The organism is Novipirellula herctigrandis (assembly GCA_007859835.1).
Taxonomy (GTDB): Bacteria; Planctomycetota; Planctomycetia; order Pirellulales; family Pirellulaceae; genus Novipirellula_A; species Novipirellula_A herctigrandis.
This window is the reverse complement of record SJPJ01000001.1, coordinates 8,333,343-8,391,013: the sequence shown is the minus strand read 5'-3', so window position 1 is coordinate 8,391,013 and position 57,671 is coordinate 8,333,343. Positions and strand designations below refer to the sequence as shown.

Annotated in this window: 30 protein-coding genes (2 of these 30 cut by a window edge); 14 read left to right on the top strand and 16 right to left on the bottom strand. The window is 54.3% G+C overall.

Translation table 11 applies throughout. The features are described from left to right. The 3 genes from CA13_RS30265 to CA13_RS30255 form a co-directional block, all read right to left on the bottom strand. A protein-coding gene (locus tag CA13_RS30265; RefSeq protein ID WP_419195028.1) for an SdrD B-like domain-containing protein crosses the window boundary here: on the bottom strand, positions 1 to 15,385 show its 5' portion. The gene continues 2,621 nt to the left of window position 1, outside the view; only the first 15,385 of its 18,006 coding nucleotides appear in the window; the start codon lies at positions 15,383 to 15,385; its stop codon lies beyond the left edge, outside the window. 845 nt (positions 15,386 to 16,230) lie between these two features. Next, positions 16,231 to 16,590 carry an ISAs1 family transposase gene (locus CA13_RS30260; protein WP_146403027.1) on the bottom strand — a complete coding sequence of 120 codons (360 nt, stop codon included), beginning with the start codon at positions 16,588 to 16,590 and terminating at the stop codon, positions 16,231 to 16,233. 281 nt (positions 16,591 to 16,871) lie between these two features. Next, positions 16,872 to 17,777: a tyrosine-protein phosphatase gene (locus CA13_RS30255; RefSeq protein WP_146403024.1), complete on the bottom strand. Its 906-nt coding sequence runs from the start codon at positions 17,775 to 17,777 to the stop codon at positions 16,872 to 16,874. 449 nt (positions 17,778 to 18,226) lie between these two features. Here CA13_RS30255 and CA13_RS30250 point away from each other — a divergent pair, with 449 nt between their 5' ends. From CA13_RS30250 to CA13_RS30235, 4 genes are all read left to right on the top strand, one after another. Further along, a complete protein-coding gene (locus tag CA13_RS30250) occupies positions 18,227 to 19,969 on the top strand; it encodes a sulfatase-like hydrolase/transferase (protein ID WP_146403022.1) in 1,743 nt (580 codons plus the stop codon). Positions 19,970 to 20,275: 306 nt separating this feature from the next. After that, complete coding sequence (locus CA13_RS30245; protein ID WP_146403017.1) at positions 20,276 to 21,439, top strand: ABC transporter substrate-binding protein; 1,164 nt, start codon at positions 20,276 to 20,278, stop codon at positions 21,437 to 21,439. 107 nt (positions 21,440 to 21,546) lie between these two features. Next, positions 21,547 to 21,696, top strand: a complete 150-nt coding sequence (locus CA13_RS30240) for a hypothetical protein (RefSeq protein ID WP_419195027.1) — start codon at positions 21,547 to 21,549, stop codon at positions 21,694 to 21,696. A 43-nt stretch (positions 21,697 to 21,739) separates the two neighbouring features. Then, complete coding sequence (locus CA13_RS30235; RefSeq protein WP_146403015.1) at positions 21,740 to 22,456, top strand: carbonic anhydrase; 717 nt, start codon at positions 21,740 to 21,742, stop codon at positions 22,454 to 22,456. A gap of 31 nt (positions 22,457 to 22,487) precedes the next feature. Here CA13_RS30235 and CA13_RS30230 read toward each other — a convergent pair whose 3' ends face one another. The 4 genes from CA13_RS30230 to CA13_RS30215 all read right to left on the bottom strand — a co-directional run bounded on the left by CA13_RS30230 (position 22,488) and on the right by CA13_RS30215 (position 25,731). Then, positions 22,488 to 22,730, bottom strand: coding sequence for a hypothetical protein (locus CA13_RS30230; protein ID WP_146403014.1), 243 nt, complete (start codon positions 22,728 to 22,730; stop codon positions 22,488 to 22,490). A 246-nt stretch (positions 22,731 to 22,976) separates the two neighbouring features. Then, the gene (locus CA13_RS30225; RefSeq protein ID WP_146403012.1) at positions 22,977 to 24,515 is read right to left on the bottom strand and encodes an arylsulfatase; all 1,539 of its coding nucleotides are present in this window, start codon (positions 24,513 to 24,515) and stop codon (positions 22,977 to 22,979) included. Positions 24,516 to 25,029: 514 nt separating this feature from the next. Then, complete coding sequence (locus CA13_RS30220) at positions 25,030 to 25,428, bottom strand: alkaline phosphatase family protein (RefSeq protein ID WP_146403010.1); 399 nt, start codon at positions 25,426 to 25,428, stop codon at positions 25,030 to 25,032. 9 nt (positions 25,429 to 25,437) lie between these two features. Next, positions 25,438 to 25,731 (bottom strand): hypothetical protein, encoded by a 294-nt coding sequence (locus CA13_RS30215; protein WP_146403008.1) that lies wholly within the window; start codon positions 25,729 to 25,731, stop codon positions 25,438 to 25,440. Positions 25,732 to 25,938: 207 nt separating this feature from the next. On the opposite strand from CA13_RS30215, the gene CA13_RS30210 reads away from it, so the two are divergent. Beyond that, the gene (locus CA13_RS30210; protein WP_419195026.1) at positions 25,939 to 26,640 is read left to right on the top strand and encodes a DUF2490 domain-containing protein; all 702 of its coding nucleotides are present in this window, start codon (positions 25,939 to 25,941) and stop codon (positions 26,638 to 26,640) included. A 114-nt stretch (positions 26,641 to 26,754) separates the two neighbouring features. Here CA13_RS30210 and CA13_RS30205 read toward each other — a convergent pair whose 3' ends face one another. The 9 genes from CA13_RS30205 to CA13_RS30165 form a co-directional block, all read right to left on the bottom strand. Then, a complete protein-coding gene (locus CA13_RS30205; protein ID WP_146403004.1) occupies positions 26,755 to 27,738 on the bottom strand; it encodes a helix-turn-helix domain-containing protein in 984 nt (327 codons plus the stop codon). An 849-nt stretch (positions 27,739 to 28,587) separates the two neighbouring features. Next, positions 28,588 to 31,074, bottom strand: a complete 2,487-nt coding sequence (locus CA13_RS30200; protein ID WP_146403002.1) for a glycoside hydrolase — start codon at positions 31,072 to 31,074, stop codon at positions 28,588 to 28,590. Positions 31,075 to 31,140: 66 nt separating this feature from the next. Continuing rightward, entirely contained in the window at positions 31,141 to 31,386 is a 246-nt protein-coding gene (locus CA13_RS30195) for a hypothetical protein (protein WP_146403000.1), read from the bottom strand. Positions 31,387 to 31,453: 67 nt separating this feature from the next. Continuing rightward, positions 31,454 to 34,348: a PEP-CTERM sorting domain-containing protein gene (locus CA13_RS30190; RefSeq protein WP_419195025.1), complete on the bottom strand. Its 2,895-nt coding sequence runs from the start codon at positions 34,346 to 34,348 to the stop codon at positions 31,454 to 31,456. A 260-nt stretch (positions 34,349 to 34,608) separates the two neighbouring features. After that, positions 34,609 to 36,825 (bottom strand): PEP-CTERM sorting domain-containing protein, encoded by a 2,217-nt coding sequence (locus CA13_RS30185; RefSeq protein ID WP_419195024.1) that lies wholly within the window; start codon positions 36,823 to 36,825, stop codon positions 34,609 to 34,611. A 673-nt stretch (positions 36,826 to 37,498) separates the two neighbouring features. Next, a complete protein-coding gene (locus tag CA13_RS30180) occupies positions 37,499 to 39,994 on the bottom strand; it encodes an alpha-L-arabinofuranosidase C-terminal domain-containing protein (protein ID WP_146402995.1) in 2,496 nt (831 codons plus the stop codon). Between the two features lie 147 nt (positions 39,995 to 40,141). Next, positions 40,142 to 40,513 carry a hypothetical protein gene (locus tag CA13_RS30175; protein ID WP_146402993.1) on the bottom strand — a complete coding sequence of 124 codons (372 nt, stop codon included), beginning with the start codon at positions 40,511 to 40,513 and terminating at the stop codon, positions 40,142 to 40,144. A 186-nt stretch (positions 40,514 to 40,699) separates the two neighbouring features. Further along, on the bottom strand, positions 40,700 to 41,983 hold the full coding sequence (locus tag CA13_RS30170) for a Gfo/Idh/MocA family protein (protein ID WP_146402991.1): 1,284 nt from the start codon (positions 41,981 to 41,983) through the stop codon (positions 40,700 to 40,702). Positions 41,984 to 41,985: 2 nt separating this feature from the next. Beyond that, a complete protein-coding gene (locus CA13_RS30165; RefSeq protein ID WP_146402989.1) occupies positions 41,986 to 42,795 on the bottom strand; it encodes a 3-keto-disaccharide hydrolase in 810 nt (269 codons plus the stop codon). 650 nt (positions 42,796 to 43,445) lie between these two features. On the opposite strand from CA13_RS30165, the gene CA13_RS30160 reads away from it, so the two are divergent. The 9 genes from CA13_RS30160 to CA13_RS30120 all read left to right on the top strand — a co-directional run. Further along, entirely contained in the window at positions 43,446 to 43,997 is a 552-nt protein-coding gene (locus CA13_RS30160) for a hypothetical protein (RefSeq protein WP_146402987.1), read from the top strand. 137 nt (positions 43,998 to 44,134) lie between these two features. Next, complete coding sequence (locus CA13_RS30155) at positions 44,135 to 47,320, top strand: WD40/YVTN/BNR-like repeat-containing protein (protein ID WP_419195023.1); 3,186 nt, start codon at positions 44,135 to 44,137, stop codon at positions 47,318 to 47,320. Positions 47,321 to 47,427: 107 nt separating this feature from the next. Next, positions 47,428 to 47,982: a PepSY domain-containing protein gene (locus CA13_RS30150; RefSeq protein WP_146402983.1), complete on the top strand. Its 555-nt coding sequence runs from the start codon at positions 47,428 to 47,430 to the stop codon at positions 47,980 to 47,982. A gap of 217 nt (positions 47,983 to 48,199) precedes the next feature. Further along, positions 48,200 to 49,498, top strand: coding sequence for a carbohydrate porin (locus CA13_RS30145; RefSeq protein WP_146402981.1), 1,299 nt, complete (start codon positions 48,200 to 48,202; stop codon positions 49,496 to 49,498). Positions 49,499 to 49,965: 467 nt separating this feature from the next. Beyond that, entirely contained in the window at positions 49,966 to 51,510 is a 1,545-nt protein-coding gene (locus tag CA13_RS30140) for a sulfatase-like hydrolase/transferase (RefSeq protein WP_146402979.1), read from the top strand. 268 nt (positions 51,511 to 51,778) lie between these two features. Continuing rightward, complete coding sequence (locus CA13_RS30135) at positions 51,779 to 53,047, top strand: glycoside hydrolase family 117 protein (RefSeq protein WP_146402977.1); 1,269 nt, start codon at positions 51,779 to 51,781, stop codon at positions 53,045 to 53,047. Positions 53,048 to 53,116: 69 nt separating this feature from the next. Beyond that, positions 53,117 to 54,370 carry a family 43 glycosylhydrolase gene (locus CA13_RS30130; protein WP_419195022.1) on the top strand — a complete coding sequence of 418 codons (1,254 nt, stop codon included), beginning with the start codon at positions 53,117 to 53,119 and terminating at the stop codon, positions 54,368 to 54,370. A gap of 231 nt (positions 54,371 to 54,601) precedes the next feature. Then, a complete protein-coding gene (locus tag CA13_RS30125) occupies positions 54,602 to 56,770 on the top strand; it encodes a right-handed parallel beta-helix repeat-containing protein (protein ID WP_146402973.1) in 2,169 nt (722 codons plus the stop codon). A gap of 638 nt (positions 56,771 to 57,408) precedes the next feature. Then, on the top strand, positions 57,409 to 57,671 hold the beginning of the coding sequence (locus CA13_RS30120; RefSeq protein ID WP_419195021.1) for an arylsulfatase. It continues 1,426 nt past the right edge of the window; only the first 263 of its 1,689 coding nucleotides appear in the window; it begins with the start codon at positions 57,409 to 57,411; its stop codon lies off the right edge, out of view.

The following is a 57,671-nucleotide window of genomic DNA, read 5'->3' as shown; positions in this document are numbered from 1 at the left end:
CGGTTAGAAGCTGTATTCCGGCGACTTCGATCGGCGCGGTTTGTGTCCAACCGGTCGGCAGAATCTGACGAACCGCGTAGTTCCCGGCGCTAAGTCCAGCAAACTCGTACGAACCAGCCTCGTTGATCGTCGGTGAGACAGGATCGTCGGCAAGTGTCACTCGCGTCGGTTCGCCGATATCGAAAGCACCATTATTGTTGGTATCCAAGAACAATGTGCGCCCGCCGAGTCGTGGTTCGGTATCGTCCAATACCCCGTCGCCATTTTCGTCATTCCATAGTGTTCCCGTGATCGAACTGGTGACGAAGACTTGGCCAAAGTCGTTTCCGGACGACTGGCCACCGGTCGACAGTTGGACGCGATGTGCGGCCAGCAATTTCTCGATATCGACAGTGACGATTCCGCCAATCGTCTTCAGGCCCAAAATATTTGACGAATTTGTTGTGAAAGCAATCGTTGACCCGTCCGCGCTAATGACCGCGTTGTTGCTGGAATCACGACTAAGCTGACCATTGTCACCGTGGCTTACTAAGATCAATTCCTCTGTCAGTCGGTCGTACATGTAGACGTCGATTCGTTGGTTTGTATCGGCCGGAACGAGTTGGCCGTCGGTTTCAAACACCACAAACCGGCCATCACCGCTAATCTCTGGGCGTTGGCTGTTGCCCTCGTATGCACCCAACACCGTTGTGTTGCTGATACGTTTGATGTCGCCCGTTTGCATGTCTTTCAAATAGACGTAATACGCTTCGCCTGATCCTGGATGTGCGTCGCTCGTCAGATTGGATGCCAACGAATCGAACACAACCCAGCGACCATCGTCACTGATCGAACGTTTTTGACTTTTGTTGTCTCCTGGCGTGCCAGTATCCGAAGCCGATGCAAGCTCGACTTGGCCGGTGATCAAATCTTTGCGGAAAATATCGTTCTGGGCATTCGTGTCGCCTGGAACTAGTTGTGATGAACTCGACGTGAACAACACGTATCGACCATCGGGGGTGATGTCGCCGCCCCAACTGCTACCGTCGGTGAGTGCGTGGGTATGCGTAACACTGACTCGCTGAACTGTGTTGGATTGCAAGTCGAATACGAATGTATCAGCAAGAGCGTTTGTGTCCCCGGTGACCAACTGATCGCCCCAGGACGTAAGCACGACGAAATGGCCATCAGGCGTGATGATCGCGTCTCGCGAATTGCCATTTCCGGGTCCACCGTTGATACCGGCGGTCAACAGCGTGGTTGTTCCAAGCAATCGATCGCGAATATAGACATCCAAGAAGTTGTCGGTATCGGCCGGATCCAAGTTGTTGGCCCAGGATCGGAAGATGACGTAGCGTCCGTCGCTCGAAACGTCCGGTTCAAAACTGTTGTTATTCGCCGAGAGACCCGCCGTGGTGATGGACACCAGCTCTTGTTCGTTCGTGGTTCGATCCAACAAGTAAACATCACGGACGGTATTCGTGTCCTCGGAAAGAACTTGACGCGTGCTTGCGTAGACTAAATATCGGCCCGTTTCGCTCAGACGCAAATCATCGAGCGGATGATCCTCGAACTGCGATGGCATCACAAAGTCAGTATCGTACCGCTGGTCATACTCCAAAACGTGATCGACCGGCGACGTGCCAACGAAAGATGTCTGAACAACTTGCCGTACATCGTAGATTCCCGGCGGTAAGCCAGCAAAGGAGTAGCTACCCGATTCATCCACAGCGGTTGTCTCAGGATCGTCTGGCAGAGTCGTTTGGCTAATGTCACCAGCATCAAACATATGGTTATGATTGACATCGATGTAAACTGTCACGCTGGGTAATCCAGCCTCACCCGCATCACGCATCCCATCGTGGTCAAGGTCACTCCAAACGACGCCGCTGATAATGGTCGTTGGAAATTGGTCGGCCGGTGCGAGTTGGAAATCAAGTGCCGTGAAATTGATTGCTTCGGCAGCACGCAAGTCGTACGCGGATGCCGGGATCACCGCAGCAGCGATGGAACGCGGTTCGTAACCAACGGGCACCAAGCGAATTTGTTGCTCAAGTTCCGACTCGACACGAATCGCTGTACCGCCATTGGAACGATATAGCTCACCATCGGCACCGGCGATCGCCCAGGCACCATAGTTGTACGCATACCATTGTTCGATCAGACCGGTGTCCGGATCAATTAAAAGCCCGCCACCCGAAGGCATTCTCATGATTAGGTTCTCGCCGTCGGTTGACTCGCCCAAGTTGCCGCTGAACGAGTAAGACGTATTGTTGATCGCGTTGATCGCCAACGTGTCGAGGATGATACCGGTTCTCGGATCGATGCTAAGAATTGACTCAGTCGTCGAGTTGAGAACGAAGATGCGTCCCCCAAGCGCGGCGAGGCCGTCGTACTGAGCATTCGCAAAATCGAAGAAGTCCATCACGGCACCAGTGTCGTGATCCAGTACCCAGACACCATCGGGCGATGCATAATAGAGCGCGTAATCGTCGACAGCTAAACCGGCAACATCCAACGACACGCCAGGGGCCGAGAACTCGCGTAGCACTTGCCCGGTGATCGCGTCGTGCTTCCGAATGGTTGATACTCCGCCGGAAACTTCCAACGCGAACAATGCCGTTTCAATCGCAGTGGTGACGACCCGTTCGCTCGTAGGGTGATCAACCGCAACGGAGTAGTCACCCGCTGAGAGCTGAGTAAACGAGTAGCTACCGTCGACGAACGTCGTTGTCGTTACCTCACCAATATCCAATACACCGTTGCGGTTAGCGTCCAAGTAGACTGTCGCGCCAGCCGTTTCTTCGCCAGGATCGACGATGCCATTGACGTTCGTGTCATACGAGACGATCCCGGTCACATCGGTGTGAATTTCACGTTGGCCGATATCGACATTGGCAATTGCCGCTGAGTTCGCATCAACAAGGACTCCCAGTGCCAAATCTATGCCAGCGGCCAACCCGCCTGTTTGCGGATTCCCCAACGTACGTACAAACGCGTAGTTTGCATCGTAAACGTTCAAGTTGGCACTCGAACTTGAACCACGAGCGTAAAGTTCTCCGGCCAATGTTGCTGCGAAATAAACGCGATTGCCCGTTTCGGGCAAATTCACGACCGTGGTAACGCGAGCGGTCAGCGGATCAACGATAAACGCACGATCGTCGACGTAGGAAAAAAGCACAATCGACTTACCATCCGGCGACTCGGCCACGGATTCGGAAATCTGCGGCATTGGGTCAAGCGAGGGATTCTGTGATACATCTTCCGAGATAAACATTGCTCCGTAGAACTGATTTGTTTCCAGATCGTACCGTTCCAGTCGCAGTGGTTTGCCTCCGCCAATCATCGTCACGTAAACCGTGCCGTCGATCACGGCGGGTCCATAAGCGTACGCAAACGAACTGCCAGAGTTCGGTAGCGGAGATTCGCCGATCAACGTACCGTCCAAGGCGACTTGCATGATCTTGTCTTGGCCGTTGTCCACAATGATCAACCGATCATTCACGAACGCGCTGGTGTACGCCGTTAGCACGGGGATGCTTGTCGCGGTGTAGGCGATAGGAATTCCCGTCGCCGGATCCAATTCGCGAATTTGCAAGACGTACTGTGTCGGGCTTGATGCGTCCGGGACTCGCGTCGTCCCGAACATACGATTGCTCGACCCCAAACTCGACGTCGCGTTATAACCCGTTGCCGCCGTACGTATCCACTGCGAACCTCGCGGGACGTCGGTCAGTGTGTAACTGCCGTCACCGATACTGACAGTCGATGGTTCACCAGCGTCAATGAATCCATTCGCGTTCAAGTCCGCAAACACGGTGACCCCCGAGAGTCCAAACTCGCCCGCATCTTGGATACCGTTTGCATTAACGTCACCAAATTGGATGCCGCTGATCGTCGCCGATTCGGAAACTTCTCCGAAATCCACACCTGAAAGTGACTGTTCTGGAAACAGGGTGACTCGGTGCTCGGTCGCCGGAATCGAAGTCGCTCCTAAACCGTACACATATCCTTCATACGTCAGCGGAAGGACGCGGCGTTGCAGTCCTAGATGATCGTGAACGAAAATCGTGATTTGAACTCCATTGGAAAAGATGCCACGTTCATAATATTCCCCACCGGCGCTCGCGCTACCGGTCCCTGCATAGATGCCACTCAGTGAGTCGATAATCACGCCAGTACTTGGATCAACGATTGAAACATCGCCGCCACTGTACGGCACAACGGCCAAGTTGACTCCGTCGGGTGCTTCGGCCAAAGAAAAGGCAAGGTTGAACGAACCGGGACCTCCGCCGTTGGCCAATCCAATGTCCAAGTTGTCCACAATGCGCCGCGTGACCAAATCGACAACCTGGATCGTATTCTGGTTGTAATCTTGCACGTAGGCTCGCTCACCGATGATCGCGAGACCATCTTTCGTTCCTGTCGAAATAGGAATCGAATCTAAAAGCGTGCCATCATTCGCATTCAGAACGTCAATGGCACCGCTACGCGAGTAGTAAACACGATTCTCTCTTGCCGCCAATCCGATGCTCGTCACGGCGGGAAGCGGTGAATCGAATTGGTTCAACACTTCGCTCGTGATCGGATCGAGTTCTTGAATCACAACCAGATTGTCGGTGCCGCGGATCGCTTGGAACAATCGAGTTTGGTCCGGCGCAAACGCTCTAGCAATCGTGCCCGTACTGGCCACTTGTCGAACCGAATACTCGCCCGGCGCAACCCCCGTGAACGAATAGGTTCCTGACGCGTCGCTCGTCGCTATGGGCTCACCTGCGTCCAGAAGTCCGTTTCGGTCGAGATCCAAAAAGACGGTGGCACCCGCGACGACTGATTCGCCAGCATCGATGACACCATTCTCGTTCGCGTCCGTGACGATCGTTCCGGAGATGATACCGCCAGTGCTGACGTGCCCATGATCAACTGTCGCTGTCTGTCCCACGATCACATCAACGACTTGCCCGTTGTCTCGATAGGTGCCACCGGCCAATCCCAAGTAGGTTGGAATCGCGGTCAGAGTGCGAAGTAGATTCCCATCATTGTCGACGACTTCGATACGACCCGAATAGGCAATGAAGGTTTCGCCACCAACGGAATCGATCGCATAGTCGAAGCCGTTAGAGGAGACCTGCTCAGGGCTGAACGTGGCGATGCCGCTTGCCAGGTCGATTTCGATCAGGCGATCGTCGTCAGTCGCCAATACGATGCTTTTCCCATCCGCACTGACGCCGGAACCAAAATTCGCCACAGGAAAGGTCGGATTGTACGAAACCGGCATCGACTCGAGGCCCCATTCCAAACTGATCGGGCGCTCTTTCGTGAACTCGTCAGCCGCTGCGTCGTACGAGTACAACGTCAAACCGCCAAACTCGGATCGAATCGTATAGATCGTGCCGCCAACGACGATTGGCCCAAAATCGGTCACGGCCGTGTACTCGGTTTGGCCATTGGTTTGGTTGATGAAGGGTTCGCCCAAATGACGACTACGAATGATCGCGCCATCCAGCCCGACTTGATATAGCATGTCGTCGGAGCTATCGACAATGATTAGCCGTTGGCCATCGAACGCCATCGCAACCGCGATGTTGTAAGGCACAGACGTAAACAGGCTGTTAGCGATCGAACCGGTCGTCGTATCAATCTCGTCAATCCGGACGAAACCCGAAAGATTCCTGAGTCCAAACAATCGGTCTTGAGACGAGTAGGCGTCACTCGGACGATGACTTACGGATGTTGCTCGAACGATTAGGCTTCCCGGCGAAACACCCTCGATCGTGTAAGAACCATCACCGGCACTGACCGCAAAAGGTTCATCAAAATCACGGCTACCATTGTTGTTCAAATCGGCAAACACTGTCACGCCGACAGCAGGCTGTTCACCGCCATCCAAAACGCCATTGCCGTTATCGTCAAAGAACTGAACACCCGAAATGCTGCCTGAGAATTGCGACGCACCGAATTCAACACCGGTGACTTGTTGATCCAAAGCAACCGTCAATCGCGCGGCGTGATCTTGATAAACGCCACCGGCTACGGCTACCGCCTGGCACCCAATTAGAAGCGTTCCGGTCTGATTCCCCACACTATCGAAAACCAGTAATGACGAACTGCTGATTTGCGAAACATACGTCGATCCGCCAACGGAACCGACACCAGAAAGCTCGAAACTGGTGATCGCCGCGTTGGATCCACTGATCGCAAGCGTCGTGGGATCCAGCGTCAGAATTGTATCTGCATCGGTAGAGACGACCAGTGACTGACCGTCCGAGGAAACGCCCACTCCTAAAAGCTGATTCACACCGGATAGGAATGGCGAGGCAAAATTGGAATCAAACACAGAGTCAAAGCCGAGCAACGTTCCCGTGGACGCGTCGACGGATCCCATTTCGCCGCCCGCACCCGATACATAAATTGTCGAATCGATGATCGCCAGCCCGTTCCAAGCAACCCCATAAGTCGGCGGTCCGAGCGACGAGATATCAATCTGGCTTTCGATCGTCACTGCATCCGGATCGATCTCGAATATTTTTTTCTGGTTGCGATCTAGTGCCCACAATGATTCGCCATCAAAGGCCAAACCTTCCGCCGTGATCGAGGTGGTCGGATAGGTCAACTGCCAATAATCCGCAATCGTCGAACCGTCGGTCGGATCGACTTCGCGAAGCGTGTCGCTTCCGTGCCAAACAAACAACCGATCGACGGGGACTGACGGCGTCGATTGATCGTAACCGGTCGGCGGCACGATTCGTACAACGACCTCGCCGGGTTGCACGTCGATAAACGTGTAGTTGCCTGATGCGCCCGTTATCGTCGAAGGTTCGCCCACATCGAATCGAGCGTTATCATTTGAGTCCAAATAAACCGCCACGCCATCAATAGGCCCTTCCCCCGCATCCACGACACCGTCGGCGTTGACATCGTCGAACAAGTGACCAGAAATCGTGGTCAAGTTTGCATGCGTAGCGAAATCGACGTTCGCGGTGTCCGTGCTCGTGGCAATCGGAACGAACGCTGAGTCGGTACTCGTGATTACATACCCGGATTGCGGCATCATGCGAACACGATGATTGCCAAGAGCAAGATGATCAAACGAATACCCCCCGGTCGCATCGGTCGTCTGGGACGATTCGCCAGCATCCAAGAGCCCATTGTCGTCTGCGTCCAAGAAGACCGTCCAACCGGCCGCAGAATTCTCGCCGGCTTGTTGCACGCCGTCGCCGTCAACGTCATCAAATACGACGCCGGAAATGGAAGTCAAATTTGGCGTTAGCCCAAAGTCTGCATTGACCACCTGAGTCGACGAACTAATCGTTGCGTCTGCGGATTCGGACGACGTCGGCAACCATTCAGGTCCGCGATCGACTCGAATTTGATACAGCCGGTACCATAGCGGAGACAATTCATACGTTCCCGTTTCGTCCCCGACCGTTCCAAGATCGTCGTCAGTCGTTACGACGAACGTGTCAAAGTCTTCGTACTGGCCATCGAAATCGTCATCCCAGTAAACCCGTTGGCCTGAGATCCCGGGCTCACCGGCATCACGAACACCGTTCTGATTCAAGTCGTCGAACACCACTCCAACAAAGGCTGACTGGTTTTGCGTCGCTGGCACATCGACCACCAACGGATCATCGTCAAAACCAAGATCGACCGTCGTCGTTGAAAATGCTGACTCGACGTAATGCAGTCGATCAGTCACCCGTAGCGTATAGGTTCCCAGCGGCAGATTAGGAAAGCTGAAAATGCCATCCGTAACGTACCAATCGAACGGTTCCGAACCACTGTCCAAGTCGCCATTACCATTGAGGTCAATGAAGATTTGCGAGCCATCTGCACCGTCTTCACCTGCGTCACGAACACCATCATTGTTGATATCGTTGAACACCGTGCCATTGATCGTCCGCAGCGGATTACGCTCGATAATTGCGAAATCCCCAACAAAGTCACCGTTGCTAAGCCCAACACCTCCCAGGGCGTGTCCCACGACGTCAACAATCGTGTCGTTGTCACTTAAGTTCAATGAAATCGTTCCGTCGCCCGTCCCTGAACTGACGACCACATCAAACGTATTGGCTTGCGCACCTGGTGTGACAGTCAGCAGTGACGCAGCCGATACACTGCCCGACATAGTAACCGCAAAATCGCCTGAATCGACACCGCTAACGGATTCCGAGAACGTCACTGTGAACTGAACATCGGACGAATCGACGATCGGGGAATTCAACGCCACGATCGAAATGACGGTCGGCGATTGATGGTCAACCATTACTGCCGCAGACTGTCCCGCATTGGAACTTGTTCCAACGCCATCAAGCGGGTGCAAGTCAGCGTCGACGATCGTATCGTTATCAATGACTCGAAGCACCACGGTGCCTTCACCTGTTGCTGCACTCGCGTCAAGCGTCACGGTGTACTGCGTCGCCGCACCGCTAACCGATTGAATCGACACACCACTGACACCCGAAGCGTCGATCGCAAAGTCACCTATATCAACTCCCGTAACAGGTTCATCGAACGTCACTACGACATCGATCGAAGTCGCATTGGTGGGACCAAGCGTCGAAGACGCGACTGAGACGACTTTCGGCGATTGGAGGGTCACACCAAAGTTGATGGACGAGGTTTGAGCTTCCATGACCTCAAAAGTCGCGGTACTGCTGACACCATCAGAGACTTGATAGAGTTCAAGCGATTGGGCGCGGTTGTTGGCACGCACTAACAGTCCACCGTCAGCTGAAAGGCCCATTAACGATGAGGAGTTTTGATAGATATTGGCAATTGTCGGATCGCTTGTCCCCAGCACGCTGCCAACCGACAAACTGCCATCGGTCGTATCTCGATGAAGCACCTGGATCGCGTTATCAAGTCCCAGCGCCACTAGCAGTGTTTTCCCGTCGGCGGAAAGCTCCAAATCCATTGGGATGTCACGAATATTGTCCGTATCCAAATCGTAATGCTGGGAATACACCAGCGTCCCGTCGGGTTGGGCCTTGAAGTGCCAAATCAGGTCCGTCAACGGAGCGGCAAGGTAGATATCTTGGTCGTCATCCGAAATCTCCATTGACCACAGGCTGTACAGATCCGTCGTGATCTGTGAATCGATCGCCTGTAACTGTGTGATTGCACCGGTTGTGGTATCGCGTGAATAAACGCGGATCAGACCATTGCCGTAATCCGCAGCGTACAACCGCGTCCCTTCACTATTGAAGACAATGTCTTGCACCCGGGCCGGCGTCGCTGTGGAGACTAGCGTGGTGAGTGAGCCATCCGTGGGATCGATTGAATACGGCGCAAGGTAACCGCCGCCCACGTACAAATGGTTTCCGTCGGGTGCGACTTCTAGCGAATAGGGGAAGACGCCTGGTGGGAACACCGTTTGCCAGCGTGCCAACGTTCCATCGCTGGTATTTCGCGAGTAAACTGCCAACTGATTCGACTGGTTCTCGACGACGTACATCGTGGACCCGTCCGGCGTGAAGGCAATATCACCAATCGCGTTGGTCGTGCCAGCGAACTCGCCTGTCAGCAATTGAACTTGAGTCAGCGTACCGCCGGGCGTTGACGGCATCTGCAGCACGACAATTTTGTTGCTCAGGTGATCGAACACGTAAGCAAAGTTACCGTCAGGGCTGATCCGAACCGTCTTGTTATCGGCCGAAAAGTTCGTTGCGTCGGTGTAAGTCGAAGGTATCGAATTGTCCCAGGGCGATGCATCCAAGAACTGCCACTGGCTGGACACGACTCGAATCGTATACGCCCCCGGTTGCAGTCCAGTGAATGTGTACTGGCCGGTCTCGTCCAAGTCGGATGTTTCCGCGTCGTCCACGTCGGTGACGTAACTGGGTTCCGTCCCCGCATCAAAGGCGCCATTCTCATTCAGGTCGACATAGACCGTCAATCCAGCGACCCCGACTTCGCCGATGTCAAGCAGCCCGTTTTCATCCAAGTCATCCCAAAAGACGCCCTCAATGGTGCCTGGCAACACAAAATGAACACCAAAGTCGGCAGTGGAATCGCCAGACGCCACTGCAACGGAAACGGACTGCGACGCATTCCCAGATGGGAAGGTTTGCAGATATGGCGATTGTGGTTGCCAACGCACGGTATAGTTACCGTCGATTAAACCGCCGAACGAATAGGTTCCGGTCGACGGATCCGACGTCGTGGTTGGCTCGCCCCCGTCAAGGTCGCCGTCATTATTAACATCAATGAACAACGTCATCGCCCCGACACCCGACTCGCCCGCATCAAACAGGCCGTTGGAATCGAGGTCGCTAAAAATAGTTCCTTCGATCGTGCCGAGCAGCACATTGTAAGACGCCAGCGGAATCGACGACGTACCGGGTCCGCCCAGGGAATAGCCGACACCATCGACAATCGAATCATCGTCGGCAAAGACAAGGCCAATCGTCCCCTCGCCACCCGAATAGGAAATCCTGACAACGTACGTATCGCCGCTACCAGTGACGGAATCGACCGCACCACCGGTCACCCCCGACGCGGTAACCGACAAGTCGCTCAAGTCCAAACCCGTGACAGGCTCTGAAAAGGTTAGTTGATACCGCAAGTTCGTTTGGTTCGTCGGCTCCGAATCCAATTTGCTTGACGACAGCAAAGTGGGTGCTTGGCGATCCACATCGATCGAGTCGAAAACGGCACTGCCGTCCCCGCCAAGCGGTTGTCCTTCGTTGTCAACGACCCCGCCAGCGAAACTGACACGCGGTGACAACGTTCCTTGCAAACCGTCAGCAAGACTAACGCTCAGCGTATAACTGGCGTCGCTGCCAACAACGGCAATCGCAGTGGCTCCTGCAAACGAACCGACAAAGGTAAAGTCACTCACATCAACGCCGGAAACGGGCTCGGTAAATTCGACCAAAAAGTCCACTGCTGCGTCAGTGGCGGGGTTGGCACCGCTATACGTAATCGACTCGACCCTGGGAACCAAATTTGTTGTGCCGAACGCGTCCAGGGTGATCGTTTCACCAACGCTAACGGACGCAGAAACGGACGAAGGTACATAATCGCCGACTTCACGATCAAACGCGTAGATTGCATCTTCGTAAGCCGTCACCAAATACAACGACTTGCCATCATTTGAAAACTCAACATCCCAAGCACCTCTTAGGAGGTTGAAGCCATCAACGCCGTCTCGGTAAAATTCAACTAACGTCAATTGGCCGGACGCTTGGTCGCGGCTGTAGATCGCCAAACCGCCACCGGTCTGAAATGTCACGGCAACATGATGACCATCGGGGCTAACCAACACCGCGACCGGATCTGGATTCGCAAAAGAAAATGGATCCGGCACAAACTGGTTGAACGAGACATGCCCGGTGACTACATCACGATTTAGCACGACGACCCCTTGGCTCAATCGCGTCGCCACATAGACATGCTTGCCATCGGGCGCGACCGAAATGCCCCAAGGTTCATTCAGCGTCGAAAATCCAGCAGATGCCTTCGTTACCGTTTGAGTCAGCGTCAGTTGCCCCGTCGACAAATCACGGTCATAGACGTTGACGGCGTTGGACGTTCCGGACGACAGGTAGACATGCCGCTGGTCCGGGCTGAGATCGACAGAGAACGAATTGCCTGTTGCGCCAGTCAACTTTTGAGAGAAGGTGACCAAACCAGATGCAGGGTCTCGATCGAACACGGCTAGCGAACTACTGGTTACCGAGGCGACGTAGAGATTCTTGCCATCGGCGCTTTCACGAATCGCGGTGGCTTCATTCAATCCATCGACGCCACCGACGCCTTGTTTCAGGTGCCCCAAATAGGTCAGCAAACCCGTTGACTCGTCGCGTGAGAACATCACCAATGCATCATCAATGGCCGATGCGACATACAAATGTTGTCCGTCCTGCGTGATTGCGATTGATTGAGCACCAACCAAACCAGCAACACCGTCACTGCCGTTCACAACCGTTTGCACCCGCGTTAGACCGCCAGTGCTTGGGTTGCGAGAATAGACGGTCACGGCATTGTCCGTATACGCGGCCACGTAGACAAAGTTCCCATCAGGACTTTCTGTAACCCCTGCCACTTCCTCCAACGCATTGTTGCCGCCGACGTTGTCTTGCAGCAACTGAACCAATGTGAGTTGCCCGCTTCCAGACGCACGCATCGCAGGATTGGTTTGTAGCCAACCGACGGGCGAGACCATCCGCACGGTCTGTTCGCCCGGCATGACTCCGGAAATCAGGTAGGTCCCCGCTTCGTTAACTTCGGTTGTCGTTCCATCATCCCCGAGCGTTTCCGCGTAAGGTTCGCCAGTGTCATACTGCGCGTTGCCGTTCTGGTCAACGTAAACCGTGACACCAACAATGCCCACCTCTGCTAGGTCGGCATAGCCATCGCCATCCATGTCATCAACGACGCGGCCTGCGATCCGTCCTGTCGTACCGACGCCGAAAGTCGCCGATGCGAAATCCCCGTTGTTGTCACCAACTCCACCAAGTGGATTCAGCAACGCATCAGCAATAGAATCATCATCGTTGACCGTTAGAGCAATCGTGCCCGTGTCGCCTGAATTAGTCACCGTCACTTCGTACGTATCACCGCTGCCGGTTACCGAGTCGATGGTTGCGGAAACAGCGCCGGTCGCCGCCACAGAAAACGAACTTGATGAAACTCCGGTCACGGGTTCACTGAACGCCACTTGGAAAGTGAACGTCGATGTGGTGATCGGATTGGGGCCGACTAGCGAAATCGACTGTACCGTGGGAGCGAGGTTGTCCACCACGTAAGCGGGGTGATCCGTCGAATCGCCAACGATTTTCTGATTGGCTAGGTCTCGAATGGTCTGGTCACCAAGAATGTCAATCGACAAAGAACCTTGTCCCTGCCCTACGCTGACATGCACCCGCCGCTGATCGCTCGCAACATACTCAATCGACGACACCGCCGCATTGGGTAAACCGGTCTGATCAATCGCGACGTCCGCCGAACTAAAGCCGTTAATCAACTCGCTGAGCGTCACCAAAAACGAAAGGTCACTGAGCGTCGTAGGCGTCGACTGTTCCAACACCACGCTGGTTACCATCGGTGGCGTGCGATCGACGTAGAATTGCTGTGACGCCACCACTTGGTTCCCGATTGGGTTGCCGACCGCGTCCGTGATTTCACCGCCTTTGGCGTACAGATAGACCGCGCCCTCATAACTGCTAACGTCGACGGTCACAGTGGCGGTCGCCCCCTCGACACCGACCGCACTAATCGCTGGCTGAGGCGTAGCCTCGGGCGAGGTAACCACCAAGAAATCACTGGTCTGCACGTTCAGAACCGGCTCGCTGTAACTGACTACATACTGAATGCTATTACCAGTCGTGACGGTGGGCGAGACTCGGTCGACCATTAAAATGGTCGGCGTGGTTCGATCGAGCGTATAGACTTCGCCACCCGAGTAGCTAGACGGGATTGTATTCCCGGCAGCGTCCGTGGCGGTTGGGCTGGCAACCGTTCCCAGTTCCAAATCTCCATCACCCGATCCGGTATCAACCGAAACAACAAAACTAGTCCCGTCGCCATTGACTGAAGTAACGGAGGCACCCGAGAGCGTGCCGTTGGTTAGAACCAGGAGATCGTCGATGCCAAAATTTTCAACGGGCTCAGAGAACTGTAAACCAAACTGAACCGATCCTGCGGCCGTCGGGTTGGTGTCTTGCCGAACAAGCGACGTGATCAATGGAGCCGTGCGATCCATAATGTAACTTGGAAATCCGCTTTGCACGCTGGCAAACGGGTTGCCAGCTGAGTCCGATCCAAGACCCGTCGTCGTGTTAGCGATCGACACGGTGCCATTTCCCGAGCCAGTGTTGACGAACACACGGTACAACAAACTGCTGCCGTTTTGTGAAACCGAGGAAATCGACGCTCCTGAAACCCCCGTTGTCACGAGGAAGAAATCGCTCGCGGACAATCCGTACATCGATTCACTCAGTGAAACATCGAATGCCACCGATGCCTGATTGCTTGATGCCGAAGAAACCAGATTGATGCTATCGATCGTCGGTGCCGTTCGGTCAATCGTCCAAACCGAACCGCTTGCATAAATGACGTTAGCGACGTTGCCCGCCAAATCACGAGCGGTTCCCGGCAGATTATTCAATCGCAGAAACAGCGAACCATCGCCGCTGCCGGTATCAATCGTCACCGTATAATCCGTGCCACTGCCCGTCACCGAACTGACGGACATGCCTGTCAACGTGGAAGTCCCAGACGTGTACACTTCAAAGACGCCTGGGGAGATTCCTAGCATCGGCTCGGGAAACGTTACGTCATATTGCACGCTCGATGCATCGCTAAAACCGCTTCCCACGACCGCGACGCTCATTGAGATCGCCAGCGTCTTGTCAATTTCAAGCAGACTCGACACGGTCGATGAAACCGGCAGCACGTTTCCAGCGACGTCGCTAATCATCGCAGTGGGACTCATCGAAAGCTGAACGGATCCATCGCCCGTTCCAGTGCTGATCGTCACGGTGTAGACATTACTGGAACCGACAACATTGGTGATCATCGCGTTCGTGACATCTGTCGCAGTCAATTGAAAGTCGTTCAAGCCAACATTGACGACTGGTTCGTCAAAGGTCACCTCAAGTGAGATCAGTTCCGCATTGGTCGGGCTGGGCTGGTCCGCCACAATCGAGACAACCGTAGGCGCAACATGATCGACGGTGTGTGACTGGCCAACAATCGTTTGGCTGCCGATTCCATTGACCGGGTTGCCCACCGCATCGGTGATGGTATCGTCATCGACGAAGTCCAATTGCAGGTCGCCTTGCCCGCCACCGGTATCGACGTTGATCACATAGGACGACCCTGAACCGCTAACGCTCGAGATCGTAGCGGTGGGTGATGCGGATCCAGAAAGCTGGAACATGGATGCAACGATTGTCGAGACCGGTTCACTAAACGTCAAGTTGAAATCAATCGTCGCGTCAATTGCGGCGGGCGTTCCCACCAATGTTGCCCCCGTCGTGATGGGCGCCGTCTTGTCGATCGTATACGACTGCGCGCCAAAGAATGATCCATCTTTGTTGCCAGTCGTTCCGCTACCGCCCAGCGGTTTGTTTTGATTATCTAAGATTGAATCATTGTCAATCAGATCCAAACGAAGCGTGCCATCGCCGGTACCCGTATTAACAACCGCCCGATAAACGGTGCCACTACCGGTAACGTTCGCGACACTTGGGCTTGTGACTCCGGAAACCGCAAACGCAAAATCGTTCGCATCAACGCCGGTGACTGCCTCATCGAACGTAATCTCGAATGCAACTTGCGCGTCATTGGTCGGGTTTGCATCTGCTCGCACAATGGACAGCACTTCGGGACCGGCGCCTGCCAGAACGCGTCTGCTTTCAAGCAATTCGCAAGTCAGTCGCCGTCGCTTTTTTCGCACAGAATCGGTTTGGAAGCGAAAGGTGTTGCGTCCCATGAAAATCCCAGAACAAGAGAAGATAGAGATGACGACAAATTCTTATGACTTCGCGTCCCGAACACCTTGCTTTCACGTCGCTCGGGGCATTTTCCGATGCTCGCCTGCGTCAACACAAAACCGTTAACTCAATTCGACCATTGGGACCACACCGGCGACGGATGAAGCATACCAGGAAGGGCTGTTGCACCGCCATTTGAGGTCCGTAAATGTAATCGTAAATCACCGGCCGGTCAAATTTTTGATGCCCGTGCCCAGTGGAAGGCATTTTCTAAACAGAGTCATTCGCAATCACGCGATAATTCGCGTTCCTACGTCGATCTGATGTGTGTGGTCAGGGCAATTCAGTTGTTCAATCTACACAAGATTTCGAGCACTTTCTTCGGGCGGGTCGCGAAGTTTCTAAGGGCAGATGCGATTGCATTATAACCCGATCGGCGAAGCAGAGTTAAACTTGCATTACGAAGGGTAGCCTAATTTTCCGGCTCATGACCTTTGCAAGTGCGACAGTTGTCTTCACCGATCGTTACATCGCGGACCCAGTTCAACTCCAGTGCAACTGGTTTTCGGTACTCCAATGACCACGCCCCAGATCCAAAAGGGCCTTCGCATTGGGCCGCTCTAAGCCAATGCTTGTGATGGCATGTGACACATCCGTTGTTCTTTTTTCTGCCAATGACTCGCGTTCGTTTATTTCGAATCGCCTGAGCAAATCCAGGCCACTGGAGATAGCCAGCCAGACGAGAGCTGACTTGAAGATGCCAGATCTCTCTATTCGCCCGTGCCCGTTATCGACTTCCCGCTCTTCGTCAAGCTGCTGTTGGCGAAGGCGTTCGCTGTGGGTGGGAAGGGCCGGTGTTAAATTCCGACGCGATCATCTTATTCAACTCCCGCTGGTTGTCTTTCACAGTGACCGGATAGTCGCCACCAGAGTCAATCACTGGCTGGCAAAGGCTGCGTGGGCAGAACATCGCATCGCCGGTGATCACCGTCCCTTTGAGTAGCAATGAATTCGTCAGCAGCATTGTCGTTTTATGTTCATAGGTTTTGGGTGACATTTTTAGTTGAGCAAGCACTCCGCCAGTGGCATGCTCAAACGCACTGAGTAAATGAATACTCTGCGCGTGCCCCTGGAGCGTCTTGCAAAGTGTTTTCCGATCGATGGCCACATCGCTAAGCTCTTCGTCTGACTAGTCCAAAAGATACTTGGTTCACTGCCGAATCGCTTTCCCGAAGGTCTTTGCTGGTAACTGAACCAACAAATTTCGATAGCAGTTCGCTGTGGGAGGCGTACGACCGAAACCGACCACGTGCCAGAAGCTTGATTCTTGATTGCGAATCCACTGAGCCTGGCTTCACAGCCGGTTGTTCCAGTGAGGAGTCCACAAATGGTCGCCGCCAGCATCGCTCTTCGGCAAGACCAGCGCGGGCGTTCATTGGCGACCGACGTTCACTCAAGCAGAGTCTCCCGCAGTCGGTCGATATCCGCCTGCGTAAGTCCCAATCCATTGATCACAAAATCCTCGACGGATTCATAGTTCTCCATCACCTCGTCCCGTGCTGCATCAAGATAGGAACCGCGGAGCTCGTAGAACGCTTTGAAATTAGTCATGTCGACTTCGTCGGGGGCGATACCTCGATTCTCAGCGGCTTGCTTGCGAAACTGCTCCAGCCGCAACTTGACCTCCTCTTCGCGGTACACATTGGAAAGCAAGTAATCATCGCGAATCGTGTCCCAAGGCACACCAAGTGTTGCCAGCAGAATTGCGGCGGCGGTCCCAGTGCGATGAACACCGTGCGAACAGTGGAAAACTAAAGGACGATTCTCGGGATCCGCTGCGCGACGCAAAAAATCCGCGTATTGCCTTCGAGAGGTCTCTTCACTGACAAGTAAACGGTGAATCTCCGCATTCAGTTCCGGTGGCACTTTGGAGAAATCCGCGTGCTTTCGCGCCTCAACGATCGTTATTGCGAGATCTCCGAAGTCGCTTTCAATCGGGTTACTTACCGGTTGAACACCCGAAGGTAGACGATCTTCGCCGTGAAATTCGATCTCTTTCGCTGTCAGGAAGTTGACAACCGTCTTCAGTTTCAGGTCCGCCAGCCGCTGAACATCTTTGTCGGTCAGCTTGGGTAGCTCACCGCTGCGGAAGATCTGCTTCCATTTTACCGAACGTCCATCCTTCGTCTCGTAGCCACCTAGGTCACGAAAGTTGGATTGACCTTCTAGTGGGCAGTGTCGAGATTGAGCCGACGCATTCTCGCCGAGAGAGATCAGAGCGATGAAGCCCACGAAAACCAATAGAACGCCGAACGTCGTCAAGAGGCCAGAAAGTTGTTCGCAAAAAGCCTTCATTGTTGAAGCTCCGTTGGTTTTGAAGAGGGACTGGCGTCGTGCAGATCAATCGTCATTAAAACGTGTGCTGGCAATTAGTCAAGTTAACACCTTTGCCCCTACAGGTAAAAACACCAGTGGTGAATGAATCATCATTGCTCGATATTCGCGACGCCAACTTCGCGACGCCAACGTTCCGCGAATCAGCAACGGATGATCTTTACAGGTTGCTGGGTCTCGCAGCGTTTCAGACTTCTCACTTTCCTTTGATTCAAGTTAGATGTTTTGCGGTTTTTTGATGTTTTGGTCTGCGGAGGGCGCTACAATCACGGGCCTAATCTCATAGGTGCCTCGCGTGAGTTTTGTGACGCGTAAGCTGGATTCTCATCATGTCGATTTGATCCTGTTGTTGTCCTGTGCCACGCCGAACTAATCTCACAACAACCTCACTCGCAACAAGGAATCTCCAGATGTCTGTATTTGATCGCACAATTCGCTTGTCTCTGATGACGCTGCTGGGCGTTTTCTCCAGCTTCGCGTTCGCTGATTCGGGAGGTGGCCAAATCGTCCATGACGCCGAATACTACGTTTTAGAAGCTCAAAACGGCGAACGCTGGAACGCCGAAGACGAAGGCCTGCAACAGCGTTTGGCGGAGCTGCGTGAGAAGTTCAAGACGCCTCCCAATATCGTGCACATCATGTGGGACGACACTGCGTTTGGCGACATTGGAATTCCGGCAATTCAGAAGGTTCGTGGGTTCGAGACCCCGAGTTTGAATCAGATGGCGCGGGAAGGAATCATGTTCACCCGGTTTTACACCGAGGTCGGCTGTACCCCCAGTCGCGCAGCCTGCATGACAGGGCGGCACCCGGTGCGAAACAGCATGTACAACATCGGCATGCTCCGAGAATCACACGGGTTGAGAAGCACCGAAGTTACCATCGCCGAGGTTCTATCTGACGTTGGATATTCAACTGCATTTCATGGAAAATGGCACCTCGGTGACATCGAGGAAAGCTACGCAAACAATCAGGGTTTCGATGAGGCTTTCTTCACTGGCTACAACCAGATTCTCTCTCTTTGGACGCGTCAGGGTGAGCAAGCGAATGCCACCATCGGCCTGTACGAGGACATGCTTCCGTCCGACCCATACAAGCTGGATGACACGTTCGTGACCAAAGCTTGGATCCTTGCTTTGGAGGGTAAAAAAGGTGAGGCACCACGAGAGTGGGAAGACAATAGTTACGAGACCTACATGAAAATGGATGCCGAGGCTCAGAAACGGACTCTCGAATTCATCGAGCGCAACGCAAAGGCCGGTAAGCCGTTCTATGTTGCGAATTGGCCCAACATGGCATCCTTCATGCCCACGCTCGACAAGGTTTCACAAGGACGAAGCCTTTTGCAGGACGGCTTGCAGGGGAACGTTGACCCGTTTGTTGGACGCGTGATGGCGAAACTCAAAGAGCTTGGGATCGCTGAGAACACTCTATTGGTCTGCAACGCCGACAACGGTCCAATGGCGCACAATCCTCCTCCGGGCTGTGGATTCACTGAAACGATCTTCCGAGGCGGGAAAGGCGATTTCCTGGAGGGCGGTGTGCGCGTGCCCGCACAAGCTTGGTGGCCAGGCACAATCGACAAAGGGCAAGTCGTCGGAGATATCATTCACGAGGTTGATCTGTTCACCACCTTTGCAAGTCTTGCAGGTGCCTTGGATGACGTTCCGGATGACCGCGTCATCGATGGTGTGAATCAGACTTCTTTGTTGCTCAATGGCGATGCACATAGCCGTCGAGACTATGTCTTCATTTACGCCGGACCGAATCTTGGGGCAACCGTGAAGGGAAATTACAAGCGACATTGGATCTCGCCAGATCCCATCGGCGAAGCCAGTGGAATCCCCGCGGGCTTCTATTTCCTGCCTTCGGATACTCGGGAAAAGACGCCGATGCTCGTCAATCTGATCCATCTAAAGAGCCCATTCAATCGGATGCGTCTGCGGCACGATCTGTGGAAGAAAAAGTATCCCGATTTGCCTGAGCGCCATGGGATTCCGTGGCAAGGGATTCAGAACGCCTCCCCTGAGATTCAAGCTTTGGCGAAGCCATCAGTTGACGTCTCTAAGCTGCCGTTTGATCCGTTGGAGTACATCGAGCACCTCGATGAGCTTCCCTTCGACCCAAGCCTGGATTTCGACTTGGGCGAATAGGTTCGGCTTCCGCTTTTCGTGAGATTCCCACCGCACCGGACGGCTGCGGTGGGATTCTCTTTTTGAGGACGGGCAAACTAAGCAATGGCGGCTCGTACGAGTCGAGGCATCAGCAGAGTGATCGAACACTCGGCGTTCGGCTTCCCCTCCACGTCTGGCGAGCGCTTCACCCCTGGCATCACGTCGCAAATCGCCGAGGGCGGAGTCCTACGCCGCTCGGCACACATGGAAATAACATCACGACAGCTTGACGGACCAACGCTAGGTTCGTCGTCGCCAACCACCTGAATTCAGGATTATCACAACATGGCCACATTCAACCGTCGAGACTTTTGTAAGGCAGCGTCGATTGGAGCGGTCGCTGCCAGCGGCACCGTCGCAGGTGCGGAGGATGGGAAGCCATCCGCAAACACTGCGGATGATCCCGGCGTCAAGAAACGAACCGGACCGTTCGGCGAAGGCTTGCCGATCACGATGGCAGGATACGCGTACAATCGCGTTCGCGCCATCATCGAAGGATCCGTCAAGATCAAAGGTTGTGCCCATCAGTTTGAGGTGTCTGGCATCGGGCCGATGAACACCCACGCATTCTTTGGTCCTCAAACCCGCGCGGTGACCGAGCTCGGATTGATTCCGTACATCCTGGCGTACGCGAATGATAATTTCCGGGATTACCTCCTTCTGCCCATTCCCGCGCTCCGTCTGTTTCGACACCAGAGCATTTTTGTTCGTACCGATCGCGGGATCAAAACACCGGCGGATCTGCGGGGCAAGACCGTCGCAACGGTTGGCTATTCGTCGTCTGGCCTGACCCACGTCCGAGGAATTTTGCAGGAGGAATATGGGGTCAGCCCGAAAGACATTCACTGGGTTTCCACCCAAAAGGACTCCGCCAAAAACTTGTCGGGAGGTGTGTCGAAATATGAAAAGATTCGCCCTGATGGATTACCGATCGTCGATGCCGATCCCGAGGAAGACGAATCCACCTTGCTGATCAAGGGCAAGGTCGATGCGATCCTGCACCCGGCAGAACCCAAAGTGTTCCAGGACCGGAACCCGATCGTGGCAAGGCTGTTTACCGACCATCGCAGCGTCGAGAAAGCGTTCTACAAACGAACTGGAATGTTTCCCATCATGCATTCCGTTGCCATCAAGCGAGAAGTGGCGGAGCAGAACCCGTGGCTTGCAAAAGCGGTATTTGAAGCCTACTCCAAAGCAAAGCAACTGGACTATGAGTACTCGCAGAGTCTTGGTTGGGTGATGGATTCGCTGCCCTGGTACGGCCAAGAATTTGAAGAGACACGTGAACTGATGGGAGAGAACTTCTATCCCTATGGACTTCAGGCGAGCGCGTCGTCTTACGAGACTGCCATTCGCTATGTGTATGATCAAGGGCTTTCGAAACGCAAAGCTTCGCTCGAAGAAATGTTCGAGCAGTCCACGATTGATCTCGAAGAGACGATCGGCTGAAATTCGACGGCGGGAGGGCCCCTCGACTTCATCCGCAGAAAAGCCAAGACTCGCGTGAGATGCATGGAATGATAATACAGTTTCTTTGGACTTGGGGTCCGTTCGTCATGATGAAGAAACGGAATGACGCGATGAACACAAAGTATCCCTTCACGCCAACGCGTCACGGATTGCCCTTCGAAAGCATTGAGAACCTTCGACCCGAGAGCAAGAAGTACCAAGAGGCGGTTCGCAAGACCATGGCCGTCGGCAAGTGAGCTCCGGGGGGCTTCGATTCAATCACCTGTTAAAAAGATCCCTATGACCAGACAACAAATGACTCGACGAGAATTGATGGTCGCTGCAGGCGGACTTGGGTTCACTGGCGTCCCCGGTGCACTGAACCCGAGCCATGCTAGTGATCTCGGGAGTGCATTATCGATTAAGGCTGCCATCGCTCGGCTAAAATTAGGCAATGAACGTTTTGTGAATGGAGAACCGAGGCACTTTCGGTCTGCAAAACGATGGCGGGATCATTTAGTTGAAGGGCAAAATCCGTTTGCCGTCGTCCTGGGGTGTGCCGACTCGCGAGTCCCCATCGAACTGGTCTTTGATCAGGGGTTTGGAGATCTTTTTGTTATCCGAAACGCCGGCAACGTCGTGATGGACGATGTCGCTGGTAGCATCGAATACGCGGTAAAGCACCTCCATACCAAGTTGGTAGTTGTGATGGGCCATGAGGGCTGCGGTGCGGTGACGGCCGCATTCAAAAATCGCAAAGAACGGAGAACTGAACCGCCAGAACTTCAAACCGTGTTGAAGCTAATCGAACCTGCCATCGCGCATCTGAACCCAAATGAACACGATGCGATTGCTAAAGGAGTCGAGGCGAACGTCCTCTGGTCGGTAAAAAATATGGTTCGATTACAAAAGGAACGGAATCGTGCTGCAGACTTTTCCATTGTTGGAGCTGTCTACGAGCTTCAATCTGGCCGAGTCCGCTTCCTTGACCCATCGCCAGAAGTACCTGTCAGGTAGTTCCTAAGTACGAAGTGTGAGCGAAGAGAATTCATGCAGCTCGCGTCGGTGTCGCTGCGCGAAAACCAGCGGATGGCTTGATGATCAATGGGCTCAAGATTCCACCTTCCGATTGATATCCCTTCATTAGTCGAAAAGGAGCGGCCAATCCGTAAGCCCAACCGGGACCAAGGTCGACCGACGAACCGAGAAAGCCTCGATTGTCAAACGTGTTATCAAACTGCTCGAGGAACCCTACGCCAGCACCATCCAGTTGGATGTAGTCGGCCGTCATCGTCGTACTGGGACGTTGTCGGACATGATCATGATCAGCGTGTTTTCATAGGCCTCCATCGCTTTCAGTCGATCGTTTGTTTCGGCGCGTGCAGCGGATTGTGGGGGGCTGAAAAGCACTAATCACGCTCCCAAAATCTGGGAACCCTGAGGTCAGGGGGATATTCGACTGCAAGGGTGATACAGGAGGTTGGCAAATGGATTCCAAGAATGCCTCGAATGCCGATGCGACACTCCTTTCTGGAACTCACTCCGCACTCGATATTTCCTCCTTGAACGTCTTCAAGTGCCTTGTTTCAAGCGAGACAAAACGCTTGAGTTGAATGGCCGTTCGAATGCCATTGGGCCGACGTTCTTTCGGGTCGAGGTACAGGTTGAAGGCATAGACTCCGAATGTCTTCTGGAGTGTCGCGCCGTTTAGAAAACCCGGGATTCCGTCACGGCTCGAGGCTTCAGCGATGTACCGATGGAACTTGAACGGACCGACCCTCATCGCCGAAAACGTATTCCCCATGTAGTAGTAGACCGCCTCCCTGTTGGAGAGACCATCATCCGAGAGCAGGAACGAGGTTTGGTCGATCCCGTCGATATACCGCTGGTCGGGAATTACTGCGCCGCCGAGAGCGGCGCACGTCGTGAAGAGATCCGCCAAATCGAACAGACCGTCCGATACACGCCCCGGCTGGATGACGCCGGGCCAAGTTGCGATCCCAGGAACCCGGACACCACCCTCCCATGTCGTGCTCTTTGCGCCCCGAAACGGAGTGTGCCCGGCATCTGGCCAAGTGTCTTCTTCAGGGCCGTTATCCGAGGTAAAGAAAACCAGCGTCTCGCCCGTCTGCCCGGACTTTTCGAGGGCATCGAGCACTCGGCCAACGAGGGTATCGACCTCGACCACGGCATCCTTGTAAGGGGTCTTGGCCGAGGACGAACCGCGAAATCCATCTGCGGCATAGTTGTCGTAGTGCACTTTGCCGAACGAGTGGTAGAGAAACCACGGCTTGTCCTCTTTTGCCATACGCTCAATGAAATCGACCGAATACCTCATGCAGTCGACATCCACATTTGCAACCGCCGGAATGTCGAGTTCGTACAGCTCTTCGTGAGGCTGGTCCCTCTTTGCTCGGATGAGGCTGCGAATGAAGTTGGGGTCGTTCTCGATGTTGCGTACAACCTCGGGATCGTTTGCGAACGCAGGATTGATACGCTCGTCTCGCCACTCCGTGTAATTCTTAACGCTACCCAAGAAACCGTAGTATTCATCAAACCCGTTACGCTGGGGCTGATAATTTGGCCCTTCGCCGAGGTGCCACTTGCCCACTGCTGCGGTATGGTAACCCGTCTTGCTCAACAGCTCTGCCAGCGTGGTCTCGCCCATCAGTCCCCCGGTCTCGCCGATCTGCGGTGGTCTTAGCAGACCGTGGCGAACCGGCAGCCTGCCGGTGAGAAGGGTAGCCCGAGTCGGTGTGCACGTTGGCTGCGAGTATGCCGAGGTGAGCCGAAGCCCTTCATGAGCAAGCCGATCAATGTTAGGTGTGGCCGCTCCCACGGCCTCACCTCCACCGTAAACCCCGGGGTCACCGTAACCAAGATCGTCCACTAGCAGGATCACGATGTTGGGCCGGCCGTTGGCCTCGACGAATGACGTCAGCTTCTCTTGGGCAGCCTCATCTTGTCCGGGATGGAAGAGACGCGGCTCCATATGATCCGCCGCCGACGCCGCTCCGACCGTCAACAGCACCAAGGCGATAACATCCCGCACAACGCGATCAAACCAACATGACATTGCTTCCTCCTACGGAAAAAAACTTTGACTTCTCCGGCGTCTACTGGGTAGCACAATTCAACGATCTCAGGAATTGCCATAGTAATATGACGCGGAGGATCCATCTAGATGGTCTTTTCGAATTGACCATTCGCGCGCGGGTCTGTCGGGTTGCTTCAAACAGAGTCCTATCGGTGTCGATGATAGCTCTTCGAGTAACGGACGATCTCTTGGCCTTCCGGGCGTTGATTCTCGCGTCGTCAATTGCGCGTTCTAGCTTGTCGATGTAGCCAACGCCGAAACGTCCTCAGAACGTCCGTCGTACCCGAATGGACTGCAAGCGAGTGCTTCCTCCTACGAAACGGCGATTCGTTATGTGTATCACCTGGGGCTGGCAAAGCGCAAGGCCCCGTTCGAGCAGATGTTCGAGTAGTCCACGCTTGGATTGGAAGAGTGACAAATTCAGGAGGGCCGGAACGGCATAGGCGATCGGCTTGTTTGGCTCGACCACGCCATTTTCGCTCGCGTACTGTTTCTAACGATTGACCAGGTCGGCTCGTAGGTTGGGGGATTCAGCGGAAACATCACTTGTCTCGCCGAGGTCCTTCGACAGATCGTAAAGCTGCGACTTGCCCCTGCCATACGGCGGCGGAAGCTTCAAGATCTTCCAATCGCCGCGTCGATAGGCACGGATTCCAAACAATTCTCCGCCAAGACCTCGTTCATTGAAGGCGACGCCTCCTTCGCCCGGCAGGAGTAGTCTTAGTGAGGAATCCTGCATCGCTAGCAGTTCGGCTGCGAGCCGCTTGGCCGGATGATCCAGCGAAGCAAAGTCGAGCAATGTCGGCATGATATCCATGGCATGCACCGGAGCGTCGATGCTCGGTGTCGCTGCGCGAAAATCAGCGGGTGACTTGATGATTAATGGGCTCAAAATGACACCTTACGACTGATAACCTTTCATCAGTCGAAAGGGAGCGGCCAATCCGTAAGCCCAACCGGGGCCAAGGTCGACCGACGACCGGGGCAATCCTCGATGTTCAAACGTGTTATCAAACTGCTTGATCAACTCCGCGCCACCGCCGTCCAGTTGGATGTGGTCGGTCATGGTCGTCCTACTAAGACCATTATCGGACAGGACCAACACTAGCGTATTCTGATATTCGTCAATCGCTTTCAATCGTACGGTCAATCGGCCCACGTTCTCGTCCGTGCCTAAAACAGGCTGCGTTTTCAAGCGAACATCCGCAATTCGATGGGGGTGTAGCGGTTTTCTACGATGGGGCAACCGTCATTGGCGCTACAGCCAGCGCGACTCATGATGCTTTCGTCGTGCAAAAAGCCACTTCTAGTCAACGAGTCTCAGTTCTTATCCCGATGAGAAATCGGAGGTGGTCCCTTTGGGCAAGGGGCGTTGTCAGTACGATTTCTACGGATGGTTGATATGGCACGAGCAATTTCCTGTGTACTCTTATGCATGACACTAGCCGTTGGGACAACGCGTACCGTTGCTGCGCAAACGGTGGATGACACCGCTCTTTGGTTAGCCGCGATGGGCAACGGCCAGTTCGAGTCACTTGATGATCACTCGCCTCTTCGCTGGTGGTTGGATACGCATTACCGCGTGCGTAACGACACCAACGGATTCAACCAGAGCATCATCCGTCCTGGACTTGGATGGGCACTTGCCGAGGACCAGACGCTGTGGGCCGGCTACGCTTGGATTCACACATCTCCGGTGACTGGTGACGACTTCGACGAGCATCGCTTTTGGCAACAATGGACAGCCACACCCTCCATCGGTGACTGGCGGTTCCAACACCGCAGTCGGTTTGAACAGCGTTGGCTGGAAACCGGTGACGACGTTGGTCTTCGATGGCGACAGCTCGCTCGCGGGCAGCGAATCTTGTCCCATTGCCCTGAATGGTCGCTTGTACTCTGGGACGAGGTCTTCTTTCATCTCAACGATACCGATTGGGGCGCGAACACCGGCCTGGATCAGAACCGAGCCTTCGTCGGCTATGGCTACAAGCGGTGTCCGCATTCGGCAGTTCGAACGGAAGTGGGATACCTGAATCAATTCATCAATCGCCAAGGCGGAACGGATGAAATGAACCACATCCTCGCGATCAACTTCTTTTTCTAATCGGTACGATTTCCCAAGGGCGTGTTGCTTTCCTCTGCCAGCGAACGAACTGAGACTCGAATCGCCGTTCCTTAGCTGGATCTCATCAAAAACCCGCTTAAATGATTTTGACGACTAGCTCAATACAGCGTGTGAGTGATTGGAACGCCGCAGCGTATCCGAAGGCGATTCCTCGTAACGCTCACGATAGTCTGCCGCAAATTGGCCCATGTGCCAAAAGCCCCAAGCGTTGGCAATGTTAGCGACGCGTGTTGTCTTCAGATCAGAAGTCTGCAATTGACGCCGTGCCATGCATAGCCGGTATGCATTCAAAAACTGCTTGGGGCCAATGCCGAATTGATCCATGAATGCGTACTCCAATGTTCTTTCGCTGACGCACGAAACCCGAACAAGATCACGAACGCGAATCTCCTCGCTAGCGTGTTGCTCAATGAAAGTCTCGGCACGTTGCAAAGCAGTCCGACGCCGGTCTGTCGTTGTTGTTTGGCATTGCCCCTCGGCGGTCGACAGCGATGAGATGACTTGAGCGGGGATTCGGCCAGTCAGAATGTTGATGACAACCTGACTGTGCAGATTGGCAGCGTCCTGGTTAACCAGTGCAAAAATTCCAGAGAGCTCTTGGCGGAGTGTAGTCGCGGCCATCGAACTAATTCGGACTGCCTCAGCACCACCGCATAGCTGGTCGAGCGAACCGACACCGAGCGTCTCACAGGTAGCCGCCAGAAGTACCTCGGGAAAAGAGCACGTATAAACGTGGAAATCGGGACCACTGACGCTGGCCAATTCCGCGCCCTTCGGAAAGACCATTATGCTGTTTGCGTCGATTTCCCGTCCCCGCCACTTCAAATGGATTCTCGAACCCGCCGGAATCGCAATCGTCCTCATGCCGACGGGAGGAATCCCTTTCTGTTGAAGAGAACAGCGGAAACGGGCCTCGCCGAGCTGCACACCGCTACTGCAAATCTGCTGAATTTCACCGCGAAAACCGCCTTTTTTCAACTGCCGAAAATCGAGTTGCCACTGTCGTGCTTGAACCGCAAGATCATCCACGTCGTTAAACGATCGCGCGAACAGATAGGAATCGGAGTCGGTTTGCACGGGTGAACTTCTCGTGAGTGACGGATCTCAGACGCAGTGACGGAATTCAGACGCGAGAGTATAGCAAAATGACAAGCCAGGATCGAATCGCCGACGACTCCGTGCCGGCAGGGTAAGATCAGGCCTTTCGTTGTACAGAATTCCACAAGTCGTTGATTCACGAACGAGTCGACGAGGTAATCTGGCGATCGAATCCGTGACAAATTTCCTGATTCCTTGATTGCGTAGAGCCTCTCAAGCCAAGATAGACCGCGAAAAGGCATCCGGCGGCGCCAGGCATCGATGTTTCAAATACATTTGGCCTGACTTGATTGCCCATTAGCAACGCGGAGCCGACGAACAACGCCGACGTGATCAATCCTAACACCAACCGGTTGACGATCGAGTCGAGTCGTCGATGATCCAAATGCACATCGCAGCCCATCTATCCAAAAATGGATCTCAACAGCGAAACCAGCAATTGACCAATTTCGGTGTTCCGTTCATTCTGGAATTTCATCCTAGCTGAATATCGAAAGTGATATTTCAACGCAACTTTTGCGTGTAGATGTCGATTGCCCCAACCACCACGGCTGCAGAATAAGTTTCATCGAGCTCTCGGTTGAAGTACAACCAAGACGATCATTGGTTTGGGAGCAAAAGTAAACCTGCGTGGGCAAGCCTGTGGTCGATTGAAGTTTGTTTCTATTCCAATGGGAACGCTTGCGGGAACTTTATGGACACGATCAAGCATGTCAATCCAGCGGAGTTTCATTGCTCACAGAACTTGAATTTCCGTGTTGAATGGTCGACTGAGATTTTTGCCTCGACGGGCCGGAGTCCCTGTCGTTACACCTGCGGTGCGTCCACTTAAACTGTTTGCCTGCGCCGACGAATGTTCAAGGCAAGGACAGCAACCAAGATGAAGGTCGCCGATGCTGGCTCGGGGACTGCGCTGACGACGCCTGCGGAAAGTCGATTGGTTTCGTAATTCACGTCCCAAACGAGTCCGTCCGAAAGCGTGGGCAGGATAATTTCGTCAAACGAGTCACTAAGCGTCGTAAAGGCCGCCAACTCGAAGGTATCGCCCAACTGCAAAACTTGGCCTGCCGAGATCAGCAACTCAAAATCACCATTCAGCAGGGCATCGGAGCCAAAGAAGATGCTGGCATCGGGAGCAGCATAGGCTGACAGGGTACCGCCATTCATCATGAACCCGATGTTGAATTCGACTTCGCCAGCCCCAAGCTTCGCGAGCTCATGTCCAGCGAGGTCGAACCCCGAATCGAAGCTTATCGTCGCACCGGGAAGAATTTGGATATCAAGATTGTCCATCAGTTCGGTTTGTACGTTCACTAGGTGGCTGCCGACACGCACATCGATCAAGTTTAGGGGAGAAGCGGCTTCCCCAATTTCAAGCTTGCCCGTGCCTTGAAGGTTGTATTGATGCTCGCTGAAGAACGTCAATCCGGTCACGGCTTGAGTACTATCGATGGCAATGTTGCTGTCTTCGGTGATTGCGTTGCCAAAGTAGGCGTGCTTGTTCGTTTCGACCAGCGAGTGATTCAGCCAACTACGGTCATTGGTCCAGTCCCCACCGCTCTCGGCATTCCACTCACGCGCCACAGCTTCGGGGTGGACTTCCTGCAGCCGAACATTGTCAACAAACGTCAAGGAACTGTTGTCATCATCTCCGAGATTGTCAAACCGGATCACCGGACGCACGTAGCGTGTGCCTTCAGGGGCCACGAAACGCTCGCTGACGTAGGTGCGGTATTGGTTGTCGTTGGGATCGCTACCCACGACGCTGCTCTCGTTCCCGTCGCCTTTCACGCTGGGTGCGGGCTCGATGTGCGTCTGGTATTCATTGAGCGACGTTGACGCGAGAGTTTGGTCGTCAGCACCGTAGAACTCGAGCGCGAGGTAGGCGTCCGCGTCGTAGTTGCGGCTGCCAGCGTTCAGGAACCGCACGTCGGCCGACAACTGGAACGCGACCCCGGTCAAGTCCGTATCGGCATCACCGATGCCCGTCTGGAACATGCGGCCCTCGGTCGCATCGCCCTGGGTTTTCAGCACGCCCGTGCCGGTCCCGGGGACGTCGAACGTGTGGTCGCTGCCGGTATCAAACTCGGCATCGCCCGCGAACTGCCAATCGGAGATAGCCGCCCCGGTAGCCGCCCCGTGATCATCAAAGTTACCGTTCCGCACTAGGTTGGGCCGATGGTGGATGACCGCCGTGGTGATGGAATTTCCCACCGAGTCAAAGCTCACATTGTTACCAGCCACCGTCGCCGCCCCGAGCGACTCGTAGGCATTGGTCCGCAGGCTGTTGTTTTCGTCGGTGGTTCGGATTAGTCGGGTGGACATCACCTGTTGGTCCAGGTTGAAGCTGTAATTATCCGAAGCTGAATCAGCTCCGTCGTTGGTGACCACCACCGCCGTGGTGCCGGTCCGCGGGTCGTAGGCTGCGGTGATATTTTCTTGGCCATCGAGTTCGATGATTTCGGAGCCGGGACGGATGTGCGCCGAAAACTGTTTCAACCCAAAGTATTGGTCTTGGACATCGAACCGGGGATTCGTTCCGTTGAAGTGTTGGATCGCCAGGCCCCAGCCGCTGCCGTTGTTGTCTTCGACCGCCTGCCAGTAGGTCCAACCGGCCGCGTCGAGGTAGCGGATGTCCGAGTTGATCTGCTCGGCCATCCGGATGGCGCCCTGGCCGGTACCATACTCCGTCGCATAAATCTTCTTGCCATCGGAACTGACCGCGTTGAACAAACGTTCGGAATCGGATTGGCCGCTGCCGCCGTTGAAGGGATACGTGTGCGTATTGACTTGATCGATGTGCGACTTGGTTGTGGTGCTGTAAACACCCCAGGTGTCGGCGCTCTGATCGGTTGAGGTTTCCTCCGGGCCGACTAGGCCCATTCGTGAGCCACGGTTGTCCATTTCCTGGCCGAACGTCGTGATTAGGCTCCGCTGCCTGATTGGGGTAATGATCATCCCCTCCTGGCCACTGCCGCCAGTCCAAAAACCTGATCCCGGTTCGTTCACGGGGGTGATCGTGTTGAACTGAATGCCGAGATTCGATTCAAAGTGATCGGCCACCTCAAGCATGTAATGGGCAAACTCATTCTGTCGGGCGGTCGAAAGATTATTGCTGCTTGTTGATGAGCCCGACGAACTAAGCGAGTTTGTCATCCACCACGGTGCGGAGTTGGCGAAAGCCTCGACCCGAGTGACGCCGCGATCGATGGCCATGTCCAAGACCAACCGCTGGGTCGCGTCGGCGTTCCAATCCCAAGTCCATGTGCTGGTGTCAGAAACCGTCGTGGGTGCCGTGGGTACCCAGCCTTCCATTTTGGCACCGGGCCGGGTGATGTTTTGTACCGAAGTATCGGGATTCGACCCGGCCCCGATGTTGTATCACGCGAAGTTCAGCCCCAGCCCGTTGGTCTGGTCGAACAGGAGGTCCATCATGTCTTCGCGTCCCTGGGCGTTGGACTGGCCGCCGATCTCATTGCCCATCCAGGCCAACGATGTGCCCCAGGCCTCGAACCGGTGGTTGCGATCACTCGTGTTGACATCGATAGCCTGCGCCGCGGCCTCAGGTGATTTAATGAGAAGCAAAGCACTCAATATGAACAGCAGTACAATGCGAAAGTCTTTCATGACGTTCTCTAAAATCTGTCTAACACGCGTCCGAGACAAGTAGGCAAGTTGTTATCGGATCAATGAGTCAGTGTTGCTGGGATTCGGTTCTTGGGAACACACGTCCGATGGCGTGGCTCCGCTTTCGCCGCCGCACTATCAATACCGAGATGCCAAGCATCCCCAACATCGCGGCTGAACTCGGCTCAGGTACTGCTGAGACGAGGAAGTTCGAAAGGACCACCGAATTGGTCCCACCGCCGTACGTCACCACGAATGTCCCTTCGCCCGCGACGGTTGCGAGTCGTTCACCACTGACGACATTCTCAAACACGCCCGACAATGCGTTGTTGGACAATAGAACGGTGAAGCTGTCGCTCAGCAAAGGAAGGTAGGCTGATTCGTCCGCTTCAAGCAGCGAAATACTCAAAATCCCATCGAGCATCGCCGTGTCAGTCGTCAATTGGTCATATTCGGATCCCGCCGTCGTTCCTCCAACTTCGACATCGAAGAACGACCCCGATGACAACATCAAATCGCTGACGAACAGTGATCCGGCACTCGCACCTGGTGCCAAATGGCCACCTGTTTCCACCAACACCGCCGAATCAATCGCCCCGTTGCCACCGAGAAAGCCATCGGCTGTGATGGTGTAATCGTCGCCACCGGTGTGAGTTCCGTTGACAAACAAGTGACCTGCGGTGACGATCGTCGTGCCCGTATGGGTCATCGTGCCGGCGAGGGTCTGCGTGTTGGCGCCGGACTTGACGAGGCTGACGGCGCCGTCGATCGCACCGCTGAAGAGCCCATCGGCGCCGTTGCCAGCGAAGTTCAGCGTTCCGCCGGAACTCGCGTTCCCGGTGTTCGAGGATGTGATTCGACCGCTGCCGTTCAAACGACCGATTGTGCCGCTGAGGACGCTAATGAAGTTGCCGCCACGGCTATTGAGATCCAAGGTGCCGTCCAGATCGACATCGCCGGTGGTATTGAACGCGTTGTTGCCAATCGCTGAAATGGAGGCATCCGCCGCAACGCTCAGTCCTTGGCGAACCACGTTCGATCGGGCCGTGACGTGGCCCTCGGCAACAATCAGGTCGCCGTCGTAGTTGCTGGATTTGCTCATGACCAACTCGCCCGCTCCGCGTTTGGTCAGGTCGCCGGTGCCCTGGATCCGACCGACCAACATCCCTTTGCCCGCGCCGCCCACGCCGATGGAAGCATCGCCGTCGAGGAAAACCGTGCTCTCATCGCTGTTGTTGGAACTACCGAAACGGGTATCGCCGGATGTGGTCGACCCTTCGCTGTAGAGGGCGCCCTTGCCATCGACCCCGTCGCCGGTGATCACAAGTTTTTCGTTGGTGATGCGGATTCCGGCCTGGATTTCCAGAGTCGAGCCATCGAAAACGATCGAGCCGTTGGAGTCAAGCGTCCCGTCGGCGTCAGTGCCACCGTTGCCCAAACCGTTGACGTGTTGGGCCGTGAGACGGGTACCGTCAAAGACCATCGTGACCCCGTCATACTGGTTGTCTTTGCCGTTACTAATCACGCCAGCTTGAGAACTGCCGGTGTTGCCTGTGACTTCATTGCCGAGCACCAGCATCTGGTTCGTATTGTTGTGGAACTCGGAATTGATATAGTCGAAGTTGTTGTCGCCGTGATCCTCTGGGCCAGTGGGGTGTTTCGAATCGCGCCAATTATCAAAGAACACCTGGCCAAACCGAACCAATGAATCCGCCGGCAGAGCCCCCGCAGCAAGGTCTCTATTGATCGTGATGTCGAGGTTGTTGCCGGCGACGTAAGCCACCGCCCAGTCCACCCCTTCGGGGACGCCACCAACCAGCTCAATATCGATCGACGTGTTGCTTGCGCTGTCGTAGGGAGTGTGCAGCAGCGGACCGTGCGTGATGTCGCCCTTGGCGTTCGTGATGGTGGTGCTAGACTTGAAGTTGAATGCGTTCTCTGTGCCGTAAGCCTCGACGTTGTTGAGGTTGATGTCGCCTTTACCCAGCGCGGTCGAGAAGCCGGTCCGCATGTTGGTGACGACCACGTTGTCGACCGTCAGCCCACTGGGGCCGTTGTACATCCGCACTCCGTCTTCGGCACCCGAGATCATCATGTCGGCGGGAAGTTCATTGCCGTGAGAGGTGAAGCCGTATTCCTGGTACAGATCGGTTGCGATCACGTCGTTGCTAGAGAATAGCTCGCCGGTGACGGTGCTGTTGGTGAGCGTGGTGTTGGTTGCCGTCCCCTGGACAAAAAAGCCGTGCCCGTAGGTTTTGACGTCCAGGTGCATGTCGTTGATCACTGCGTCGACGGTGTCGATGACCTGGAACGCGGATGTCTTGTTATGGCCGTGCCAAGGCAGCCCCACCCCATCGCCAACCGGGTCGCCATTCTCATCGAGTGCCGGTCCGGGATCCCATCCCTGCGGGCTTACCCGCGCCCCCTTACCGAACACATCCCCTAGTCCGTAGGGGGACGAACCGCGGGTCAAGACGTGAGCTCCATTGACGGTGTTGCTGGTTCCGGTCATCTGAACATAGACGGCGGCCCAGTCAGCATGGCGTTGGGCTGGAGTGCTCACGTCCACGTCATACCCAGTCAGACTAAGTCCGTTGACGGTGTTATTGGAACCACTGATCTTGACCACTTCGATGCCGCTGTCATGGCCGAGCGCTCGACCGAATCCATCAAGCTTGCGTGTATCGAGCTTGATGTTGGCACCCGTAAGATTATAGGTGTTGCCGGTACCCGTCAGTTCCAGAAATGTTGGCTCGGAACTGGTCGGATTGGCGATATGGTCACCGTCGATCCAGTAGTCACCGGCCGCCAGGGTGATCGTCGCATTGTTGTGGGCCGATGCGAAGCTACGCAATTCCGCCAAGCTATTGGCTGTATATTGTCCCGACGCCGTTTGGCAAAGTACCACAGCAAGCAGCAGTACGCCAAAGATTGGTCTCGCGCTATTTCGTTCTAGATTCATGATTGAGCCATTGCTCGGAATACAAACTGAGTTCGCCGACTTGTCGCAGCAACTTTTCATGGCGTTCGCTTAAAGGAAGGGTGCCTTAGACACTTTTTGTAATTGACTTGGGTTTGAACCCAAACGCCGACTCACTCAAAAACACCTCGTCTACGAGCGACTGCGTCTAGATCGGCGGGGGGAAGGGTTCAAATCGTTAGCTTGAGAGTAGTCGGCCTGCTGCCTAAGGAGCGGGCCGACTCGCAATAAAAATCACGTCCCTAGAACCGACGTCGGCGGACCACGAGGGCAACACATCCCAGGCCTAGCATCGCAAGCGAACCAGGTTCCGGAACAGCCACGGCCGAGACGACGAGCTGTAGACTGCCGTTTTGGAAGTAGGCGCTCTTGCCACTGCCCAGATCGAACGCATTGGCGACCCCAAAGTTCTCGATGTTGTCAAACACGGAGGCGGTTTCACCGATCAGCGTATAGGTACCATCCGCCGTACCCGAAGAAATGCCAACCAGATCATCAACACCGAAGGTGTTGTCCAAGGTGACCGTGCCTGCGACATCAAGAGTGCTAGTTTCGGAGAAGACAAACTTTGTGCCTGCGTTAAGCAGGAGGCTTCCATCAATCGAGCCGTTACCGCCGATTGCACCGTCGCCGAACAGCCTAGTTTGGCCAAGGAAGGTGCTGTCACCTTCGAGCAGAACCGTTCCGGTGATGTCAAAAATTGAACCAGGGTCAATACCGCTAATGCTACCACCGTAGGAACCACCACCGAGTGACTTCACGACTAGCTTGGAGTCAGCTCCTGCGAATTCGATATCGCCCGAGAACAGATTGCCCGCATTTCGCAAACGGAGCTGTCCGCTATTGTCGGCGATTGTCAGGGTGCCTGTTCCTGAAAACACACCATCGATAGTGGTGGTCTTATCGTTATTCTTGAATTCAGCCCCACCACTTTCAATAATGAAGTCGCGAGCGCTGTGAATCACGTTACTATTAGCAAAATAATCGCCGCCATCGATGGTAACCGAAGAATTCACATCACCCAAGGACGCCTCGGAATAGGCCCATGCCTGAGCACCGTCGATAATGCGAGTGCCCCCGGTGTAGGTGTTAGTCCCCTGCAGTTGGATCCGCCCGGCATCCGAACTGCTACCAGCAAGCGTCAATTCACCAGCACCTGAGATGACGGTACCGCCCATGCCATAGATGTTCCTGGCGTGGGCATGGCGAAGGACGCCACCGGCTTCACCCAAGACAATATTGCGGCCGGTCAAATCAAAGTGGTCGGCATTTGCAGACAGTTCACCTCCGTTTGAGAGATTGATGTTGGCGGAGCCGCTGTCCAAGGCGATACTGTTTCTTGCCGCTTTCACGACTGCGTTTCCATCAATCGAGATGTCGCCCGTGTAGGTGGCGGTGCTGTCCGCCGTAAGCAGAAGCGTTCCGCTACCAACCACATCCAAGGCGCCGGAACCTGAAATCACGCCTCCCACAGTCGTGGTCTTATTGTTTGTATTGAATCTGCCGCCACCACTCTCCACGATGATCGCGCGTGTACCGATATCCACATTGTTCGCAGCATAATACGTCCCGCCGCTATCCATCGTAATCGAGGTGCCTGCAGCACCGAACGACGCATCAGAATAGGCCCATGCTTGGCCACCATTCACAATGCGAGTGCCCCCGGTGTAAGTGTTGGTACCTTGCAGTTGCATTCGCCCAGCGGTGGATGTAGATAATTCCCCACTGATCGTCAATTCCCCAGCACCTGAAACCGCGTAACCACCAAACACGTTTCTGGCGTGGGCATGCTGGAGCGTGCCCCCGTTTGAAGTCAGGACAACGTCACGACCGCTCAAATCGAGATGGTCGCCATCGGCAGATACCGTGCCACCGTCCAGCGTGATGGTGCCGCCCCCGGCGGATAGCCTAAGAGAGTGCCTTTCTGATCGAAGCACGCCATCCCCTATCACGGTGTAGTCGCCGGTGAAACTAGCGTCGTTCGTGTTGAAATGTAAATGAACCGTCGGGTCGCTAGCGCCCGTGTCGTTGATCGTGATATCCCCGCTGCCGAAGACTTGGCCAGTGATATCGAGAGTCCCACCGGAAAGATTGATATCGGAATTAGACTGATTGAAAGTGACTCCGGTGCCAATCGTGCTGTCGCCGCCGGCGACGATGCCACTCGACCCGACTTCGATGTTACCGGATCCTGACAAGGTGGAACCACTGCTAAAATTAAGGCCATTCACTTGGCGAGTGGACGACAGATCGACGGTCGGGCCGGTGAATTCGGCGATATTGGTGGTGAGATCATCCGCGGGAGCACTTCCGCCCCAGTTACCGCCGTCTTCATAGGTCGTGCCATCACCGGCACCATCCCATGTGACGGTCGTTTGTGCGTGAAGGCCAACCGGTAGCAGGACAACGCCCAGGGTCAGGGGGACAAACAATGCTAACGCGGAAAATCTCTTTCTCACCGGTGCTTTCCCTTCTATTTTTAAAAATCCCACAATTTCCATACTCCTGCTCGCCTTTGTTAAAGTCACAGAAAAAATAATCTCAAAAGTTGTCAGTTGCCGTGGCCTGATCCCGAGCACAATTCATAACCTTCGATAGACAAACACCTTGACGATGTAATGCCCATCCTTTGAATGCCCATCCTCCGCGGCAGCACTGCCAATCGGCGATTCTTGCCAATTTGGCCCAGTGCCAGTTGCATCACCCATTCACGCCAGAAAAACCACTGACAGTGCGGGCTAGGACGTACCCTTGGAGAAGTAATGGCGGGTCTGGAGAGTTCCTTAACGCATTTTTTCGAGATTTTCAAAAAAATACTAAAACCTTCCCAGAAACGGGACCTTTGCCTGCTCCGACACCACCAATGCTTGAAGAGAGGAGGATCCTACTTTCGTGACGATTCCAGCTGCTTTGGCTTCACGTTAGCGATCACAACATTAGCTGTCACACTAGGTATCGTGGTCGCGATCGCTTCCGTAAGACGTCGGCGACCGAGAAATCGAGGCTGGTGGATGAGATCTCGCAGTTTAATAACGTTGCCACATGATGGTTGTCACATGATTCACCCATGATTTTCCAGGATGAATCACTGACGCACGACCGGCGTCGAAACCGCGAACGAATCGGCACGATCTACTGCGTTTTCAACCGCATGACCGTAAACGACCACGCGGGGAACTCTCTTGTGAACCTGGCCCCACTGACCGTTTCGGTTGATGTTTGCGGTGCAACATGCTTGGGCTCGGCAATGGAGTTCTCTGCCTCGGGGTTATCGGCCGCCAAAGTGATGACTTGGCAGGTGTCGGATGCTAACTCGGCACCGGCAAGATCGACGTCCACCTCGACCGATTTTGCCGTAGGGTTCACGATTTTGACGATCGTCTCGCCTGAGTCGTTATCGACGCTGCCGATGGCGAAGAGCTGCGCAATGTGGGGATCGGGCATATCCACGTCGTGCACCAAGTTGTCATTCAGGTAGCACTTCACCCGCGTGCCATCAAGTTCGACACGGACGTCGTACCATTTGCCGTCTTCGATGGTGCCCGGCGTTTCGTCGGCCACAACAGGCACGTCCCAGTGCGTCGCTTGGCGGCTTAGAAGTTGGTGCTTGCCACCGGCACCGATGTTCCACTCAATACGTGATCCACCATCGGTATTGCGGAACAAAACCATGAGTCCGCCGCGGCCAGCTACTTTGCGTGCCTGGAGCGTCAACGTGCCATCACTCCAACGGTAATCGCCCATCATCGCACGAGTATATCCACCGCGGCTGGTTTGACGGGTAACTTCGGGAGTGACGTTCCAGCGACTGCCGATCCCTACTTTCAACACATCGTCGTCTTTGATGTCCCGTTGATCGAATAGCACGTCACCACCACTTTCGAATTTGATGCCTTTGTACTCGACGCTCGCATCGGTGCTGCCGACACCAATGCGCCCACGCGGCTGGCGACTGGGCCGTGTGTCGGTCACCGTGGTGGGCCGCGTCTGGTCGCCGTGATGATGGCTGAACAACAACTGAGTGTAATAACTGGGTGATCCGTACGACGTGAGGTTGTCAAACCAAAGCAGGTTGGGCCGCCACTGCCACGCCTCTTCGTGCGCCATCAGCGGGGCGTAGGCACTCATGTCCACAATGTCGCCATTGCGTTCGATACCCGTCAGAAATGCTGCCTCGGCTAGCGCGCAACGAAGTGTATTTCGGTTCTGAGGACAAACCAACTGAACGGATTGCGAGGCGTACTCGCCCATGAATATTCGAGGTCCCTTTCGATCGTAATGATCGTACCGCGTCGCTTCACGCATGAACCAATCGGGCGTGGCATAGCAGTGCTCGTCTACAATCGGCACCTTCAAGTTCCGCAGCAGAGGCCAAGCGAAGTCGAATCGTTCGCCTGCCGGAAAGGGGCCCGAAGTGGAGATCAGTTCCACATCAGGGTACCGGGACTGCAATACCTCAGCGAAGCGGCGATAGCGTTCAAAGTACTCAGGCCCCCATTGCTCATTGCCGACGCCCAAAAGTCGCATACCAAACGGCTCGGGGTGGCCCATCGCCGCGCGACGACTGCCCCATTCGCTTTCGATTGGCCCGTTGGCGAATTCAATCAGGTCGAGCGCGTCTTGGATATACGGTTCGAGCTCCTCAAGCGGCACTAGCTCACCCGAGTTGAATTGACAAGCCATTCCGCAATTGATGATCGGCATCGGCTCGGCGCCAAGGTCTTCGGCGAGCTGGAAGTACTCAAAGAAGCCGATCTCAAACGACTGATAGTAGTCGGGCGTGGGACGGTGGGCGAACTCGTTGTTCCAGCGGTTGACAATTAGCCGACGTTCGTCGCGCGGCCCAATGGTCGTCTTCCATTGGTAGCGGTACTTCAATTGGCTTCCTTCCACGATGCAACCGCCGGGGAAACGAAAGAACGCCGGCTTCATGTCGGCGAGCAATTGCACTAGGTCTTTACGCAACCCATGCGGACGGCCCATCCACGTGTCGGTGGTGCACAACGAGATGAGGTCGAGGTCCACAATGCCCTTGGATCGCAACAACAATTGCAGCCGCGCCTTGGACTCGGTCCGTTTGGGCACCAAGTCGACTTCGGTGGTATGCCATGCCGAGCCGCCAAGGGTAACGAACTGTTCGGCCAGCACTTCGTCGTTCTCGGCCACCAGCCGCACTGCCAGCTTCATCTTCGCCCCCGCAGTCGAGCGTCCTTGGGCGGTGAAACGGTAGGTCTCTCCGTCGCGGACCCCCATGCCACGGAAACCGCGATTCTCGACACCGCCGGTAGGCGATTCGCTCTCGGTCGCTAGCCTCAAAAAAGTTGGATTGGCTGCCTTGATCGGCGATTCGTTCTCGGCCGTCATGCTGACGTCTGCACCAATTTTCATCCAACCGACTAGCGGCCTCGAGATTTCAAGTGAGCGATTGATTACCTGCTCAGCACTAAAGCCGCCATCGGCACCAAAGTTGATATCTTCAAAGAACGCGCCAACCAGCCGGTCGCTAATTGAATGCCCGCCGTCTCGGCAGTCGACACGCACCGTCGCATCGGCCGCATCAGCAATCGATACCGCCATGCCCACCAACATTGATAATGCGAACAACCAACGCAACATGAAGGACTTCATAACAAGCTCACTTGGAAGGATCGAATTGAGTAGAGAGTAGTTCAAAACGGTTATGAAATGGACGCCGATAGGCCCCCTTCCCAAGTTCTTGAAATGCAGTCTTAAAGCATCTTACAAAACCCTAGACGATTGCCGTACCGAAATCAATCATGTGGCGCCGGAGTGACACGGCGACTTTTTCCCGTCGATAATCGAGTTGTTGTCGTTCAGCGAGGTGTAGTTCAGCGAGGTGTAGCTGTAACGTCGATGCTCAGCGCCATGTGCAGGTGTTGGTCCGAATCGATCAAAAAGACCATTCAATAGGCCGCCATCTGCTTCTCGGTCGTCACGGCACGAGTCGCCATCCGTTCCACTGCCGCTGCTATTGGCAAGTCGCCAGCACAAGCGGTTTTCAACAAATTCACAAAACAAGTCCTTTGCCAGTGTAGGACACGATGACGTAATGATCAGCGGAGTTTCGATTGTTGACTCAGCGGACGAGATTAAGTGGAAGCGGACGGAGCACGGCCTCGTAATCACAACCCCACTTCGAGCACCGAACGAGATCGCGATCTGCTATCGGATTGAAACCAACGGCTGGAGTCCGTTAACAACAAACAATCAATAAGCTGGCGAACTTCGTAGTCGGATTCGCCAGAATTCCAACATGTTTCTGGGTTCTCTGTCTAATCCCACGACGTCCGTTGTTGCCAAGGCATTCCTTAACTAGGCATTCATCCACTCAGTTGATACCGGACGGCTGCGAAGTGCATTAGCCTTGGCATCGTTGACGAATTCTTCTTTTTCTGGATCCCACTGCAGCGGTCGACCCAGCTTCATCGCGATGGTTCCGGTAAGCAGGGTGGTGCTGAGACGGTGAAGTGCCTCGGCATCGTAGTTGGGCTTTGCTCCCGAACGAACGCAATCCAGGAAATTCCTTTGCTCCCTTGGCGGGCACTCCCACAACTTGTTGTCTTCGTACTGCGCGTTGAAGAGCGATTTATCCGAGGCCATTAGAGCACTGTTCCAAGCATTGTTGCCACACCAGCCGTCGGACCCTTCGAACTTAATGCTAGGGTTGGTCGATTTCACATGCATCACGACGCCATTGGCAAAGGTATAAGTCAACTCAAACTTATTCGGCACACTGTTCATCGCATTCTCGGGAATGATACCAGTGCCCTCCACTTTCACTGGGCTGGAGTTTTCCGAAAAGTTGGCAACCTGTGCCGTGTCGCAAAGATGCATTCCCCAATCGGTCAGTACGCCAGCCGCATAATCCTCAATTTGTCTCCAGCACTGCGTTTGCGTGCGGTTAGTGCAATACGGCGCGTAAGGTGCCGGCCCAAGCCACAGCGGATAATTCATGCCTTCGGGCACCGGAGACTCCGGCAGTTTCTCCCAGACCTTTCCTTTGTACGGCAGCCCAACATGGATCGTGTGCAGTTTTCCAATTCCTCCATTTCGGACCACTTCGGCAAGCTTGTGATACCGCGGCAGCGAACGGTCTTCCAGGCCAACAGTAAAAACGCGTCCGGTTTTTTTCACCGTATCAACCAACGCACGCCCTTCCTGAATCGTCACAGTTGGCTTTTCACTGATGACATCTTTCCCAGCTTCCAATGCCATGATCGACATCGGGGCATGCCAGTGATCCGGTGTGGAAATGCAAACGGCATCAATGTCTTTGCGATCCAGTATCTCGCGAAAATCATCCGTGACGTCGCAGTCCTGATTACCGTACGTCTGGTTGACCGTATTTCGAGCTCTTTCACGGGCATCGGGCTTCACGTCACAGACCGCGATGGCCCGGCAATCTCCCTGCTCAAGAAACATTTTCAAATTGAGATTGTGTCCCTGGCTTCCTACTCCGATGAATCCCATTGTGGTCTTGTTCGACGGAGCGTCAGCCCCCAGTACACTGGCGGGAACAATCATAGGAGCAGCCGCTGATGCCGTTACGGCAAGTCCGGTACGTTTGAGAAATTCTCGCCTATTGCGTTTGGTCATGATTAAAGATTCTCCTTTGGGTTATTCCCCGCGACTGCGAGATCTCGTATCCAAATATTGCGGAACTCAACGGGGCTATTATGCCCTTGAAGCATGATAGGCATCCGAGCGGGATGCGGTGTATAGGGGAGTGTTAACTTGTGTCGCGTCGGTCCTAAAATCTCAGTGCCAACTTGAATAAACACACCATTGTGCAACACGGTAATCCGGGCGGGCTCGGCTACCTTTTCTCCATCAAATTTAGGTGCCGTGAAAAACACATCATAGCTCTGCCACTGTCCAGGTGGGCGACAAACATTGAAAAGCGGAGGCGTTTGACCATAAATTGCACCGGCCGATCCATCTGCATAGATTCTGCAAGTGTAGGAATCGAAAACTTGCAGTTCATACCGCTGCATCAAAAAGATGCCACTGTTCCCCGAACTCATGGGATTACCGGATGGCGGGTTGGGGGCTTTCCACTCGACGTGTAGCTGGCAGTCGCCAAACGCCTCCTTCGTGAACAGAGTCCCTGTCCCTGCAACAATCACTCCGTCGCGAAGTTCCCACTCGGTTGGCTTGAACTGATCAAGCGACTTTCCGTCAAACAGAACGATTGCGTCGGACGGCGGCAAGGCAGTGTCTTGCTGATCGATGCGGCCCGGCACCACGCGAGGCGGTTGCGGACGATCCAACTGATGCACCTTAAATTCCGTTCCCGAAATCAAAGGTGTGTCATAGTCTCCCTCGCATTGAAGCTTATGAAACCCTTCTTCGCCACTGACAACGCACGAAAGGACCAAGATTCCTATCCCAACAACCGCCAATCTCATGATTCGGTTTCCCAATTTTTTATAGGCCAGGCCAGTCCTGACTCAAATGCTCGCAAGCGCAACACAAGGCAGGTCCTGGCCTGCTTACCTTTGATTTAACGACATTGATCCAAAATCCAGCGTCTCAAAAAGCTACCACTTCCTGATCTTTCCGGCTTGCAAGCTTGTTCGATGTGCTACCCGACGTCGATTCGCATGTCAAGAACCAAAACAGACAGTGGGTGTGGCAAAACAGGTCAGTGATAAAGATGACGCGGCACTAATATGAAAATTCGCCTGACATTTGCTAACCGAAACAACGTAAAATTTCTGCGAGCCACGACTCAGGGACACAAATAAATGAACGATCTATTCTGCTGTCCCGAGTTTGGTGTCGAAATCTCACCCGTCGGAAAGTTGTTGGATCGATCAGATTCAAACCCCACGCAAAGCAATAATAATGGAATGAGACCACAACACTCTTGACTAACCGTTACAATGGCCGTCAAGTCACTGTCAAAATCGCAGTCACAATTTGAAGGCTTGTCACCACGTTTTGTACATCGATGCTTTTTACAACGATTCCTATTCGTCAGTGTCTCTTTTTCTCAACGCCTCTTTTTCTCTGGGCCTCTTTTTCTCTGGGCCTCTTTTTCTCTGGGCGTCTATCAATGAAGGTGCATCACGATAGCCCCAGGTTTTCAACCCTGGCAATCTTGTTGCTAATCATGTTGCTTTCGTTCAATAATCTCTATGCGGACGATGCCAACGCTCCGGTGTCGACCGCACCGACCGTAATCGAAACGAACACCGATACAGTGTCAAAGGCGATACAGTGGAGCGATCTCGCGCCAGAGGGCGGTAAACGGTTCATTGATCCTTTCGCAAAGTTATCAAGTGTCCAGATCGCGGACCTGGGTTATGTCGTTCGAGGACGGCGAATGATCGTTGACGACAAGATTGAGGCAGACGGCCACGACGCGAAAGAGGCCGCGACGCTGGCGAGCCAACTAAAGGAACAGGGAGTCGACATTGGCTGGCTGATGGTGCAGCGAAAGCGCGTTCAACAAATCCGTGATTTGCAGGCCGAGAAAATTACATTCTTCTCGCCCGAGCAGAAGTCGAAAGCCATGATGGTGAATTCGGGAGCCGCCCAAATGCTCAACCGGGCCTTGAAGCATGACCTGATCATGAAGGGCCGAGTGATTTACAAGAACACGTAGAAGTAAATGTGACAACACTGTCAACATCACATTCGCAAAACAGCGAACCGCGGTTCAGCATCAATCTGAATGCACGAACTGTTTCATCACCCCGGGGGAAGAACATGAGGGAAAGTCATTTGCAGGTCACGAATACTATGTCCAAACAAACCATTAGAAATCGATCCATTTGTTACCTCGTCGGCGTCTTCGCGTTGGGAGCGTTTTCACTCGGCCAATCGCAAGCCAAGGCTGAAGTGTGGCCGCATGAAGCTACAAAACCAGTATCGAACCAGGATGTGCCTTTCGCGGAGCGAGTTGATCCTGAGATCGATCGCCGGATGCGCTCGCTCGAATGGAGATGCGTTGGACCCTTTGTTGGAGTTCGCGGGTGCGGAGTAGAGATGCACCCGACCGATCGCAATGTCTTCTACCATGCCCATTCCTCCGGCGGAGTGTGGAAGACGGAAGACGCCGGCCAGTACTGGATCCCCATCACGGACGGCCAGATCAACGTTGGCTCGGTAGGCGCCATCGCGGTGGCCCGCAGCCGTCCTGAGACGATCTACATCGGGACCGGTGAGCCCCAGTTGCGAGACTGCGTGTCCTGGGGGGATGGCGTCTACAAGTCGACGGACGGTGGCAAAACCTGGAAACACATCGGACTGAAGGACACACGCAACATCTCCCGGGTGCGTATTCACCCGAACAATCCGGACCTGGTCTATGTTTCAGCCATCGGCAACCCGTTTGGCCCCAGCAAGGATCGCGGCGTCTATCGCAGCAAGGATGGCGGCAAGACGTGGAAGCAGGTCTTCTTCAAACACGAGCAGGCCGGCGTGATCGACCTAGTCATGTGCGATCATGATCCCAACATCCTGTATGCATCCACCTTCGAGATCCACCGGCGCACCTGGGGATTGATGGCAGGCGGCCCCAACAGCGGCATTTTCAAGTCGACCGATGGTGGTGACACCTGGACGGAGATCACGCGAAATCCCGGCCTGCCCTCGGACAACCTGGGCCGCATCGGTCTGGCGCACTCCAAAGACAAGCCGAACCGTATCACGGCCCTAATCGACTCGAAGGAAAAGAACGGTCTCTACCAGTCGGAGGACGGTGGAAAGACCTGGAAGTGGCTGACCGATCATGTTGGCATCACCCAGCGCCCGTTCTACTACTACCACCTGCATGCCAGTCCGATTGACGGTAACGAGTTGTGGGTGGCGTCCAACAAGCTCTGGCAGTCGCTCGACGGTGGCAAGAATTGGAAGCAGCGCAGCGGCACGAAGGACGACTTCCAGGACATCAAATTTGATCCCACCGATCGGGACCGCATGATCGTCACGCACGACGGTGGTGTGATGGTGACACTCAACGGAGGAAAAACCTGGTCGACTCCTTACACGCAGCCTACCCAGCAGGTCTACCGCCTCAATATTGACAATCAGTTCCCCTATAACCTGTACGGGAACAACCAGGATCTGATCGGCTATAAAGTGCCTTCGGCTTCGGTTTATGGCGGCATCTCCCAGGCCGAGGTGACGGTGATTGGAAGTGGCGAATCAGGACCCTGCGTGCCGCACCCCACCGATCCGGACATCGTTTACCACCTCGCCCAGAGCACGTTTGCGGCCGGCGGCTGTCCGATCCAGCGGGTTAACCTGAAGACGGGACAGTGGGAACACCGGAACGTCTGGCCGATGCCGACCTTCGGCGAAGGCCAGAACAAAGCCAAGTACCGGTTCAACTGGCACGCGCCAATCGTGATCGATCCGTTTGACGAGAATACTCTCTACACCGCGGCGGAAGTCGTCTTCCGCAGCAAAGACGAAGGGATGACCTGGGAGGAGATCAGCCCAGTACTGACCAAGGATGAGGAATCGAAACAGCAGGCCGGCGGCTCGCCCTCGTCGCTTGAGACATCCGGTCAGGAAGCCTACAACACGATCCACCGCATGGTGGCGTCCAAGGTCAAGCCGGGCATCCTCTGGACGGGAAGCGATGACGGCTTGGTGCATGTGACGCAGGATGGCGGCAAATCGTGGGAAAACGTCACCCCTCCGGACATGCCGGAAGACACCGACGTGTATGAACTGGAGGCCTCGCCGCACGACGCGGGAACCGTCTACCTCGCCGCGAGCCGTTACCGCACGGCCAATGATTTTCTGCCGTATCTGTGGAAGTCCGCCGATTTCGGCAAGACTTGGGTCAACCTGAGCGAAAATTTCCCGCAGACCGAGATCACCCGGACGATTCGGGAAGACACCGTTCGTAAGGGCTTGCTGTTTGCCGGAACGGAGACCGGGGTGTTCATCTCCTTCGACGATGGTTCCACATGGAAGCCGCTGAACCTGAATCTTCCCGCCGTCCCCGTGCACGACATCAAGATCAAGGATGAGGATCTCTGCATCGCCACCTTCGGCCGCAGCTTCTGGATCCTCGACGACATTTCGCCCCTGCGTCAGTGGGACGAGAAACATCGAGGGCAAGCCTCGCAGCTGTTCAAGCCGCGCGCACACACCCGCCTGGGGATCAACTGGTGGGCGCTCTATGGGGGCGGTGTCGGCGGCGGACAGAAGAATTACTTCGTCCAGAACGGCCGCATGGGCCACACGTTCTACGAGCTCGGCATCGTGAACGGCGAACGGAAACGCAAATACCTAGATGCCGGCGGTGCCCGGCCCTACGGCGCCGTCATCAACTACTGGCTAGGCGACGACGCCAAAGACGTGAGCTTGAGCATCCTCGACGAGAAGGATCAGTTAATTAAAACCTACGAGGGTGACGTTCTCAGCCAAGAGCCCGGGCTGAACCGGATGATCTGGGACATGAACTATCCCGATGTGCTCGCCGTCAATGGAAAGCCAGCTCCCGGAATTATCGTTCAGGCCCCGGTCGGAACCTACAAGGCGAAGCTGACGGTCAACGGCAGCTCGGAGGTGCAGAGTTTCGAGCTGAAGATGAACCCGAACGAGCAATACTCAACAGAGGATTCCGCCAAACGCTTCGAGTTGTGGTGGAGGGTGCGTTCGATTTTCGAGCGTTCCAACAAGGAGATCACTGCCGCCTTGAAACTGGCTGAGGAAGCCGGTGAAGATTCCGAAGTAGGGAAGCGCGCGATGGAATTCGCCGGCAAGTTGGTGCCGCAGGGCGCCAATCTTTCCGAGATCGCAAACGAACCGCCGAAAATGCTCTCTAAGCTGACGACCGTCAATTCGGTCCTTTTCCATTCCGAGGGACCACCTCCGGCATCATGCTACGCTGTGGTCGATGAAATGGAGAAGCAGATTGACGTGGAGATCGAATCCTGGAAAGATTTTGCCGCTAAGCCGAGAAACTAAAGGTCGTGCAAGGACGATTACGAACATTGGCAGCGTCACGTTCTGCGTGTCGCTGCCTTTTTTCTTGTTGTTGCTGACAACTCAAACTCATGAGACGTTCGAATAGAATGAAGTTTTCGAAGTTGAACCGTGACGGCCACCGATGGGGGGCGATCCTGATCGCGTTGCCGCTGGCTGTGGTCATTGCTTCTGGTGTGATTCTGCAACTGAAAAAACAGTCTGCCTGGATTCAACCAGCAACGCAAACAGGCTCCCGTGGCGAACCATCAATCCGCTTCGACGAGATTCTCACGGCTACCCAAGGCGTTCGGGAAGCAAAAGTCAAAAGCTGGGACGACATCGACCGTCTCGACGTTCGGCCAAGTAAGGGCATTCTCAAAGTGCGCTGCAAAAACCGTTGGGAGGTTCAATTAGACACGAAAACCGGCGAAGTACTCCAGGTCGCCTATCGACGCTCCGACTTGATTGAGAGCATCCACGATGGCAGCTTCTTCCACCATCGAATGAAGCTTTGGGTGTTCCTTCCTGCATCGCTGGTGCTAGGTGTGCTGTGGCTGACGGGGATTTATCTGTTCGTTCTGCCCTCCTACGCCAAATGGAAAAAACGCAGAAACCGATCAAGCACTGTCAAGAAAGAGAGGTCATCCAGTGTTGCCGTCTAGAATCGGCCATATTGCAACGCCAGGGTGATTCGTTGCGATCGTCCTCGCTGGGTTGACTGATCACTCGTTGGTCGAGTAAGCAACTCAAAAAGTCATGACCTATATCGATCCAGTGCAAAGGGCTAGTGAGTGAGGCTACGTTCGCGATCTAACGGATTAATCGCTACACCATGCGACCATGTGAATTCCGCTGGCTATCGTTCCGAGAAACTGTTGTATGAAGTCACAGCATTCATGGACGATTTGGCTGAGCGCACTCGTGTCGTTCATCACGGTAGTAGCGACTGCGCAAAGTTTGGCAGGGCAGGATGCGGGACCTCCGCTCAATAGCCAATCCATCGCTCAGAAGATTGGGCTCTATCTGGACATCGACCAGTTCGGCGGCCCCTCTAGCGTCAGCGGACAGTTGGCCGAGGACAGCAACGTGAATGCTGCCGAGTATCGCTGCGAGCGGTTGCAGCAACATTTTGAACCATGGTTCGAGTTCAAGCAGCGGTTGGACAACTCGTGCGGTCTGCAGCTGAGTATCGATGAGTCGATGTTCTACCAGACGGCGACCAGCAGTCTGGGCGAAACCGACGCGGCCAGCGGGCTGGTTCGCGTCTACGGCCAGTGGACGTTGCTCGGTCGAGGCTCCAACAATCCGGGGCAACTCGTCTTCAAGGGTGAAAACCGACATCGCATGACTGCGATCACTCCATTCGATCTTGGCTTCGAAGCTGGCTCGATTCTTCCCACCGGCACATTTTTTAACGAATTCAACTTTGGTGTGACGAACCTCTACTGGAAGCAGTACTTTTATGACCGAGATCTGGTGTTCGCGGTCGGTAAGATCGATGTCACCGATTTCATTGATGTGTATGCACTGATGAATCCGCTGATGCATTTCATCAATCTTGGGTTTTCCACTAACCCAACGATCGCCGTTCCGAACCAAGGTCTCGGCATGGCGGCCGGAGCCATGTTGACGGACCGACTCTACCTGCAAGGCGGTTTTTCAGATGCCAACGGTCAACCGACGTTGGCTGGTTTCGATACGTTCTTCGACGAACGCGAGTATTTCAGTTACCTTGAGTGTGGCCTGACCTCATCACGCGATCGCATCTATCTAGATAACGTTCACGCTACTTTTTGGCACTCCGACGCCAGAGCCAAACCGCAGACGCCCGAAGGTTGGGGTGTCGCTTTGACCGCCCAGAAATTTCTTCATGAAAAGTGGCTCCCGTTCTTCCGATTCGGTTACTCCGATGGTGACGCAGCACTGATGCAAACAACCTTCAGCACCGGCCTCGGAATGCGCCGAGAAAACAATGACGTCGCCGGAATTGGAATTAGCTTCGGCAAGCCCGCAGACGGGACACTGCGAGACCAATTCACGAGTGAAGTATTCTATCGTTTTCAGCTAACTCAATCTTTGGCGATCACGCCTGACGTTCAGTTAATCGCTGACCCGGCACTCCATTCAAAGGAGGATGTCATGGCACTCTTTGGCATTCGCCTTCGTGCCTCATTTTAGCCGCTCGCTTCTCGCTATCGAGCTCCGCCAAACAACGTCAAAAACGACGATTCGCCTCCCCAGCGGCTGAACGCCGCAATCGAGCACAAGGACGTTTGGCCTGATTATTCACTGGAGTCTCGACGCGTTTCCCGATAGAGCATTTTCATCTTTGATGTAGCCACCCTCACCAGACGGTGGGCCACGTTCTGGGGAACGTACCATCTCACTAATTTGCGCATTTCGCGTCGCGTTGGCCATCCAAAATGTGGGCCATCCAAAATGTAACCTTTCGGGTTTCTTCGGTAACCCGATGTATTGACGGATCTCCTTGAAGCAAAACCACTCCAAATTCGTCTCGTCGATCGTTCTTTGGATAGGAAGGTTGCTTCAAACGTAGACCAGATACAAGTTGGTAATAGTGCAATATACTGTCATCATCAGGTTTCACTTGGCCCACAATTGTTGAATAAATCCATGGTACTAGCATGATCAAATTCTGCTTGAGACTACTACTTCTCGCGACAGCGCTATTCTCACAACAAACACTGCCGGCTGAGACGGCAATTCCGGAGCGTCCCAACATTGTTGTCATCCTGTCAGACGACGCAGGCTTCGAAGAATTCGGCATCTACGATGTCAAGAAAGGCACCCCATCCAATACCCCCAACATCGACGCGCTTGCACGGCGTGGGGTCTGGTTCGCACATTGCTGGGGGCAGGCAATCTGCGGACCATCCCGCTCGATTTTTTTGACGGGCAACTACGCAATCCACAACGGTGCTTACGACAATAAACTGACGTTTCTGCCAGGCCAACCGGACAGACCAGGCAATATCCGCCGCAACCCTGATCGCCTGCCAAACTTCACCAAATTGGTGCACGACGCGGGCTACAAGGTGGCAGTTGGCGGAAAGTGGCACAATCCCGCTGGCTACATGGTGCTGGACGATCATCAGCAGCTAGGGCTTGATTCCTATTGCGTGTGGGATGCGGCTCCGGGACCCTTCGAGCAGCGGCTGGGGAAGACGCTTATTCCAGACGACACCTGGGAGATCGCGGCCATCAGTGGCGAGCCCAAGATTTCTCGATATTGGAAGCCGGGAGTCATTCAAAATGACAAGGTCGTTCCGACCACGATGAACGACTATGGACCGGATATCTTTTGCGATTTCATTTGCGACTTCATCGAAGAAAATGCCAAGGACGACCAGCCGTTCCTGGCGTACTACACCCAGGTTTTGCCACACGGTGCCCACTGTCCAACCCCCGACCTCGTTGCCCAAGGCGAACAGCCCACCAACAAGAACTTCAGAAAGGGCACCGACGAAGGCATGAAAATGTTTCTCGCGCAGGTCAACTACGCCGACAAATTGGTTGCTAAGATTGTTGCGAAGATCGAAGCGATGGGCATTGCCGATAACACGATCATCATCTATTCATCCGACAACGGGACAACCTCATCGGCCAAAAGCCGAGGTGTTGAGTACGGGGTTCACCTGCCGTTTGTCGTCGCCGGTGCCGGCATCCAGAATCGCGGTATGACCAGGGAACTGACCGACTTCACGGATGTCTTGCCGACGATCATTGATTTTGCCGGTACCGATATCCCCGCAAATCAGCATGTTGACGGAATCAGCCTGAAGCCGTTCCTAACCGGAAACTCTGAAACAACCAAGCCGGCAATCTACTCATTTCCGGGTCCCGCACGGGCGATCCGCACCAAGGACTTCATGCTCGAAGCGGTGTGTCCACTGTATGGCAAGCCATTCGGACGATTCTACAAGACCAATGGTTCTTGGGACGGTCGTGGTTACGAGAACGTGACCCATTCCCCCGAGTATGCTGCTGACCGAAAGCAGTTTGAAGAATTGCTAAAAGAATACCCAACACGGTTGCCCGATTCCTGGGATGACCCCGTTTGGCAGGACTCGACGATGCAAAAGGGATACAAATATTTCAATGAACCACGGCGAAGTGTCACTCACTTGGCGATACCAAATGCCTATCAGTTTTACGACGAGTCGTTTTGAAAACGTGTAGACTGGGTAAAACCTAGCACCGCCTCGTGCCGGGTTGCACGTGGCCTACAAAACCGAAAAGGCAAGAACCTTCATGTGATAACGTTCGGTACGCCAAGTCTCACTACTAATTGGCTTCTGGTACTTCATCACTCCCGCGTTGCAATCGACATCGTTTGCGCGCCAGACAACCTTGCGCCGCTGGCCAGCGTTAAGGCTGGCGATACGGTATGGTTTAAAGGCGACTATGCAGTCCATATGAAAGAACAGTGGTCAAATCATGACTAGAACATCTATTATTCTCACACTTTGCATTTTCGCCGTCACACTATCGGCCCAAAACCCGGAAGCGTTTCCAGACAAGCTTCCAGAGCATAAACCCAGTTGGCCGCTCAGCGCCGCGATGGAGCGTTTCTACGATCAATGGAACGGCAAGGGATTTGAAGCCAACGAACTGTTTTCAACATTCAAGTACACACCGGTCACGGGACTCGATTATCGCAATCACGATGGCACAATCACGCGTCGCGATCCATCCAAAGTGCTGAAGATCGATGGAACCTACTACGTGTGGTACACCAAGCGTGATTCGGAAACATCGGCGGTTGGACCCGAACAATGCAGCGATACCAAACCATCGGCTGATTGGGATCTTTGCGAAATCTGGTACGCGACCAGCAGAGATGGATTTCACTGGGAAGAACAAGGCGTTGCAGTCAAACGCCCACCGGCACCCACTCCGGGGCATCGATCGGTATCAACCCCGGACGTGTTGCAATGGAAAGGCAAGTACTATCTCTACTATCAAGGATTTGTGGAAGCACCATACAAAAGCGGTGGAGACTTCTGTCCGGTCATGGCATCGGTTGCAGATTCCCCCGATGGACCTTGGAAGCCTGCTGACACAATCGTCGTTGAAAACGGCAAACCGGGACAGTGGGATGAAAATGCGATCCACGATCCTTATCCGTTAATTTACAAAGGCAAGATCTACCTGTACTACAAATCGCGGATTCAGGACCGTTTACACCCGGCCCGCATTGAACAGTCGCAAGGACTTGCAATTGCCGAGCATCCGTTTGGCCCGTTTGAGAAACACCCGCTAAATCCCGTACTCAACTCTGGACACGAAACGGGACTGTTTCCTTGGCAGGGCGGCATTGCATCGATGACCAGCTTGAATGGTCCAGAGGTCAACACAATCCAGTTCGCCCTCGACGGAGTGAACTTTGAAATAGCGTCGATTACCGAGATGATGCCGATCGCACCAGGACCGTGTGTGCCCGATGCCTTTGCCGACAATGGCGACGGACGCGGAATCACATGGGGACTCTGTCACATGGATGTCAAAAATCCCGGACTAAAAAAACACTGCATGCTTGCTCGGTTCGATTGCGATCTCAGCCGCGACATACATGATCGAAGTTTTAAAAGGCAGGCAACTCGGTATCCCGCGGAGGTCTTTTTTATGCACAACCTGGATCAAGCGATGAGGAATCGGGTGAAGAAACGCAGTCAAGACGAAAGCAATACAACGATTCATCCGTAACGGTTTCAAAACCTCTTTCTCGAGCCCGATTCTCGCACACAACACGGATACTATAGGTCCAACATGAGCATGAACTTCAGGATCCTATCCATCGCACTGGCCTTGATTTGCCTTACGCAATCTACACATGCCCAGACCTACAGCGAAGCCTTCCAACGGTACAAAGACAGTGATTTGCATTTCGAGAAAGACAATCCGCTGTTTCCTACCTTCAACTATAAATTAGTAACGGGCTTGGGGTATGACGGCGATCCCAAAACAGATCCACTGATTCAAAGCAAGGTGAAGATCTACCGTGACAACCCGCGTGCGAGATACCTCGTTCGCTTGGCAGGAAATCAGCAGGAACTGCAAGCGGCTTACCATTTGCGACACGCGATCGACGGCTTTGTCGAAAACACCACGTTTCGCGATGTCACTAGCCCGATCAAAATTGGCGACACCTACCATGCCTGGTACAGCAAGTCATGGGGCGAGCCTGCGGTTGGCCAAGAACGAGGATCCCAAGAAGCGTGGCAGGAAATCAAGGGTCAGTGGAAACGCATCTATTCATGGGACTTCGTTTCGATTTGGCATGCGACATCAAAAGACGGGTATCACTGGCAAGAACAGGGCGTGGCAATTGAACCTGGGCCGAAGGGATCTTACGACGACCGTTGTGTGTTCACGCCGGATGTGCTGGTGTCCGGCGGCAAGTATTATCTTTACTACCAAGTCGCAACTTCACCGCATGTTTACCGTGACGGGCCGCACAAGATCGCTATGGCTTGGGCCGATTCGCCCGACGGACCGTGGACCAAGTCCGATGCCCCGGTCCTGGTGCCAAGTGAGCCCGGTCATTTTGATTCCCGCAAAGTGCATGATCCCTGTTTGATCGTCAAAGGTGGCAAGTACTACTTGTACTACAAAGGTGACGGCGACCATTCCAATCGCTATCAGTTTGGTGAGCGTTTTCACATCGGCTGGGGAGTCGCGATTGCCGACCGACCCGAAGGCCCCTTCGTAAAATCCAAGCTAAATCCGGTTGTCTGCGGTGGACACGAAGTCGTCATCTTTCCCTACAAAAGCGGCGTTGCAGGATTGGTTCGCCAGGGTCCTGAACTGTTTTCAATGCAGTATGCCGAGGATGGCTTGAACTTCAAACTCGCGACGCATGTGACCGACGTGCCCTTTGCGGGCACCTTCTTTCGCCAGGGTCACTTCAAAGACATCGACAAGCATCCTGCGGAGTTGCCACGGTGGGGTCTCTGTCACGGCTCTCGGCTCGGTTCAGGCGAAGCATTCATCATGCGTTACGACATCACGTTCCCGGTCGTGAAGTGATTCGTTCTTGAAGCGTCGAGTTGGTTCTTGAAGCGTCGAGTTGGTTCTTGAAGCGTCGAGTTGGTTCTTGAAGCGTCGAGGGAGCGACCGAACAGGGACCATTTTCACTGATCGTGACCCGATGCAACCATCGTTCTTGTAACGTGGCATATTGCCGGTAAAGACAGGCGGTACAATAACGTTTCCCGTGGACCAAGATTGAAGCTATCCATCGAACGCGCCGGTAATACCATGCGATTGATCCCACTACTAGCCTGCCTGATCGCCTCCTCTCTACCGGCGGCCGTGGTGGTCGAAGTGTCTCCGACAGGCAAGTTTGCTTCGCTGGAAGCTGCACGCAACGAAGTTCGCAAGCTGAAAAGGAATGGAGTGGAAGGGCCCTTCGAAGTGGTTGTGCGACAAGGCGACTATCGAGTGGACGATGGCATTGTCCTAGTCGCATCGGATTCGGGCGTGACCTATCGAGCGGCCGAGGGCGAAACGGCTCGTCTGTTCGGCGGCAAAATCATTCCTAAATCCTGGTTCCAACCGGTGCAGGATCAAGCATTCCTGTCGCGGCTCACGGACTCCAAGATGGGCAGCCAGATCATTGTGGCTGACCTGAAAGAGCATGGGATCACGGACTTTGGCGAGATGACTCGTCATGGCTGGTCCTTAGAACCCAAGGATCGTTTGCCTCCTGCCACGATCAACATTGATGGACAGCGAATGACGCTGGCGCGTTGGCCCAATGCGGACGAGCAAAGCCCCTTCATGGTCTACAAACACTTCCTGGCAGAAGACCGCCCGCTGCGTGGCTATGAATTGCGGGTTCAAGAAATCATCGAGAACTTGTCGTTGCCGGGTGAAGTGACATTAACGCGGGTTGTCGATCCCGGAGGCAAAGGGCGAGGAGGTGGAAAAGGTGGCACACTCCAAGTCGCTTTTGACCGAATGAAGCACTGGCATGACATTCCGAATGTGTTCCTCGATGGAGTCCTCGGTTCAACCTGGGAGTGGACCTACAATCAACTCGCTTCGGTCGACGTATCGAAACGACAGATCACGTTAGCCTATCCTGAGCTCCACGGCATTGGGCAAGGAGAATCGGTTCGACTACCGCATTTTCATTTTCAAAACATTCCCGAAGAAATTGACACACCACGTGAATACTACCTCGATCGCGTCAAAGGCTTGCTCTACCTCTGTCCGCCCAAGCAATTCAGCACAGTCGTTCTGTCGACACTTGCCGGTCCAATGATCACGATCAATGGCGCGTCGGACATTCGGTTTGAGGGCCTCCAATTTGACACCGGACGGAACCTCGGTGTTTCAATCCGGCGTGGTCGCAACGTGACGATCGACCAATGCCGCATCGCTAACTTCACGGCTGGCGGTGTGGACGTGGTCGGATCGAACGTACGTGTTATCAATTCGCATATCCATGGGATGGGTGGCTTCGGCGTTTCACTTGACGGAGGCAGCACAGCAACATTAGAACCAGCCGGAAACGAAGTAGTAAACTGTCACATCCACGATTTCGGTTGGGAGCAGAAATCGCAGCTTCCCGGTGTCATCATCGATGGAGTTGGCCACCGCGTCGCGAACAACAAGATTCATGATGGCCCCCACTTCGCAATTCGTGTCAAAGGCAAGAACGATGTGCTGATTGAACACAACGAGATTCATGATTTGCCGAAGTATCACAAGTTCGATGGCGGTGCGTTATACGTCTACACCGGCCCCCGAGCGGAGTCGCGAGGTATTGTGATCCGCGGCAACTACTTTCATGACATCCCCACGATTGGGGTCTATCCCGATAATTTCTCGTGGGGCGTCGAAATCTCACACAATCTGTTCCGCAACGTCGGCGTGATGACCAATCGTCCGCCCATCAACGTCAACGGAGGTGGGGAGTGCCGCAGTTTTAACAATATCATGATCGATTGTGTGATGATGTATGGACAAGGTGCGCGAGCCAAAGAAGAGCGTTGGTTCGAGTCGTGGAACAAAACTCTCCTCAAGTTCGGAAACGGCAAAGTAGAACAGACTCCATACCACAAGTACCAGGATTTGAAGGTGTGGCTTGCGAAGAAAAAAAAGAATGAATTCTTTCGGCCACGCAGTGATGTCTATAACAATCTGCTATATCACCCCAGGACCAGTCTCTATCGAGAAACGGCCTCGTCGCAAAGCAAACCAGACGCGAGAACTCGGAGACTTCAGGATCTTGGAATCAAAGACAATTCAGGTCATTTGTACGTAAAGAACAACGTAGCAACAACAAAAGATCCCGGATTCGTCGACTATAACGAGTCCGATTTCCGACTACGCCGCGATGCACCGATCTTCCGCCAGATCGAAGGCTTTGAAGCCGTTCCGTTTGAAAAGATGGGAAGGCGAGAGGTCCCCGTGAAGTAGATCTGTACAAGCGTGCCAATAATACGTCGTTTGCTTCAACACAAACGGATATCCAAAACGGTGCAAAGGTTCCACCCTTCAAGGCCTTTCCTACGCGAACCTACACCGCGCAATCCTCTTCGTCGGAGTATCCGAATCGGCAGTCCAGCATGCGAAGCGGAACTCGGCCGAATTGCAAACCCCATTGAAAGCCTCCAACGACGTTCGGTGCTTCGATCACATAGAGTCATCCGTGAAACTGCGGACCCAGATCAGCAAGACGGTCTATTGGTGAGTCGATACGGTGCGCGCGGACCGCACGCCTTGTCGAAGGCGACGTGTGGCGTTTCACGGTTAGTGATCCAAGGACCAAGCAATATGAATTGTCGGAACACCCTGTTCCGGCAAAACGAAACGGCAAGAAATAGAGCTATCGCGGCGCATTCATTTCGCCCGATCGGCAAACAGTAACCATCAAAACTCGCGAGGAAAAATTGACGAAGTTCTCGATCAATGAGCGACTGAAAGAAGACAATGAATAGGCAAGGCACAATTGGATGACGATGCATATCACGCCAGGGCTAGTACTGGACTGCGTGAAAGAACAGACTACTATCGTCGTCCGTCCACACCAAAACTCCCGCCTAAAAGGAAACGCAATGCGTAGCCCCACCATCCTGACTGCCGTTTTGGCTGCCATGGCCCTTGTCATGTTCGTAAACCGGCCCACCTCTGCTGAGGACCGGCCCAACATCGTCCTGATCATGGTAGACGATATGGGGTGGTCCAATATCGGTTGCTATGGTGGCAACGTTGAAACCCCAAACCTAGATGAATTGGCGGCAAACGGTGTTCGCTTCAATCAGTTCTACAACGGCGCACGTTGCTGCCCCACCCGCGCGACTCTGATGACCGGATTGCA

Coding starts and splice junctions, on each gene's coding strand:
- CA13_RS30255 (WP_146403024.1), bottom strand. CDS start 17,777: ATGAAGGCTTTTTGCGAACAACTTTCTGGCCTCTTGACGACGTTCGGC.
- CA13_RS30250 (WP_146403022.1), top strand. CDS start 18,227: ATGTCTGTATTTGATCGCACAATTCGCTTGTCTCTGATGACGCTGCTG.
- CA13_RS30245 (WP_146403017.1), top strand. CDS start 20,276: ATGGCCACATTCAACCGTCGAGACTTTTGTAAGGCAGCGTCGATTGGA.
- CA13_RS30240 (WP_419195027.1), top strand. CDS start 21,547: ATGATGAAGAAACGGAATGACGCGATGAACACAAAGTATCCCTTCACG.
- CA13_RS30235 (WP_146403015.1), top strand. CDS start 21,740: ATGACCAGACAACAAATGACTCGACGAGAATTGATGGTCGCTGCAGGC.
- CA13_RS30230 (WP_146403014.1), bottom strand. CDS start 22,730: ATGACGGCCGACTACATCCAACTGGATGGTGCTGGCGTAGGGTTCCTC.
- CA13_RS30225 (WP_146403012.1), bottom strand. CDS start 24,515: ATGTCATGTTGGTTTGATCGCGTTGTGCGGGATGTTATCGCCTTGGTG.
- CA13_RS30210 (WP_419195026.1), top strand. CDS start 25,939: ATGGCACGAGCAATTTCCTGTGTACTCTTATGCATGACACTAGCCGTT.
- CA13_RS30200 (WP_146403002.1), bottom strand. CDS start 31,074: ATGGAAGGCTGGGTACCCACGGCACCCACGACGGTTTCTGACACCAGC.
- CA13_RS30195 (WP_146403000.1), bottom strand. CDS start 31,386: ATGAAAGACTTTCGCATTGTACTGCTGTTCATATTGAGTGCTTTGCTT.
- CA13_RS30190 (WP_419195025.1), bottom strand. CDS start 34,348: ATGAATCTAGAACGAAATAGCGCGAGACCAATCTTTGGCGTACTGCTG.
- CA13_RS30180 (WP_146402995.1), bottom strand. CDS start 39,994: ATGAAGTCCTTCATGTTGCGTTGGTTGTTCGCATTATCAATGTTGGTG.
- CA13_RS30170 (WP_146402991.1), bottom strand. CDS start 41,983: ATGACCAAACGCAATAGGCGAGAATTTCTCAAACGTACCGGACTTGCC.
- CA13_RS30165 (WP_146402989.1), bottom strand. CDS start 42,795: ATGAGATTGGCGGTTGTTGGGATAGGAATCTTGGTCCTTTCGTGCGTT.
- CA13_RS30160 (WP_146402987.1), top strand. CDS start 43,446: ATGAAGGTGCATCACGATAGCCCCAGGTTTTCAACCCTGGCAATCTTG.
- CA13_RS30155 (WP_419195023.1), top strand. CDS start 44,135: ATGTCCAAACAAACCATTAGAAATCGATCCATTTGTTACCTCGTCGGC.
- CA13_RS30150 (WP_146402983.1), top strand. CDS start 47,428: ATGAAGTTTTCGAAGTTGAACCGTGACGGCCACCGATGGGGGGCGATC.
- CA13_RS30145 (WP_146402981.1), top strand. CDS start 48,200: ATGAAGTCACAGCATTCATGGACGATTTGGCTGAGCGCACTCGTGTCG.
- CA13_RS30140 (WP_146402979.1), top strand. CDS start 49,966: ATGATCAAATTCTGCTTGAGACTACTACTTCTCGCGACAGCGCTATTC.
- CA13_RS30135 (WP_146402977.1), top strand. CDS start 51,779: ATGACTAGAACATCTATTATTCTCACACTTTGCATTTTCGCCGTCACA.
- CA13_RS30130 (WP_419195022.1), top strand. CDS start 53,117: ATGAACTTCAGGATCCTATCCATCGCACTGGCCTTGATTTGCCTTACG.
- CA13_RS30125 (WP_146402973.1), top strand. CDS start 54,602: ATGCGATTGATCCCACTACTAGCCTGCCTGATCGCCTCCTCTCTACCG.